The sequence below is a fragment of the Pedobacter terrae genome (assembly GCF_900100705.1).
GTDB classification, from domain to species: domain Bacteria; phylum Bacteroidota; class Bacteroidia; order Sphingobacteriales; family Sphingobacteriaceae; genus Pedobacter; species Pedobacter terrae.
In genome coordinates, this window is the sequence record NZ_FNCH01000001.1 from 57,672 (window position 1) to 115,342 (window position 57,671).

Annotated in this window: 49 protein-coding genes (2 of these 49 cut by a window edge); 28 read left to right on the forward strand and 21 right to left on the reverse strand. The window is 39.2% G+C overall.

Translation table 11 applies throughout. From position 1 onward, the window contains the following. Positions 1-846: the 5' end (the start) of a DUF3857 domain-containing protein gene (locus tag BLR60_RS00285; RefSeq protein ID WP_090496072.1), read on the reverse strand. 1,161 nt of this gene lie to the left of the window's left edge; 846 of the gene's 2,007 nt are visible here — the first part of the coding sequence; it begins with the start codon at positions 844-846; its stop codon lies beyond the left edge, outside the window. A gap of 226 nt (positions 847-1,072) precedes the next feature. On the opposite strand from BLR60_RS00285, the gene guaB reads away from it, so the two are divergent. From guaB to BLR60_RS00340, 11 genes are all read left to right on the forward strand, one after another. Beyond that, on the forward strand, positions 1,073-2,542 hold the full coding sequence (gene guaB / locus BLR60_RS00290) for an IMP dehydrogenase (RefSeq protein ID WP_090496073.1): 1,470 nt from the start codon (positions 1,073-1,075) through the stop codon (positions 2,540-2,542). A 369-nt stretch (positions 2,543-2,911) separates the two neighbouring features. Further along, complete coding sequence (locus BLR60_RS00295; RefSeq protein WP_090496074.1) at positions 2,912-5,491, forward strand: TonB-dependent receptor; 2,580 nt, start codon at positions 2,912-2,914, stop codon at positions 5,489-5,491. 331 nt (positions 5,492-5,822) lie between these two features. Continuing rightward, positions 5,823-6,416 (forward strand): LOG family protein, encoded by a 594-nt coding sequence (locus BLR60_RS00300; RefSeq protein WP_090496075.1) that lies wholly within the window; start codon positions 5,823-5,825, stop codon positions 6,414-6,416. 88 nt (positions 6,417-6,504) lie between these two features. Beyond that, positions 6,505-6,966: a MaoC family dehydratase gene (locus BLR60_RS00305; RefSeq protein WP_090496076.1), complete on the forward strand. Its 462-nt coding sequence runs from the start codon at positions 6,505-6,507 to the stop codon at positions 6,964-6,966. A 58-nt stretch (positions 6,967-7,024) separates the two neighbouring features. Then, entirely contained in the window at positions 7,025-7,468 is a 444-nt protein-coding gene (locus tag BLR60_RS00310; protein ID WP_090496077.1) for a hypothetical protein, read from the forward strand. A gap of 358 nt (positions 7,469-7,826) precedes the next feature. Continuing rightward, positions 7,827-9,455, forward strand: coding sequence for an acyl-CoA carboxylase subunit beta (locus tag BLR60_RS00315; RefSeq protein ID WP_090496078.1), 1,629 nt, complete (start codon positions 7,827-7,829; stop codon positions 9,453-9,455). 96 nt (positions 9,456-9,551) lie between these two features. Then, on the forward strand, positions 9,552-10,196 hold the full coding sequence (locus BLR60_RS00320) for a putative polyvalent protein kinase domain-containing protein (protein WP_208600540.1): 645 nt from the start codon (positions 9,552-9,554) through the stop codon (positions 10,194-10,196). Positions 10,197-10,429: 233 nt separating this feature from the next. Continuing rightward, positions 10,430-11,386 (forward strand): thioredoxin-disulfide reductase, encoded by a 957-nt coding sequence (gene trxB, locus BLR60_RS00325; RefSeq protein WP_090496079.1) that lies wholly within the window; start codon positions 10,430-10,432, stop codon positions 11,384-11,386. Between the two features lie 828 nt (positions 11,387-12,214). Next, positions 12,215-14,125 carry a beta-N-acetylhexosaminidase gene (locus BLR60_RS00330; RefSeq protein ID WP_090496080.1) on the forward strand — a complete coding sequence of 637 codons (1,911 nt, stop codon included), beginning with the start codon at positions 12,215-12,217 and terminating at the stop codon, positions 14,123-14,125. A gap of 59 nt (positions 14,126-14,184) precedes the next feature. Next, positions 14,185-14,781: a hypothetical protein gene (locus tag BLR60_RS00335; RefSeq protein ID WP_090496081.1), complete on the forward strand. Its 597-nt coding sequence runs from the start codon at positions 14,185-14,187 to the stop codon at positions 14,779-14,781. A gap of 141 nt (positions 14,782-14,922) precedes the next feature. Beyond that, on the forward strand, positions 14,923-15,294 hold the full coding sequence (locus BLR60_RS00340; protein WP_090496082.1) for a diacylglycerol kinase family protein: 372 nt from the start codon (positions 14,923-14,925) through the stop codon (positions 15,292-15,294). Here the strand turns inward: BLR60_RS00340 and BLR60_RS00345 are convergent. From BLR60_RS00345 to BLR60_RS00355, 3 genes are all read right to left on the reverse strand, one after another. Beyond that, positions 15,283-15,849: a DUF922 domain-containing protein gene (locus BLR60_RS00345; RefSeq protein WP_090496083.1), complete on the reverse strand. Its 567-nt coding sequence runs from the start codon at positions 15,847-15,849 to the stop codon at positions 15,283-15,285. The genes BLR60_RS00340 and BLR60_RS00345 overlap by 12 nt on opposite strands. Before the next feature lie 103 nt (positions 15,850-15,952). Continuing rightward, the gene (locus BLR60_RS00350) at positions 15,953-16,552 is read right to left on the reverse strand and encodes a hypothetical protein (protein WP_090496084.1); all 600 of its coding nucleotides are present in this window, start codon (positions 16,550-16,552) and stop codon (positions 15,953-15,955) included. After that, complete coding sequence (locus BLR60_RS00355) at positions 16,539-17,036, reverse strand: RNA polymerase sigma factor (protein ID WP_090496085.1); 498 nt, start codon at positions 17,034-17,036, stop codon at positions 16,539-16,541. Before BLR60_RS00355 ends, BLR60_RS00350 begins: the two co-directional genes overlap by 14 nt. Before the next feature lie 159 nt (positions 17,037-17,195). Between BLR60_RS00355 and BLR60_RS00360 the strand changes: the two genes are divergently transcribed. The 4 genes from BLR60_RS00360 to BLR60_RS00375 all read left to right on the forward strand — a co-directional run bounded on the left by BLR60_RS00360 (position 17,196) and on the right by BLR60_RS00375 (position 21,147). Further along, positions 17,196-18,578 (forward strand): dicarboxylate/amino acid:cation symporter, encoded by a 1,383-nt coding sequence (locus BLR60_RS00360; protein ID WP_090496086.1) that lies wholly within the window; start codon positions 17,196-17,198, stop codon positions 18,576-18,578. A 68-nt stretch (positions 18,579-18,646) separates the two neighbouring features. Continuing rightward, positions 18,647-19,147: a hypothetical protein gene (locus BLR60_RS00365; RefSeq protein ID WP_090496087.1), complete on the forward strand. Its 501-nt coding sequence runs from the start codon at positions 18,647-18,649 to the stop codon at positions 19,145-19,147. A gap of 141 nt (positions 19,148-19,288) precedes the next feature. After that, a complete protein-coding gene (locus BLR60_RS00370) occupies positions 19,289-19,651 on the forward strand; it encodes a BlaI/MecI/CopY family transcriptional regulator (protein WP_090496088.1) in 363 nt (120 codons plus the stop codon). A gap of 5 nt (positions 19,652-19,656) precedes the next feature. Further along, complete coding sequence (locus BLR60_RS00375) at positions 19,657-21,147, forward strand: M56 family metallopeptidase (RefSeq protein WP_090496089.1); 1,491 nt, start codon at positions 19,657-19,659, stop codon at positions 21,145-21,147. A gap of 57 nt (positions 21,148-21,204) precedes the next feature. On the opposite strand, the gene BLR60_RS00380 is transcribed toward BLR60_RS00375, so the two are convergent. Beyond that, positions 21,205-23,865: a carboxypeptidase regulatory-like domain-containing protein gene (locus tag BLR60_RS00380; protein WP_090496090.1), complete on the reverse strand. Its 2,661-nt coding sequence runs from the start codon at positions 23,863-23,865 to the stop codon at positions 21,205-21,207. Next, on the reverse strand, positions 23,862-24,818 hold the full coding sequence (locus BLR60_RS00385; RefSeq protein ID WP_090496091.1) for a GLPGLI family protein: 957 nt from the start codon (positions 24,816-24,818) through the stop codon (positions 23,862-23,864). Before BLR60_RS00385 ends, BLR60_RS00380 begins: the two co-directional genes overlap by 4 nt. A 918-nt stretch (positions 24,819-25,736) precedes the next feature. On the opposite strand from BLR60_RS00385, the gene rplU reads away from it, so the two are divergent. The 3 genes from rplU (at position 25,737) to BLR60_RS24615 (ending at position 28,055) form a co-directional block, all read left to right on the forward strand. Beyond that, positions 25,737-26,048 carry a 50S ribosomal protein L21 gene (gene rplU, locus BLR60_RS00390; protein ID WP_039476071.1) on the forward strand — a complete coding sequence of 104 codons (312 nt, stop codon included), beginning with the start codon at positions 25,737-25,739 and terminating at the stop codon, positions 26,046-26,048. Positions 26,049-26,099: 51 nt separating this feature from the next. After that, positions 26,100-26,504, forward strand: a complete 405-nt coding sequence (rpmA, locus tag BLR60_RS00395) for a 50S ribosomal protein L27 (protein ID WP_090496092.1) — start codon at positions 26,100-26,102, stop codon at positions 26,502-26,504. A 723-nt stretch (positions 26,505-27,227) separates the two neighbouring features. Further along, positions 27,228-28,055 carry a hypothetical protein gene (locus BLR60_RS24615; RefSeq protein WP_143008999.1) on the forward strand — a complete coding sequence of 276 codons (828 nt, stop codon included), beginning with the start codon at positions 27,228-27,230 and terminating at the stop codon, positions 28,053-28,055. A gap of 109 nt (positions 28,056-28,164) precedes the next feature. On the opposite strand, the gene BLR60_RS00400 is transcribed toward BLR60_RS24615, so the two are convergent. The 11 genes from BLR60_RS00400 to BLR60_RS00450 all read right to left on the reverse strand — a co-directional run bounded on the left by BLR60_RS00400 (position 28,165) and on the right by BLR60_RS00450 (position 42,996). After that, positions 28,165-29,139 (reverse strand): polyprenyl synthetase family protein, encoded by a 975-nt coding sequence (locus tag BLR60_RS00400; RefSeq protein ID WP_167354648.1) that lies wholly within the window; start codon positions 29,137-29,139, stop codon positions 28,165-28,167. Positions 29,140-29,182: 43 nt separating this feature from the next. Continuing rightward, complete coding sequence (gene rnr, locus BLR60_RS00405) at positions 29,183-31,315, reverse strand: ribonuclease R (protein ID WP_090496094.1); 2,133 nt, start codon at positions 31,313-31,315, stop codon at positions 29,183-29,185. A gap of 324 nt (positions 31,316-31,639) precedes the next feature. Next, positions 31,640-32,677 carry a sialidase family protein gene (locus BLR60_RS00410; protein WP_090496095.1) on the reverse strand — a complete coding sequence of 346 codons (1,038 nt, stop codon included), beginning with the start codon at positions 32,675-32,677 and terminating at the stop codon, positions 31,640-31,642. Between the two features lie 3 nt (positions 32,678-32,680). Then, positions 32,681-34,387, reverse strand: coding sequence for an ABC transporter ATP-binding protein (locus tag BLR60_RS00415; RefSeq protein WP_090496096.1), 1,707 nt, complete (start codon positions 34,385-34,387; stop codon positions 32,681-32,683). After that, positions 34,387-35,100, reverse strand: a complete 714-nt coding sequence (locus BLR60_RS00420) for a 3'-5' exonuclease (RefSeq protein WP_090496097.1) — start codon at positions 35,098-35,100, stop codon at positions 34,387-34,389. The genes BLR60_RS00415 and BLR60_RS00420 overlap by 1 nt, the downstream gene beginning before the upstream one ends. Positions 35,101-35,345: 245 nt before the next feature. Next, on the reverse strand, positions 35,346-36,251 hold the full coding sequence (locus tag BLR60_RS00425; protein WP_090496098.1) for a DUF72 domain-containing protein: 906 nt from the start codon (positions 36,249-36,251) through the stop codon (positions 35,346-35,348). A 178-nt stretch (positions 36,252-36,429) separates the two neighbouring features. Continuing rightward, entirely contained in the window at positions 36,430-37,818 is a 1,389-nt protein-coding gene (locus BLR60_RS00430; RefSeq protein ID WP_090496099.1) for an arginine decarboxylase, read from the reverse strand. Positions 37,819-38,663: 845 nt separating this feature from the next. Further along, entirely contained in the window at positions 38,664-38,978 is a 315-nt protein-coding gene (locus BLR60_RS00435) for a hypothetical protein (RefSeq protein WP_143009000.1), read from the reverse strand. Between the two features lie 84 nt (positions 38,979-39,062). Further along, positions 39,063-39,641 carry a PhnA domain-containing protein gene (locus BLR60_RS00440; RefSeq protein ID WP_090496101.1) on the reverse strand — a complete coding sequence of 193 codons (579 nt, stop codon included), beginning with the start codon at positions 39,639-39,641 and terminating at the stop codon, positions 39,063-39,065. Positions 39,642-40,553: 912 nt separating this feature from the next. Continuing rightward, on the reverse strand, positions 40,554-41,468 hold the full coding sequence (gene ctlX / locus BLR60_RS00445; RefSeq protein ID WP_090496102.1) for a citrulline utilization hydrolase CtlX: 915 nt from the start codon (positions 41,466-41,468) through the stop codon (positions 40,554-40,556). An 82-nt stretch (positions 41,469-41,550) separates the two neighbouring features. Next, positions 41,551-42,996 (reverse strand): arginine deiminase family protein, encoded by a 1,446-nt coding sequence (locus BLR60_RS00450; protein WP_090496103.1) that lies wholly within the window; start codon positions 42,994-42,996, stop codon positions 41,551-41,553. Between the two features lie 396 nt (positions 42,997-43,392). Here BLR60_RS00450 and argS point away from each other — a divergent pair, with 396 nt between their 5' ends. The 4 genes from argS to BLR60_RS00470 all read left to right on the forward strand — a co-directional run bounded on the left by argS (position 43,393) and on the right by BLR60_RS00470 (position 47,718). Next, on the forward strand, positions 43,393-45,165 hold the full coding sequence (gene argS / locus BLR60_RS00455) for an arginine--tRNA ligase (RefSeq protein WP_090496104.1): 1,773 nt from the start codon (positions 43,393-43,395) through the stop codon (positions 45,163-45,165). 73 nt (positions 45,166-45,238) lie between these two features. Next, entirely contained in the window at positions 45,239-45,949 is a 711-nt protein-coding gene (locus tag BLR60_RS00460; RefSeq protein WP_208600541.1) for a sulfite exporter TauE/SafE family protein, read from the forward strand. A 225-nt stretch (positions 45,950-46,174) separates the two neighbouring features. After that, entirely contained in the window at positions 46,175-46,726 is a 552-nt protein-coding gene (locus tag BLR60_RS00465; protein ID WP_090496105.1) for a hypothetical protein, read from the forward strand. A 266-nt stretch (positions 46,727-46,992) separates the two neighbouring features. After that, a complete protein-coding gene (locus BLR60_RS00470; RefSeq protein ID WP_143009001.1) occupies positions 46,993-47,718 on the forward strand; it encodes an XAC2610-related protein in 726 nt (241 codons plus the stop codon). Positions 47,719-47,949: 231 nt separating this feature from the next. On the opposite strand, the gene BLR60_RS00475 is transcribed toward BLR60_RS00470, so the two are convergent. Together BLR60_RS00475 and BLR60_RS00480 are read right to left on the reverse strand one after the other, a co-directional pair. Then, positions 47,950-49,257, reverse strand: a complete 1,308-nt coding sequence (locus BLR60_RS00475) for a DUF2268 domain-containing putative Zn-dependent protease (RefSeq protein ID WP_090496107.1) — start codon at positions 49,255-49,257, stop codon at positions 47,950-47,952. A 106-nt stretch (positions 49,258-49,363) separates the two neighbouring features. Continuing rightward, on the reverse strand, positions 49,364-50,776 hold the full coding sequence (locus tag BLR60_RS00480) for a serine hydrolase domain-containing protein (protein ID WP_090496108.1): 1,413 nt from the start codon (positions 50,774-50,776) through the stop codon (positions 49,364-49,366). A gap of 239 nt (positions 50,777-51,015) precedes the next feature. On the opposite strand from BLR60_RS00480, the gene BLR60_RS00485 reads away from it, so the two are divergent. From BLR60_RS00485 to BLR60_RS00505, 6 genes are all read left to right on the forward strand, one after another. Then, positions 51,016-51,789 (forward strand): SDR family NAD(P)-dependent oxidoreductase, encoded by a 774-nt coding sequence (locus tag BLR60_RS00485; protein ID WP_208600542.1) that lies wholly within the window; start codon positions 51,016-51,018, stop codon positions 51,787-51,789. 56 nt (positions 51,790-51,845) lie between these two features. After that, entirely contained in the window at positions 51,846-52,766 is a 921-nt protein-coding gene (locus BLR60_RS00490; RefSeq protein WP_090496109.1) for a helix-turn-helix domain-containing protein, read from the forward strand. 135 nt (positions 52,767-52,901) lie between these two features. Further along, the gene (locus tag BLR60_RS00495; RefSeq protein WP_090496110.1) at positions 52,902-53,489 is read left to right on the forward strand and encodes a Crp/Fnr family transcriptional regulator; all 588 of its coding nucleotides are present in this window, start codon (positions 52,902-52,904) and stop codon (positions 53,487-53,489) included. Between the two features lie 65 nt (positions 53,490-53,554). Next, positions 53,555-54,208, forward strand: a complete 654-nt coding sequence (locus BLR60_RS00500) for a hypothetical protein (RefSeq protein WP_090496111.1) — start codon at positions 53,555-53,557, stop codon at positions 54,206-54,208. 350 nt (positions 54,209-54,558) lie between these two features. After that, positions 54,559-54,702 carry a hypothetical protein gene (locus BLR60_RS24745; protein WP_167354649.1) on the forward strand — a complete coding sequence of 48 codons (144 nt, stop codon included), beginning with the start codon at positions 54,559-54,561 and terminating at the stop codon, positions 54,700-54,702. Positions 54,703-54,708: 6 nt separating this feature from the next. Next, positions 54,709-55,425: a type 1 glutamine amidotransferase domain-containing protein gene (locus BLR60_RS00505; protein WP_208600543.1), complete on the forward strand. Its 717-nt coding sequence runs from the start codon at positions 54,709-54,711 to the stop codon at positions 55,423-55,425. 199 nt (positions 55,426-55,624) lie between these two features. Here the strand turns inward: BLR60_RS00505 and BLR60_RS00510 are convergent, their stop codons facing one another. Further along, positions 55,625-56,815, reverse strand: a complete 1,191-nt coding sequence (locus BLR60_RS00510; RefSeq protein WP_090496112.1) for an FAD-dependent oxidoreductase — start codon at positions 56,813-56,815, stop codon at positions 55,625-55,627. A 72-nt stretch (positions 56,816-56,887) separates the two neighbouring features. After that, positions 56,888-57,671 carry the 3' portion of a helix-turn-helix domain-containing protein gene (locus tag BLR60_RS00515; RefSeq protein WP_090496113.1) on the reverse strand. It continues 74 nt past the right edge of the window, so only the last 784 of its 858 coding nucleotides appear in the window; the start codon falls outside the window, past its right edge; its stop codon occupies positions 56,888-56,890.

Consider the following 57,671-nt stretch of genomic DNA (forward strand, 5'->3'; position numbering starts at 1 on the left):
TGAGCCATTATAATCATGGTAAACATCACCAGGGAAATTGGTTGCCCTTAACTCAAATTCAATTTTTGGATTGTAGTCATCCATGGTGGTTACATAAGGCTCTTCTTTCAAAGCAGGAACATTAGCCGCACAATATTTATCGTACACTGCATTTGAATTGACTCCTGTTACATAAGATGCATTTACATTTTCATGAAGTGGATGATCAACCTGATAATAGCCACTCATATTGGTTTTATAAGTAAGGTATTCTGGTATTTTCACATTATATTCCGACCAAAGTGTTGGAACACTGGATTGAAACCTCCAGCCGCGTAACGTAAAAATAAAATCTGATTTGATCTTGTATTTAAACTCGATGATTGAACCTTCTTTTACATTAGGAAGCGCAAATTTTTTGATTATATAGTTTTTGTTAAACTCTTCCGTGAATTTGGCATCCTTGTTAAGTTTGCTGGTCACCATTTTACCATCAACCATATTGTAGGTTGCAGCATCTAAATAATTAAGGTCTTCTTTTGCAGAATTACCACTTTTATAAAGTTCTACTTTAAAATTGGCCAGATCATAACCATTTTTGTTTAAGATCTTGTAACGGATATGTCTTTCGAAAACATAAATAAAGCCGCCTGAGGTAGGGCCTATTTCAAAATAGCAATCGCCAACATCAAAAAGTTTTATAGCTGAAGCTGAAGAGTCCTGCCCGGAGGCTTTTATTTCGAATTCTGTAGGGGCAATTTTACCAAATTTGAATTCTCTTTTTACGGGTTTGGATGTTTGGGCATAAAGGCTGCTAATTCCAATGCATAGCATTAGAATCAGAAATCGGAGAGCATTTTTCTGCATGTGTAAAATTAGTTTTTTGGTTATTGCAAGTATAAAAACATTCCCTGAATTATTTTAAAATAATTTTTTGTGCTTTCAGCAGGCAAGTGGAGGGTAGCATAAAATCAATCTACTTAACCTAATTGTCAGACAAGCTCAATATTTAAGCATTTTTAAATTTATACTTTTATTTTCACTCGATTTTCGTATCTTTGCCTGGCAAATAATAAATCCTAATTTATTTGCTATGCAACTCGATTCCACAAAGTTTATTGCCACAGGTTTAACGTATGATGATGTACTATTGGTACCCGCATATTCTGAAATTCTGCCGCGTGAGGTAAATACAATCACTTTTTTAACCAAAAAAATTAAGCTCAATGTTCCATTGATTTCTGCCGCAATGGATACCGTAACCGAAGCCGAACTGGCCATTGCCATCGCGCAAAATGGCGGCATTGGTATGTTACATAAAAACATGACGATAGACAGACAGGCTGCAGAAGTTCGTAAGGTTAAGCGTTCAGAAAGTGGTATGATTAAGGATCCGGTAACCTTGTTGGAAACAGCCGTAGTTGCTGATGCTTTCAAGATTATGAAAGAGCATAAAATTGGGGGGATTCCGGTGGTAAGCAGTGATAATAAATTGGTTGGTATTATTACAAACAGGGATTTACGTTTCCAAAAGGATATGAAGAGACCGATTTCCGAAGTAATGACTAAAGATAATTTAATCATTGCACCAGAAGGAACTACTTTAGTTCAGGCAGAAGAGATTCTTCAGAACCATAAAATAGAGAAACTTCCTGTTGTGAGCAAAGATGGTTACTTAAGTGGCTTAATCACCTTTAAAGATATTTCGAAAGTTAAAAATTATCCTTTAGCCTGTAAAGATGAACATGGCCGTTTAAGGGTAGGTGCTGCGGTAGGGGTAACTGCTGATACTTTACAACGCGTTGATGCTTTAGTAAATGCTGGTGTTGATGTAATTACCATTGATACCGCACATGGCCATACTAAAGGTGTAGTAGATAAATTAAAAGAAGTTAAAGCAAAATATCCTGATTTACAGGTTATTGTTGGTAATATTGCTACGGGTGCAGCTGCGAAATTTTTAGCAGATGCTGGTGCTGATGCTGTTAAAGTAGGTATTGGTCCGGGTTCTATTTGTACCACCAGAATTATTGCTGGCGTTGGTGTTCCTCAGTTGTATGCAGTTTATGAATGCGCTAAAGCCCTAAAAGGTACAGGCGTGCCTGTTATTGCTGATGGTGGAATTAAACACACAGGTGACATTGCCAAAGCAATTGCCTCGGGAGCTAGCACCGTAATGGCAGGATCTTTATTTGCAGGAGTGGAAGAATCGCCCGGTGAAACCATTATTTACGAAGGACGTAAATTTAAATCTTACCGTGGAATGGGTTCGATCGAAGCAATGGAACAAGGTTCTAAAGACCGTTATTTCCAGGATGTGGAAGATGATATTAAAAAACTGGTTCCGGAAGGTATTGTTGGTCGCGTACCATTTAAAGGTACCTTGGCAGAGGTGATGTATCAATATATTGGCGGTTTACGTGCGAGTATGGGCTATTGTGGAGCAGCCAATATTGAAGCATTACAGGAAGCGCAATTTGTACAGATCACAGCTGCAGGTATGCGGGAAAGTCATCCACACGATATTACGATAACTAAAGAAGCACCTAACTACACTAGATAAGTTTTAGGGTATGGGGCTTAGGGTATAAGGTAAATAATACTCAAATATTTTAAGAATAAAATGACGGGGCATCGGTTTACGATAGCCCCTTTTTTTGCGCTAATCGTCATCCTGATCCGATAGCCATCGGATTTATTTCAGGATCTTTCATGAGCCTACAGGTCTATTTTATAAAAATCGCAAAATAAAATTTGGCAGCTAATATTTTTTAATATATTTGTCTACTAAATCTATAGGGATTATATAATAATTATAATGATGAAGCAAAAACTCCTTTCATATGACTGTTTTAACCATTCTAAAAAGGTAATCACGGTCTCTCGAGCGAGTCATTAATTAACAGCATTTAAATAAACCATCAATATAACCATGAACAAAACTTTACTTTTTCTCTTTTCATTATTATTTTCGGCAGGATTTAGCTTTGCCCAAAGTCCGGTAACCGGAGTTATTAAAACAACCAACGGCACAACCATCCCTAATGCAACCATAAAGGTAAGAGGAACCAATCAGGCCGTAGTGGCCGATGAAAATGGCGCGTTTAGCATTAATGTTAACCAGGAAACGCCTTTTTATCTTCAGGTAAGCTCTGTAGGCTATAAACCACAGGATTTTCAGATACTAAAACTTCAGGATACGCCAATAGAATTGGTTTTGGTAGAAAATGCCTTGCTTGATGAAATTGTAGTAACTTCCAGAAGGCGTTCGGAAGTTTTACAGGATGTACCGATTCCAATTACAGTTATTGGTGGCCGTTCAGCAGAAAATGCAGGTGCTTTTAATGTTAACCGCTTAAAAGAATTAGTGCCTTCAGTACAGTTATATGCTTCTAATGCCAGAAATACCACGTTAAATATCAGAGGATTGGGGTCTACTTTTGGTTTAACCAATGACGGTATTGATCCGGGGGTGGGTTTTTATGTCGATGGCGTTTATCATGCCCGTCCGGCGGCCACCTCCACCGATTTTCTGGATATCGATCAGATCGAAATTTTGCGCGGCCCCCAAGGCACCTTATTTGGTAAAAATACTACCGCAGGTGCCTTTAACATCACGACGAGCAAACCAACTTTAACGCCTAGTGCAAAAATAGAACTGAGCGCAGGGAATTATAATTTTATTCAGGCCAAAACATCAGTTTCCGGAGCACTAGCAAAAGACCTTGCTGCAAAAATTTCCATTTCAGGTACGCAACGCGATGGTACCATCTGGAATACCAGAGAAGAGCGCAAGTATAGCGGACAAAACAACCTGGGCTTTAAAAGTCAGTTATATTACACCCCTTCGGAAAAATTACAGGTATTGTTAAGCGGTGATGTCAGCATTCAGCATCCGGCAGGTTATCCATTGGTAATTGCCGGTGTTACCACAACCGAAAGAAGTGCATACCGCCAATACGCTAAAATTGTTTCTGATTTAGGTTATCAGCAACCCAAAATTGATCCTTTTTCAAGAGAAATCAATACCAATACCCCTTGGAGACATAACCAATCAATAGGTGGAATCTCTCTAAATGTAGATTATAAAATCGGTAACGGAACACTTACATCAACTACGGCCTGGAGATTCTGGAACTGGGATCCGACAAATGACCGTGATTTCTCAGAACTGGCGGCGCTAACCAAATCGCAGGGTACTTCCCGTCATGATCAATACTCGCAGGAAGTTCGGTATGCAGGGAATATTACTGAAAAATTAAGTGGGGTAGTGGGCGTTTATTTCCTTGGTCAGAATTTAAAAGGTTTAGCACAAACCGAAGAAGTAGGTAAAGATCAATGGCGTTTTGTGCAGACCAGCAATACGGGCAACCAAGCCTTATATGCTACCCCAGGTTTATTGGATGGTTTCGGCATTAAAACCAACTCTACCATTAAATCGTTAAGTGCAGCTGTTTTTGCTCAGGTTGATTGGGAAGTGTTGAAAAACCTGCATGTATTACCGGGTTTAAGGTATACTTATGATAAAAAAGATGTAGATTATGATCGGGTAACCTATGGCGGTTTGCAAACTACTGATGCGGCGTTATTAGCACTTAAAGCAGCTGTATATGCCAATCAGCAGTTCACCACAAAGGTAGATAACAACAATTTATCGGGTAACTTTACCGTTTCTTATCGTCCAAGCCATAATTTAAATGTTTACGGAACCTTTTCTACCGCTTACAAACCGGTGGGTGTTAATGTAGGTGGTTTGCCAACTACCTCGACGGGAGCAGCCGATTTATCGGTAGCTGTTGTTAAACCTGAATATGTTCAGCATTATGAGTTGGGTGCTAAAACAAAGCCGGTGAAAGGGGCCATTGTAAATATCAGTTTGTTTAATACAGATATTAAAGATTACCAGACCAATGTGCAATCGCCACAACTGGGCGTAAACAGAGGTTATTTGGCCAATGCTGAAAAAGTAAGGGTAAAAGGATTGGAAATAGACGGTACTTATCAGTTGGAGCGGTTTTTAACTTTAAATGCAGCTTTGGCCTATCTTGACGGTAAGTATGTGAAATTTACTAACGCGCCTCTTCCTTTAGAGGAAACCGGACATACCGAATTGATCAATGGCGTGGCTACGCAGGTGGCATTTAAAGATGCATCGGGAGGCAGGTTACCCGGTATTTCCAAATGGAATATTTCGGGTGGTTCAGAGCTGAGTACTCCCGGAAATCTGGCAACAAGGGAGGGACGCTATTTTATCGCAGGCGACGCCAGTTACCGTTCAGAATATTCTTCAAATCCCACACCCTCAAGCGTATTGATTGTTAAAGGTTATGCTTTATTTAACGCCAGGTTAGGATTCAAATCAGATAAGTTCTCTTTATTTGTTTGGAGCAGAAATATAACAAACAAAAATTACTATGAGCAATTACAGGCAGCAGCAGGAAATTCTGGTTTATACGCTGGCGTATTGGGCGATCCAAGAACTTACGGTGCAACCATCCGTTATGCATTCTAGTTATCTAATTTAATTTTTCTTTTTTATATTTGGTTAAAGGAGTGGTGTAATGCCGCTCCTTTTTTATTGGAACAAACAAATGCTTACCTTTAAGTGGTCAATATGGTTTTGAGAAGCAATGACAGTATTCCATGTTAACGTCAGCCCCGCTTTCCGTTTCAAGTCCTCGCTGCGTGGGCTTTCTCTCCAATCAGGTTTATGTTGCAAAACCGCTAGTCCTTAGGCAAAAAAATAAGACAACAACTTGTACGTAAGGTACTGCCAAAAGTTTGTGCAGAATAAAAATTTATAGAAAGCCTATAAAATCTTAACTTCGAAAAATTTTAATTCAATGAATAAGCTAAATTCCGTTTGTGTATACTGCGGCTCAAACTTTAATGGCGATGCAACGCTACGTAATGCAATAAAGCAATTGGCAGAAACACTTGTAGAACAACAGATCAGATTGGTTTATGGAGGCGGAAGTGTTGGTGTGATGGGTTTGCTCGCTAACGATGTGCTGGAGTTGGGTGGTCTGGTTACCGGTGTAATTCCTCAGTTTTTAATGGATAAAGAAGTTGGCCACCAGGGTTTAACGGAAATGCTGGTTACCGAAAATATGCACCAGCGAAAACAAAAAATGGCCGATCTGAGCGATGGTTTTGTGATCCTACCTGGTGGCTTTGGTACATTAGAGGAGTTTTTCGAAGTATTAACCTGGCTGCAGCTCGGGTTGCACAATAAGCCGATCGGTGTATTAAATGTTGGTGGTTTTTACGATCCTTTATTCGCCCAAATGGATATGATGGTGCAAAGTAAATTTTTGAAACCGGCCAATCGCGATTTAGTATTCAATGAAGCAGATGCTGAAACTTTAATTAATAAAATGGATGATTTTTCGGCTATTCCAGACGAGGTTTGGTTCAGAGAAGGAAATTTGACTTAGGAGAAGTATCAACTAGAAAGTATCAAGTAAGACTAAGAAATTATCAACCCGCCATACGCAAAACGCCTGGCGCCAAAAATATACACCAATGCAAATTATTACCTCGCACGCAGAATTTGAACAATACCTGGGCAAAGAATTAGGTGTTTCTTCGTGGCATACCATTACACAAGAACAGATTAACAAATTTGCTGATGCCACATTAGATCATCAATGGATCCATGTTGATGAAGAAAGAGCCCAAAATGAAGGCCCTTTTAAGGCAACTATAGCGCACGGTTATTTAACGCTTTCTTTAATCCCGTATCTTTGGAAAGAAATTGTTGATATTCAAAACCTGAAAATGGAGATCAACTACGGGATAGAAAGTTTAAGATTTGCACAAGCCGTAACGGTAAACAGTAAGGTGAGGTTAAAAGCAAAGCTGGCTTCTATTATTAATCTCCGTGGCGTAACTAAAGTTAATATGGCTATCGAAATGGAAATTGAAGATCAGAAAAAACCTGCATTTAGCGGAGAAGTGGTTTTCTTATATCATTTTGTAAACTAATTACTTACAATGTAGCGTATTGTTTATATTTAAGTTTAAATATAAAATAGATTCGCTCATGATCAAAAATAATAGCTTCTTAAGTTTTATTTTAGTTAGCCTGTTTATCCTTTCTTGCCAAACCAGGAAAGATCAGCATTTGGCAGCTGATTCATTTTTACCGATGCAGATTGGTAATTTATGGTATATGAATGCGCAGTCCTATACCGAAATTCAGGACACAGTTCGAATTAATAATAAGCTTTTTTACACGTTTTATTCTTTGGTAGGTGGCGATGCGACAAGCACATTTTATTTAAGGATAGACGAAAATAATAAATTGATTGAGGGCTATCCCGATAGTCCTTTAGAAACATATACCAGAGCTGATTTTTCTGCAAAGCAGGGCGATAAGTTTTTCACCACGGGCAAAAAAGATGAAAATGATAACGAAGTGACTTGGTTCAAAAATCAGATGATGAAATCACTTTTTCGTTTGATCCTGTTTATCATCCAAATTTAAAAGGCCATCCCACTCTGGTCAAATATATAAGAGGTAAAGGCTGGGCAGAGAAATATCAAAAGATAAAGATTGATGGAGTGATTTATTAATTAAATGATTGACCACAGAGATCACGTAGTTTTACATAGAGTGGTGCCGGGTCATAATAGTTTTTTTCATGCTTAGTGTCTTTTTCTATCAAGCTCTGTGGTTAAAACTTAGCGTTTAAATTGAAGCATATACCGCTCTTTGCGCTCTGTGCTTTTTCTTTGTGATCTCTGTGTTTAAAAATCTAGCGCACTTGCGGTTAAACCAGTTGGTAGACCAGAAACCATTTTGGTCAATACTGTTTTTCTAAAATTAAATTTAAATTGCCTCCATGAATATCGAATTCAATAAAAACGAGGATGTAAACAAGCAGTTGGTTTACGAACTGAAAACCAGACTCAAAAAAATATACCTGGGTGGTGGCGAAAAAAATGCGGCAAAACAAAAGGAAAAAGGTAAGCTGCTGGCCCGTGAGCGGATTGAATATTTAATTGATAAAGATTCTGATTTTTTAGAGGTTGGCGCCTTTACCGCCGATGGCATGTACGCTGAGCAAGGCGGATGTCCTTCGGCCGGGGTGGTTTGTGGTATTGGTTATGTGAGCGGCCGGCAATGTATGATTGTGGCTAACGATGCAACCGTAAAAGCAGGCGCCTGGTTCCCTATGACAGCCAAAAAGAATCTTCGTGCGCAAGAAATTGCCATGGAAAACCGTCTGCCGGTAATTTACCTGGTTGATAGTGCTGGTGTTTATCTGCCCATGCAAGACGAAATTTTTCCGGATAAAGAACATTTTGGTAGAATGTTCCGAAATAATGCCATTATGTCGTCAGAAGGAATTGTACAAATTTCGGCTATTATGGGTGCTTGTGTTGCAGGCGGTGCCTATTTACCCATTATGAGCGATGAAGCTATGATTGTGGATAAAACCGGTTCTGTGTTTTTAGCAGGGTCTTATCTGGTTAAATCGGCGATAGGAGAGGAAATAGATAATGAAACCTTAGGTGGAGCAACTACGCATTGCGAAATTTCGGGTGTTACCGATTATAAACATCCTAACGATCAGGCCTGTTTAGATAGCATCAAAAATATTATGAGTATGCTGGGCGCTCCTCAAAATGCAGGTTTCGATCGGATTAAGCCTGTTAAACCAAAAGAAAAAGAAGAGGAACTGTACGGCATTTTTCCTGAAAGCAGGGATAAACCTTATGAAATGATGGATATTATTAACCGTTTGGTTGATGGATCCGAATTTGAAGAATATAAAAAAGGCTATGGGCAAAGTATTGTTTGTGGTTTAGGCCGTATTGATGGTTGGGCCGTAGGTATTGTGGCCAATCAACGTAAAGTGGTGAAATCGAAAAAAGGGGAAATGCAGTTTGGCGGGGTAATTTATTCGGATAGTGCCGATAAGGCAAGCCGTTTTATCATGAATTGCAATCAGAAAAAAATTCCATTGGTTTTTCTACAGGATGTGACCGGTTTTATGGTCGGCAGCCGATCCGAACATGGTGGTATCATTAAAGACGGGGCCAAAATGGTTAACGCCGTTGCCAATTCTGTAGTGCCTAAATTTACAATCGTGTTAGGTAATTCTTATGGTGCCGGTAATTACGCCATGTGCGGTAAGGCCTACGATCCGCGTTTAATTTACGCCTGGCCTACAGCAAAAATCGCGGTTATGGGTGGCTCACAGGCAGCTAAAACGCTGTTGCAAATCCAGGAAGCATCTTTAAAAGCTAAAGGCGAAGTAATTACCCCTGAAAAACAGGCTGAACTATTGAAAGAAATTACCGATAAATACGATAGCCAAACCACCCCATATTATGCTGCTTCACGACTTTGGGTCGATGGTATTATCGATCCACTCGAAACCAGAAAGGTAATTTCAATGGGAATTGAGGCAGCCAATCAATCGCCGATTACGAAAAAGTTTAGTGTTGGGGTAATACAGACTTAAAATCTGATAAACTTCTTTGAAGATGATATCATTAAGGTGAATCAATGCTAAATGTAGGATAAGAATATTATTAGTATCTTTGTACACACCATTTTAATGAAGAATATTAAAAATGAATTACAGAATATCATTATTGGAGATGGATCAATTGGCTCAACAAGCCAACTCAAAAAAGTGCAAAATTTCCTTAGAAGAAATGAGAAAACAAGCCTCAGATCTAAAGAACAAAAGCATTTCAAAAGTGAAGAAAAAGTCAATCTGATTAACTTCGCACTAACAGAGGATTTATTTTATTCGGCCGAAATTTCTGAAGATAAATTTATTAGTGCCGGAGCAGAGCAACGAGTTTATTATTATGATGATTTTCATGTAATTAAAATTAACGATTCAATATTTTATGAATCTTGGTTTGATTACTTTAATAGTTTGCTTATTCATAATTATTTTTTTAAATCTTCAGCTTACGAATTATTAGGCTTTAAAGTTATTAACGAAATACTCTATGCCGTAATTAAGCAAGAATTTATTAAATCAACAGAAATTACTGATTTGACTGTTGTTAAACAGTTTTTATCTTACAATTTATTCGAGAATAACAGAAATCATGACTATGTAAACCGCGATTTGGGTATTCTTTTAGAAGATTTACATGATGAAAACGTATTGTCAAAAGATGGAATTTTATATTTTATTGATACTATATTTTATTTAACTCCCGAATTTTTTTCAGAAAACTATTAGTTTAAAAACAGCGGTAATATTAGAAACATTAATTGTTTCTTAAATTAAAATAGATGAAACATTAAGTCAGTAATAACTGACCACAGTATTTATACTATTTGAGCGCTTTTCGCCAAATGCGAAGCGCTTTGCGCTTGTTAATAAGTAAACTATGTTGACAAAGTGCGCTTGTTAACAATTATTTAAAGCATTAAATTTGCGCTACGATTAATGAATTTCAAACTTATTATATAATGTCACAAGAAAACGAACACGTTCAGTGTTTAATTATAGGTTCAGGTCCTGCAGGTTATACTGCTGCAATTTATGCTGCCAGAGCTGATCTAAAACCAATCATGTATACCGGTATGCAAGCTGGCGGACAGCTTACGCAAACTACAGATGTAGAAAATTTCCCTGGCTACCCGCAAGGAATTATGGGACCGGAAATGATGGAAGATTTCCGTAAGCAAGCCGAACGTTTTGGCACCGATATCCGTTTTGGTTATGTAAGTTCTGTAGATTTCTCTTCAACACCACACAAAGTAGTGGTTGATGAAATTAAAACCATTACTGCTGATACTGTAATTATTGCAACTGGTGCCACTGCTAAATGGTTAGGTTTGCCAAGTGAGCAACAATACAATGGTTTTGGTGTTTCTGCCTGTGCCGTTTGCGATGGTTTCTTTTTCAAAGGTCAGGATGTGGCGATTGTAGGGGCCGGCGATACCGCTGCCGAAGAAGCAACTTACTTAGCCAAACTTTGTAAAACCGTGCATTTATTGGTTCGCCGTGATGAATTTAGAGCCTCTAAAGCGATGGTGAGCCGGGTATTGGCGACACCAAATATTATAGTTCATTACAATACCGAAACGCAGGAAATTTTAGGTAACGGTAAAAACGTAACTGCTGTTAAAGTTTTAAATAACAAAACAGGTGTAGAATCTGATATCGCCGTTGAAGGCTTCTTTGTAGCTATTGGTCATAAACCGAATACTGATATTTTTAAAGGACAGTTGGATATGGATGAAACCGGTTATTTAACTACCAAACCAGGTTCTACCTTGACCAATATTGAAGGTGTTTTTGCCTGTGGCGATGTGCAGGATATGTACTACAGACAGGCAGTAACTGCTGCGGGTTCTGGTTGTATGGCTGCGCTTGATGCCGAAAGGTATTTGGCCGCTAAAGAGCATCCTGTAGAAGCGTAAAAATAATTTTAACATATTTTAAAAGAGAGAAATCAGCAATGGTTTCTCTTTTTTTGTATATGGATGTCATCCCGATCACGCCGATCGTCATCTCAAGCGAAGTGCAACGTAGTCGAGAGATCTTTTAAAGTAAATCTTATTTTATAATAACCTCCATTTTTTGTGGAAAGCAATTGCAGGAGTGCTTTTTAAAGTTGGTCTTGCTTTACATTTAGTCAACAGGCTTTGCAATCTAAACCTAAAATAAAATCGTCATATCGAGCGAAGGGCAACGTAGTCGAGAGATCTATCAAAGTAAATCTTATTTTATAAATCCTCCGTTTTTTGGAAAGCAATTTCAGTAGTGCTTTTTAAAGTTCGTCCTGCTTTTCATTACAAGTCCGCATTCGTACCTCGCTTGCGTGCTTTCCATTGCAATCAGGTTTAAAAACACAGTTTTTTTCTGCTGCTATTAGCGGTTTAATAGCATAGTGCTCATGGTTTCTTCTACACATTGCAACCCCAAATAGTTTAACCAACCTCGCCACCTAAACCCGATCGGAGCGGGATGCCAATTTCCTTCAAATTGGCAGAAGCGGGAGCGGGACTATCTTAACCCAAATGCTGCTGTACCTGATTTTCAAAAAAAATATCTGTGTTCATCTTTTTATCTGTGGTTAAAACAACCATAAAAAGTTGATATAAAAAAAAAATCTGCATATTTATCTGCGTTGCGTTCCCCAATCAAACGGTTGATCTGGATTGTAACAAGAATGTGGGATTCGTAATTTATCCATAATCTCTATCTTGGTTTAAATAATTAGTTTAAGCTATAAAATCAACACAAAAATGAACAAAGCATTATCGATTTTTATTGGAGTATTAATCAGTTCGAGTGTATTTGCGCAGCGCGACCCCAACCTGGGGATTATACCTGCTCCGGTATCCATTACCAGGGCAAGCGGAAATTTCGAATTAGATAAAACCACAATTTTAGTCAATCAAAGCATTGATGGTGCGAAGATGACTGATTTATTAAATGCTTTTATGGTAACCAAGGCCGGGTTTGCTTTACGGGAAACTAAAATTACCCAACCCAACCAAAAGGCTATTATTTTAACATCTGTGGGTGCAGATCAATTACCTGCAGAGGGTTACACCATTAAAGTTACACCAAAACAGATCGTTTTAACAGGAAAAGGCGCAGGGCTGTTTTATGCCGTTCAATCGGCTATGCAAATGATGCCTGATAAAGTGGCTGATAAAATAACTATCCCAGCTGTTAATATTAATGACTATCCACGTTTTGCTTATCGTGGAACAATGCTTGACGTAAGCCGTCATTTCTTTCCGATTTCTTTTATCAAAAAATACATCGATCAGTTGGCTTATTATAAAATTAATACTTTTCACTGGCACTTAACTGATGATCAGGGCTGGAGATTAGAAATAAAAAAATACCCTAAACTAACCGAAATCGGTTCATCGCGCAATGGTACTATTATTGGTCATTACCCGGGTAATGGAAATTACCTTACACCGGTAAAAGGTTTTTACACGCAGGAAGAAGCTAAAGATATTGTTAAATATGCCGCTGCTAAGTACATTACGGTAATCCCGGAAATTGAATTACCTGGTCATGCTTCTGCTGCAATTGCTTCCTACCCGGAATTAAGCTGTTTTCCTGATCGTGATACTTTTATCAGCGATAAAACCCCCTGGGCCGGTAGCCGAAAAGGCAAACAGGTACAACAAACCTGGGGAGTTTTTGATGATATTTTCGTGCCATCAACCAATACTTTTACCATGTTGAATAATATTCTGGACGAGGTGATTGCCGTTTTTCCTTCAAAATATATCCATATCGGTGGCGATGAAGCGCCTAAAACCTATTGGAAAGAATCGCCATTTTGCCAGGCGCTAATGAAAGAAAAAGGGCTGAAAGATGAGCACGAGCTTCAAAGTTATTTTATCCAGACGATAGAAAAACATGTAAATGCTAAAGGCCGGTCTATTATTGGATGGGACGAGATTTTAGAAGGCGGTTTAGCTCCCAATGCTACAGTAATGAGCTGGAGAGGTGAAGATGGCGGTATTGCTGCAGCACAGCAAAATCATGATGTAATTATGACGCCTGGTTCGATGGGGTTGTATATCGATCACAAACAATCTAATTCTCCTGACGAGCCAGTTACTATAGGCGGTTTTGCACCATATCAGAAAATATACGCTTACGATCCGATTCCGAAAGTATTAACTGCCGATCAGCGTAAATATATCAAGGGTGTACAAGCCAATATGTGGACTGAGTACATTAAAACATCTGAAAAAGCCGAAAATCATGCCTATCCGCGTATCCTGGCTCTGGCAGAAATTGCATGGTCGCCGGTTGAACGGAAAGATTTAAAGAACTTTAGCGAAGAACGTTTGCCTGTACATTTAGCCCGTTTAGATAAAATGAATGTGAATTATTGGGTACCGACTCCAATTGGTCTGAGCGACAAAAATTTAACTGGTGGTGAGTTTACAATCGATTTAAAGGTGCCGGTAAGGGGTGGTAAAATCTATTATTCAATTGATTTATCACGCCCTTCAGAAAATGCTTTTTTATACACTGGTCCGGTAAAAATCACTGTTCCGAAAGGGGAGAAGCGGGTTTTAAAGACTATCGTTATTGCCCCAAGCGGTAGAAGGAGTGTAACTACAGAAACGGTTTTAAATAACGGAGCTCCTGATGTTACTGTAGACACTAAAAAATAAATAATTGCTTTGATAGGCTAAAATCCTTAATTTGGGACAACCAAACTTCCCTTATTAAAATGAAACTACAGAAATATACATTACAGCATCTCCTGTGCATTGCAGGGATGCTGTTTTGTTTGGCATGTACTGAAGATAAACCCAAAACTGTTGTTACAGCCCCGGTTGAAGGAATAAAAAATCCTTTCCCTTTTTATAAAGATATTGAGGTTAAACCTGGATTAAACTTCGAAATTGTGAGCTGGGGAAAAGGGGTAGATTCGATAGGTGGATACCAGATTTTAATGTCTGATTCGATTCGCAATCATTACCGTTCAGCAGCTATTGATCGTAAAGGTATCATCACCGATGCCTGGAATATGGATTTGGATAACGACGGAAATCCGGAATTATACATTCAATTGTTAAGCAAAAAAAATGTTTCCGATCTCAACGTTTTTGAATACGCTGGTGGCGATTTCAATAAAATTAGTTTTCCCTCTTTAAGTGCAAGTCAAAAGAAAGGCTATGTTGGTGACGATAAGTTTTTTATTAAAAATGGCGATCTTTTTCGTTCGTTTCCTGTAAAGGATAGTTCAGATGGTACTAAAGCGGTGACCAAAACTTTGCAATACAAGTTAAGTGGGAATACTTTTTCGACTAGCGAAGTAAACTAAACTTAAGGTAGAAGAGGAAGGGTGTGAAGTATAGACTTGGGGCTACGGTTTTTTGACTAATCGTCATGCTGAACTTGTTTCAGCATCTATTTATATAAAGGGATCCTGAAATGAATTCAGGATGACGAGTTTTAATAAAAAATGAACAACGAAAAATTTTCCATTATCAATCGAATCAAAAGTTTTAAATATGCTTTTAATGGCTTAAAACTGTTCTTTGTACTCGATCATAACGGGAGGGTTCATCTTTTTGCGGCAATTGTCGCTATTGGTCTTTCTTTCTACCTCAAACTTTCTGCCTTAGAGTGGATTGCCATTTTAGGTGTTATCTCAGCCGTTATCGTAGCCGAAATTTTAAATTCGGCCATCGAGAAACTGGCTGATGTGGTTTCACCAGATTTTCATCCTAAAATTAAAGTAGTAAAAGATCTGGCTGCTGCTGCGGTTTTGGTTACTGCGTTTTTAGCTTTAGCCGTTGGGGCCATTATATTTATCCCAAAATTATTGCTGTAGAGCCAGTGTGGCTGTTCTAGATTCCTGCATTTTATCTTCGATAATCTGGTCCCAGCGGGCCTGCATTTTATGGTTGCTGCCATGTTCGGTTTCATCGTCGTAATTACGTTGCATGGTATCGAAATATGTACTGATCTGGTTGGCCAGTTCAGCTATCTGTGCTTTATAGTTGCTAACAGAATAATTACGGTTTTTTAACACCCTTTCGGCTTCAGAAAGCAAAATATACTGAATGTTTACATGGCCCTGTTCATGGTGCAGTAAACTCGCTCTGACATCGGGATTTTTAATTTTATCCCACTTTACCCAGGAGCGGTTTTTGTCAATACGAACTTCGTTTTTAAGATCAATGACAACTCGGTTTCGATAAACGGTACTGTTATAACTGTACTCCCAGGTCATTGCCGTTAATGCAATAAATGGCGAACGGTCATCGGCTTTGCCTTTAAAATAAGTTTCCCAGTTGAGTTGTACTGGCTGGGTAAAATCCTGTTTAAAACCAAAAGAAAAAGGCAGCAGCAATAATATCGGTATGATCAGTTTTTTCAATAGCATAATTTTTCAACGGTAGCTGATCCTGGTTTTTTATTGCCTTTCAGCAGTCAAATCATCAGGATTTTGTGTGTTGAATTTTACAACGAAAAAACCGTGCCTAAAATTATTCCGGTGTCGAAATCTGTCCGCTAATGCGCTCAAATTTTTCAATCAGCAAGGCAATCCGCTCCTTTTCTCTCTTAATTACCGCTTTGCGTAAAATGGTGGAGCAGAAAATAATCCAAAGTGCTGTTAAACCTACGGCAATTACTTTCTGTATAGCGTTAAAGTAGGCTAGTATTTCTACAAAATAAAATATTATCCCCAAAGAAAGGGCAATAGCGTAAAACCAATAAAGTGTGTTGTATAATTTGTAACGGTTTAACTGATAAGTTTTTAAGTTGTTTAAAAACTCATTAGGATGAGCGGTGAAATCATTTTTTGAAATTAAACGGTAATCGCGGTAAAGAATTAAAGTATAAACGCCAATGGCGATAACGGTAATGCTAATGCCTACGTGTGTAGTCCACGATTCGAAGTGAAAAAATATCCATAATGCGGCAATGGCTATGAAAGACAGCAGCATACCTCCAATGTTTAAGGCCGATTTCAGCTTTAATCCATTTACTTCTTTCTTCGCTTGTTGCAACATCTCATCAGCAGAAACCTTAACTTCTACCTCGTGTTTTTGCCACAACTCCTGTATTTGATCAAACGCTTGCATACTGGCTATATAATTCTGTTAATTTTTGTTTAATACGATGAATTTTTACCCTTAAATTGCCTTCGCTGATTCCTGAAATATCAGCAATTTCGTGGTATGGAAGCTCATCAAGTACCATGGTAATAAGTAAACGGTCATTCTCTTCCAGTTTAGAAATACATTTATAAAGCAGGGCTACCTGTTCGTTTTTCTCTGAAAATTCTTCTACTTTATTTTCAATTATGTTATCCGTTAATTCGTCCTTAGCCTGTCTTTTTTCCGACCGCAGGTAGGTTAAACAGGTATTTACAGCAATGCGATAAATCCACGTTGAAATCAAAGATTTGTTGCGGAACTTATCCAGATTTTGCCAGACCTTTAAAAAAGTTTCCTGTAAAAGATCATTTGCAGCGTCGGTATCGCCGGTATAACCATAACATAAATGGAATATTTTTTTGGAATTCGAATCGAAGATCTGCTTAAATAACTTGTCTTTTTGTTCCATTTAGGAGTTTGTCGTTGCGTTTTAGATGTTGATACACAATTTTTGTTACATGAGGATTTCAAAATAATATATTTTTGACGCCTCCTGAACTCAAAATTTGTTACAAGCCGTAAATATCGTAGTTTTACCGAATTAAGTTGCCACAAACTTTTTTTATTCATGAAGAAAAACAAACTCACGCTTTTTATTTTTATCGCGCTGATTGCAGGGATTGCATTGGGCTATATTTTGAACGTAAATTCTATCAATGTTTACAATCAAAATATCCTGAATGCGGATGCAAAAGTTAAAAGTATAGAAGTAAGCATTGCGAAAGCGACTGATACCACAAGCGCGGTTTATAGCCGGCTTAAAGTAGATAAAAAAGCTGCCGCTAAAATCAAAAAAGAAAATGAGACCATAAGGGAGAAAAAACTAGAGTTTTTTACCCTGTTGAGCGATATTTTTCTACGTCTGATCAAAATGATTGTTGCCCCACTGGTATTTACCACGCTGGTTGTAGGTGTTGCGAAAGTAGGCGATATCAAAGCGGTTGGCCGTATTGGTGGCAAAACGTTGGGTTGGTTTTTAACCATGTCGTTAATGTCGCTGGTGTTAGGAATGATTCTGGTGAATTTGTTCGAGCCTGGCAAGCACATGAAATTATCACTGCCCGATCATCTGGTTGATACCGGGATTCAGAAAGCAGCCATGAGCGTTAAAGATTTTATCGCACACGTATTTCCAAAAAGTATCGCCGAATCGATGGCTAACAATGAAATCCTGCAAATTGTAGTTTTCTCCTTATTCTTTGGGGTGGCAACGGCGGCAATTGGCCCTGCAGGAGCTATTGTAATTAAGGCTTTTGATGCTATCGCACATGTGATTTTAAAGATGACGGGTTATGTAATGAACTTTGCCCCACTCGCTGTGTTTGGTGCCATGACGGCGATTATTGCCAAGCAGGGTTTAAGTGTACTGAATACCTATGCCATTTTTATTAGTGAATTCTACTTTGGTTTAATCATTTTGTGGGCATTATTGATCTTCATAGGCTTTCTGATACTTAAAAAACGTATTTTCCGCTTGGTAAATGATATGAAGGAGCCTGCAATTTTGGCCTTTAGTACAGCCAGTAGTGAAGCAGCCTATCCGAAAACAATGATGCTGTTAGAACGTTTCGGCTGTAAAGATAAAATTGTAAGTTTTGTGCTGCCATTGGGTTATTCGTTCAATTTAGATGGATCGATGATGTATATGACCTTTGCCTCGCTTTTTATAGCACAGGCTTATGGCATTCATTTAAGTTTCGAGCAGCAAATTTCAATGCTGTTAATCCTGATGTTAACCAGTAAGGGTATTGCGGGAGTGCCAAGAGCATCTTTAGTGGTTATTGCGGGTACTATTGCCAGTTTTAATATTCCTGAAGCGGGTTTGGCGCTGTTAATCGGTATCGATCCGTTACTCGATATGGGCCGTTCAGCAACTAATGTGGTGGGGAACAGTATTGCCACTGCTGTGGTCAGCAAGTGGGAAGGGGAGTTGAAGGAGTCCGAAGTGTAGCCCTAAATCCTGAGTCTGTTTTAATATTCAATCATTCAAAATTCATTCATTCAATAATTAAATACAAAGTGTCAAGTAGAGGAAAAAAAATATTCTTAGCCATTACGATTATCGTGCCGATGATCATTTATTGTTACATCTATTATAAGCCTATTATCCAGAATGCACCATTCCGGAAAAAAGATTTTGTATCGATGGAGTACAAATGGGGCATTAAAGATACCCTGGAAAACCACTACAACTCGGCCACTGGCGAATATCAGTATGTAAACGGGGCCGATTCGGTAATTAAGAAAAAAATCTTTTTAAAAAACGACGATATTCTTTACATGCACGGCAAAGCCAATGAAATCGGACTTTGGAATTTTCCGGATACCATAGGTAAGAAAAGTGTAAAATCAATGGCGGTGCCACGTTATGATATTTTGTTCAAATACAAGGAAAAAACAAAACATGTGGTGATTTACGGCGATTTTGATGGTAATCCCAAACTATTGGATGCTGCCGTACAAATGCGTAAAGTTATAGATCAAACGCTTTTACAGGCCGAAAAAAGAAGCGGGAAATAGTCTGGAGTCAGAAGTCCTGAGTCTAAAGGCGAAGAGGGAAAATAAAATTAATTTATTGTCATAATTAAAGACCTTAATCTATTTAGATTAAGGTCTTTAATATTTAGGATGTTTTCGTATATTTACGATATATTCGTAAATATGGAAAAATTAACATTGCAGGAAGAAGAAGCGATGCTGGCTGTTTGGCAGGTTGGAAAAGGCTTTATCAAAGATTTTATGGATGTATTACCCGAGCCTAAACCGCCATATACCACTTTGGCATCGACTATTAAAAACCTGGAACGTAAAGGATACCTGGTCAGTGAGCGTTTTGCCAATGCCAACCGCTATAGTGCAAAGGTTAAAGAGATAGAGTATAAAAAGCGTTTTATGAACGGTTTTGTCAATAATTATTTTCAAAGTTCGTATAAAGAGCTTGTTGCTTTTTTTGCGAAGGATAAAAAGATCAGTGCCGAAGAACTTAAAGAGATTATAAATTTAATAGAGCACCCTGAAAAGTAAAGGCTATGCCACATTTCTTTCTCCTTTTATTGAAAATTAACCTGGTGCTGATTTTGTTTTCGGCTACCTACTACCTGGTGTTACGGCGGTTAACTTTCTATTCCATTAACAGAATGTTTCTCTTATTTGGAATTATTTTTTCTTCCGCTTATCCTTTTATTAACCTGACCGATTTTCTGGCCAGCCATAAATCTGTACCGGCATTTGTTCCCGGCTTAAACCAACAGGTAAGTCAGTTGATAAAACAAGATGCGGTTCCGTTATTGTGGCAAATACTTTACCTATTCTTTTATGTTGGCGTGGTATTAATGGCATTGCGGTTAATGGTGCAGTTTATTTCTTTGTACCGCATGCATCGAAATTCTTCGCCTGATCAGCTAAATCAGTATCCGGTAAGAATTTTAGCAGATAAAGTAAGCCCTTTCAGTTTCTGGCAAACCATTTATATTAATCCAGGCCTGCATAAGCAGGAAGATTTGTCCAATATATTGGCACACGAGCAGGTACATGTAGAGCAGTGGCATACGCTAGATATTATTCTGGCCGAAATTTGTGTGGTTTTTTACTGGTTTAATCCTGGTGTTTGGCTGATGAAAAAGGCCGTTCGCGAAAACATTGAGTTTATTACCGACGCCCGCATTCTTAAGAAAGGAATAGATAAAAAAGCTTATCAGTATAGTTTACTGGATGTTGGTAGTTTACAGGCTTCGGTTGCCATTGTGAATAATTTCAACCTGTCTGATCTTAAGAAAAGGATCATGATGATGAATGCCAAACGCTCATCGAAAGTTAATTTAACACGTTATATACTTGTTCTACCGGTTTTGTTGTGCATTACGCTTGCTTTTACCATTGATAAAAAGACTATACAGCAAAGTTTATCCCCTTTAGCAAAAATGGCGGTTAATGTGATGCCGCATCAGCAGGCTGAAACTGTCGTGGAAGCCAAAATAAAATCAAAAATTAACAAAAAGACAAAGATTGCAGCACCAATGGTGCATAAAACAGATACAGCTACCAAATTTACCTTTGTTTTTAAACAGAACAGTAATAGTGGAGATTCGGCACAGCATGATGTAGTGACTGCAATTCAAAAAAAGGTTGATCAATTTAAGTTTCATTTTAAAGCTGATGGCAGTTCAAACAAACGGGTTTTTGTTAAACAATTCAACTTTACAGATTCAGTTCCACCTAGTGAGCGGATTGAGGAGATTATGCTTGCTGAACAAGCAAATGGGAGCTTTGGAAACATAGCTGCTGCCAATGGAAAAAAAGTTACTGCTGTTTTCGTGATGAAATCTACTGTCAACACGAAGGAAAACAGCGATGAACCAGCAGCAAAAGAATCGTCGGTTACCAGTATGAGTTATTACCTAAATGGAAATAAGGTGAGTAAAGCAGCGATTGATCAATTGAATCCCAATATGATTATGGAGTTGAAAATGGATCAAAAAGGGCAATTTATCCAGATTAATACCAAGCCTTCGGCAAATTAAATTTGTCAACTTTATTAGCAAGGGAGCCAAAAAGTTGACAAATTTGCAGTGGATTTATTAAAAATTAAACGTTGCTTTGAGCATGGCCACCCGTCCGGGGATATCATAAGTTCCGGTAGTTAGGGAGTTGGCTGAAAGGTAAATGGCATCAAATCTTTTAATATTGGTGAGGTTGGTGATTCCAAATTCAATATCAGTCTTTTTCTTTAACCATTTGTAGCGCATGTTGGCATCCGCAAAAAGATACTTCAGATCAGGCTGTGATGATTGCCGGGTTAAGAGATGCTCTGCAGATAAATTCAAATACAGGTTTTTAAATGTGGTGATGGCCAAAGCAGATTGTTGTCTCAATTGTTTAAAGTTCGTTTTTATCCCACCAGCTACCATGGCTTTATTGTTAGTTATGGCATAATTAGCAGCGTACGACCAGTTAATGAAGTTGGCCAGCTTAGCTTCAATACCAACTTTATAAGCCATGGTTTGTGTGTTAAAAGGTAAAAGTTCATTGTTCTGCAGCTGACTGTATTTGCTTTGTGCAAAACTTAGACCGGCATTTACCGTACTTTTTAAGGTAAACAGGTATTTGCTTGCGTTTGCTGCCAAAGAAAGGTTACGGATATGGTTATTAAGCGGCAAAACAATTTTCTGCTGAATGTTGCTGTTGAGGTTATAGGCCGCAATAGTATTCAACTCTGTATCGCTGTAATTTGCCGTTAAATTGGCAAATAACATTTGCATGGCTTTTCTAAAATTAAAACCGGCCCCCACGTTATGCGTTTTGGATTCAGCAATTGGTGCATCGTTCGAAAACAGTGAGCGGTAATTTTTTAAAATGGTACCCCGGTAAATATCATTAATACCGCCCAGATCATTTCTGAAGCTATAATTTGCCGTTACATAATTTTCGGTACTGGTTTGGTATTTCAAATTAAATGAAGGATTTATGAATAGTTTATTCAGGCTGTTATCCAACTGGTTAAGTACATCGTTATAGTTGATGTGGTTGTAGCTTAACGGCAAGCTCAAACTAGCCTTTAACTTCTCGTTGTTATACTCGTAAATAGCTTCAGAATAAATTTTGGTCTTAAGCCAATCAAGGTTATTCACTGTATTACCGGTAACAGGCTCTGTTTGCTGGTTGTTTTGTGTGCGGAAAAGTTCCGAATTAAGCTGCTGCTGTTGTACATTGAAACCTGCTTTGTAGGTTTGTACAAAATTATTTTTTACAAAAGCAAACGATACATAATTGTTAGTGAACCAGGTTGGTAATTTAATAAATTGTATTAATCCCAGATAGCTATTCCCGTTATTTAAAACATCGGCATTTAGGCCGGGCATAATATTCAGGGTTTCGGGTTGTGTGGTGTGATTTAAGTAGGAGTAGAGGTTAATTACATCCTCCGATTTTAGCTTTTTCCGGTAATTAAATTCGTTCGACAGGTCGAAGGTTTCCTGTTTAAGTATTTGGTTGGCCGCTATATTGTTAATTACAAAATCCGATGTGGTTTTAAACGGTGTATATTCCAATACCAGGTTATTGTTCAAATAATATTGCTCCGCATTGCCGTTTAAATTAAATTGCGCCCTTAATTTTTGTGGATTAATGGCATTGCGCTGTGTTTCAGCATAGCGTATGGTTTGTCCGGGAAGATAAGTCTCCGAGAATTTATTGTATTCCTGACGTCGCTGATCATATAAATAGGAGATATTTGCCCTCAACTGAAGGTCAGGATTGAATTTGTATAAATTGTTCAGGTTAATTAAGCCAGCTTTATTAAATAGATATCTGCTTTGTGGTAAGGAAGGCACTCCGGCAGCACCAGTAGAGAGCAGTGCGTTGGGTTTGTCGTTATCCAGTTTTTTTGCATAATCAGAAAAATTGTGTGCAATAAGGTCTCCACCAGGGTCAATGCCAATATTGTTTCCTTTTATGTTGTTAATAAACTTTAGCTTTTTATTAAACAGCATGGCGGTTAGGTTTTCGTCAAATCGATTAGGTGCGCCGGCGCCAACAGTGGCATCGCCCATAACTTTAAGCTTAGCCTCATCTTTAATCACCAGGTTTAGGGCAACATCATCGCTCATATTATTTTTGCGCATCATTTTAATAGGTTGATCGTTTTGAATTACCTGTACCTTATCAACTGCTCCATGGGGGATACTTTTAGTGCCTATATTGTATTTATCGTCCAGTAAATTATCGCCATCCACATACAGGTTGGATATCGATTTTCCATTGTAACTGATCTTGCCATCTTCAGCCACTTCAACACCAGGCATTTTTTTTAATACATCACCAATACTTCTGTCTTGCTGATCAGCAAAATCAGCAGTACGGTAATTTAAAGTATCGCCCCTGGCGTTTAATGAAGGCCTGTTTTTAACGGTTACCGTTTCCAGCATGGTTTCGCTGGGTTGTAAAATCAGATCGTAACTTTTAGCGGCATCGGTTACTGTGGTAACCAGCTTTTTAAAACCAATGCTCGAAGCTTCAATTTTGTAACCTGAAATCTGATCGTTTTTGAGTTCGATGGTAAACGCACCACTTTTATTGGTCCGGGCAAAATTGATGATGTTGCCTTCGGCATCTTTTAGCGTTACGTTAACTGATTCAATACCCTTGCCATTGGCATCTTTTACCGAGCCTTTAAGGGGCTTTTGTGCAAAAACGGAAAGCACTGCCAGCGAGAGCCAGCAGCTTAAAATGAACTTTCTCATTTTTTATCTTCAATTTCTATTGGGTTGTTAATTTCAGCTTTATTTGCAGTTGTGCCTGTAGGCCTGGGTGCCTGGTTGGTTTTGAACGAGCCTTGCATGCCGTTTGCAGCCATTTGTGCCTGCATAAAGCCTTGCGGGTCTTTATCACGGGCCGCTTTCAGTTTATCAAGTTCTTTGCGGGTGGTTTTTATCGCGTTGGCAGGTAGTTTGATTTCAGGCCCAAGGTAGGTTGTGCTGATATCCATACCCATAATTTTTACCGAACTCACTCCGCCACTTGGGGCTGCCATTTTAACCTCTCCATCCGCATTGTCTGTAGCATTTGCTTCCTTTACATTTTCAATTCCGGCAAATTCATATTTTACTTCCTTTTTATCGTCGTAAGCTTCTATAATTAAGCCGGGTAGGCCATTTAATTTCCATGGACCGCTTTGAAATGGAATCTCAGGAGCAAACCAGGCTATCCAGTTACGGCCTTTAAAATGTGCAGTTGCTTTTCGGCAGGCAACCCCGGAGAAACTCATCGTATCTTTTAATATCTTCCAGTCAATCGCTGCAGCAGGTTCTTCAACCAGGTAATTGTTAAACACCCGCTCTTTCGTAATCATTTTATGCTCATTCGCAAAAAAGAAATAGTCTTCCTGGGTAAGGGGCACTTTCGTCTCGCTTTTTACTTCAATTTTCATGTTGCCGTTGCCTATCTGGTTCTTCATTTGCTCCTGTATCTGCTTTTGCATGTTCTGCGCCTGGTTTAGTCTATCATAACTGGTAAATACCGACGCGTTTTTACCGGTTACCAAAAGCAGATTTTCCACTTTAGGTTTATCTCTCTGCGTAGTATCGGTTACGTGCGTTAAAGTATAGCGTACCCTGGCCAATGCTTTATCTGGTTCCTGGGCCTTTGCAGAAAATAAAATGGCCGTAGCCAAACAGGTAGTTAAAATTCTTTTCATGATTTTGATATTATTTTCTATTTAATTTTCGTAAATCTACGAAATATTCGTAATTAAAAAATATTTTAACATTTTTTAGTGGAGAGAAGATGGAAGATGTAAAATTGGATGATGTAATAGCTGATTGAAGATGAACAATGGAAGGGTAATATTTTACCGGTAAGATATGTAGGCACATAATTTGTTTCGATTGCTCTTTTGAGTGGAGTCGGGGGGGCGCCATGAAGGTTGATCGTACAGGGTAAATACTTTTTACGACTTGGAAATGAGCATGCAATGGTTCTTGGTGGTATATAGTCCTGTTTTCGCTTATAGTCCCCGCTGCGCTCCGGGCTATTCCGCTCATCCGATAGGCTATCGGATCAGGTTTAGGTACCAGGGTTTCTGCACCTGGCAACCCTCAAAATGAAATACAGGTGCAGCCACCTAGCCCCGGTTGGAGCGATACCCTGCAGCAACGAGGTACGAGGCAGCGAAGCGTATAAGCGGAAAACGGGAGCGGAACGTAATGCTTTGTGCAGGCACTGTGCTCCAAATTTTATTATGTTTTCTGTTGTTTCTTAATGAGCAAAAGTTAGGAAATGAGCATGTGGTGGTTCTTGGCGGTATATAGTCCTGCTTTCGCTTATAGTCCTCGCTGCGCTCCGGGCTATTCCGCTCAATCAGGTTTAGAAACATAGGTTTCTGCACTTACAAACCATAAAAAAAAAGCTGTTTTATATTTAGCTCAAATTAATTTTAGGGCCATGATTTTCGAAAAATATAATATAAAATCGATCTTGAAACCCTGAAATCCTACGAATCCCGATTTTGCATGATTTTAGTGAAAAATATTTTTGATATGTGTTTGTGTGTTAATTGAATTTGTTCTATATTTGCACCTCGTTAAATAAAAATTAAAAAACTAATATTTAAACAATGTACGCAATAGTAAATATAGCAGGGCAGCAATTTAAAGTTGCTAAAGACCAGCACCTTTTTGTACACAGATTACAAGGAGATGAAGGCGCTAGTATTGAATTTGATAATGTATTGTTGGTTGATAACGGTGGTGCAATTACTGTAGGTGCTCCTGCAGTTAAAGGTGCTAAAGTTTCAGCTAAGATCGTATCTCATTTAAAAGGTGATAAAGTAATCGTTTTCCACAAAAAACGTAGAAAAGGTTACAAAAAGAAAAACGGTCACCGCCAGTTTTTCACTAAGATTCAGATCTCTGACATCACGTTATAATTAATTGTTAACCCAATAATCCGCTTTTAGCGGGTTACAAAATATAAAATCATGGCACACAAAAAAGGAGCCGGTAGTTCGAAAAACGGACGTGAATCGCATAGTAAGCGTTTAGGTATTAAAGTTTTCGGTGGTCAGTTAGCTATCGCAGGAAACATTTTAGTACGTCAACGTGGTACAAAACACCATCCTGATAAAGGCGTGGGTATTGGTAAAGACCATACTTTATTCGCTTTAGTTGATGGTACTGTTGTTTTCAAAAAGAAACAAGATAACAAATCATATGTTTCTATTCTTCCTATCACTGATGCGGAGATCGAAGCAGCAATTGCTAAAAAAGCACCTGCTAAAAAAGAAGTTGTAGCTGAAGTTGAAGCTGCACCTGCTAAAAAAGCACCTGCAAAAAAAGCAGCTAAAAAAGACGAAGCTACTGAAGAAGCTGCAGCTGCAGAATAATTAGTACGAAATAAAATATAAAAAAGGTTCTGATGCAAATCAGGACCTTTTTTGTTAATGAACTATTTGTGAACTGATTAATTTGTAGGATCAGCCAATTATCTGTCAGCCAGACTTTCTACTCCGATACTATTGACGGATATCAATGGCGTGGTATCATTCCCGTGCAGTAGAGAATCTTAAAGGACTCGCATTAAAATTATTCATCAGTTTTGCTCTTTCAAAGTCATTTATGAATATTTCGTGATTGCTATTCGTAGCTATCAGATCAATTTTTGGGATGACCATCACAAATAAATCTCTCTATGGCCTTTGCGCCTTCCACTCTTTCTTCTTTGTGGTTAAATTTTTAATATTGTATTTTGCCACGCAGGAACTGAAATACATAAATATTATCGATAAGTTTTTAAAGGAGGAAACGGGAGATTAATTTAAATAGTAAAGTCGTCATTTCCTCGAAAGATTCCCAATCGAGTTGGGAATGACGATATCACGAAGCCTGGCATTTTGATAGGACTCAGTTGAACGACCAAAAAGCCCTAATTCCAAACTATTCAACCGCCCTCTTCCCTTTAACTCAAATCGCATATATCTTGGGGAATCGGTTAATCGGCTTCAGACTGCAGACTGCCGACTCCGAACTAGTATGTTAAACGCTGTTAAATAACATAAATTAACATTTCGGTGCATTAAATTTGGGCATTGATTTAAAAATGAATACAAATGAATCTGAAGAAAATATCCTTGCTAATTTTATCACTTATTTCTGGCGGGCTCTTGTATGCGCAGGAGGTAGAAGAAAACATTCGCATGGTAAAACCGTTTAAGGCCGATGGTATTTCGAACGAATGGAATGAACCACTCAACCAATATAATGATGCTACCAAGCTGGCTTTTGCCTTAGCTAACGATGATAAAAACCTCTATATCATCATAGAATCATTAGACCCACAAACTACTTTTAGTGTGCTAAGAGGAGGGATCACCTTAAATATTAATACTGCAGGTAAAAAGAAGGATGGCGCGAAGTTAACTTTTCCACTCATGGAAAGGCCACCCATGGCAAAAGATGGGGAAGTACATCATACTTTATCCTCTGATCAAGAAATGCATGATTTGTCTACTACGAATAAAAGCATTAGGGTTTCGGGTTTTAAAAATATTGCTGATGGCGAATTGCCAGCGATTAATCAGGACGGTATTGAAACAGGCATGAGCATTCATCCCAACAGGGATCTGATTTATGAATTAAGCATTCCATTGGCACAGTTACAGGTAGGCTTGGATCTTAAAAAACCTATTGTTTATCATATCAAAATTAACGAATCAGGTAAATCTGGTTTTAAAAGAGAAGGTGCTCCTGAAGGCGGAAACAGAAGTGGCGGAAGATCAGGCGGCCGAGGTGGGATGGGAGCTGGAGGCATGGGCGGAGGTGGCCGCGGCGGTATGGGAGGAAGAATGGGTGGTGGCAGTCAAAGACCAATGTCTGGGGCTGAATCTTCTGCTAAATCAGCTGATTTTTGGATTAAATATAAGTTGGCAAAGGCTTAGGAAATATATGAAATACGTCACCGACTGAAACGCAGTCCCACACGTTCGGGAGAGCGCTTTAGATCTGGATTCCTCGGCTTCGTTGTTCTTCGCTCGAAAGACTAATACCTTAATATTCCCTGTCCATCAGCTGGTTGGTCAATGTTAACAGGTCGGCTTTTCTTTCATCACTCACATTTATCTGCGCAAATAAGGCCAAAGCTTTATCGCGGTAATGGTTCATGTGTTCTTTCGCAATCTGCTGTATATTCAGCGTATCGTAAACTGCCCTAACGCCTTTTACTTTATCCTGTGCATTAAACGCTTTAGCGGAAATCCAGGTTTTTAAAGCAGTTTCGGCATCGCCTTCGGCAAGTTCAAGCGCTTTTAGCAGTAAGAAAGTCTTTTTATTGGCGATAATATCGCCGCCAACCTGTTTACCAAACTTTTCGGGATCGGCATATACATCTAAAATATCATCATGTAATTGAAAGGCGATGCCAATGTTTTCTCCAAATTGTTCAATCAAATCTGCATCTCTTGCAGATGCACCGGCAATAATAGCGCCCAATTTCAGTGCACCGCCCAATAATACTGCCGTTTTAAGTCTGATCATGTTGATGTACTCTTCAATACTTACATCATCACGGCTTTCAAATTCCATATCCAACTGTTGCCCCTCGCAAACTCCCTGAGCGGTAGCATTAAAAGTATCCAGTGTATCTTTAAGGAAAACAGGATTTACCTTTGCCAGGTTTTTATTGGCTTCTACCATCATCACATCACCGCTTAAAATAGCCACGTTGGTGCTCCACTTTTCGTGTACCGTTGCCTGGCCTCTGCGCAATGGTGCATTATCCATAATATCATCGTGTACCAAAGTGAAATTATGGAAAATTTCAATGGCCATGGCAGCATGAACAGATTCGTTGGCATCAGTACCAAATAACTCGGTAGCCATTAGTACCAATAGAGGCCTTACACGTTTGCCGCCAAGGTTAATGATATAGCTGATTGGATCGTAAAGTTGCTTAGGGTAACCTGGTAAATTTAAATTTTGTATTGCGTTATTTAAAATCTGCTGTAATTGTTCTGTAGTCTGCATGTTTTGTTTAAACATTGTGTTTCGGGCACAAATGTCTTAATTTTTAATCAGGAATTAGGGTAAAATCGATCTGGCGTTTAGAAAGGTCAACTTTTTTTACCCGGATCATTACTTCATCTCCCAGTTGGTATTTTTTCTTCTTTCTTTGGCCAACAATACAGTAATTTTTCTCATCAAGTACATAAAAATCGTCAGATATATCGCGTAAACGGATCATACCTTCGCATTTATTCTCTTCAATTTCTACATACATGCCCCATTCGGTTACCCCTGAAATAACACCTTTGTATTCGGTACCGATATTATTTTCTAAATATTCTGCCTGTTTGTACTTAATCGAGGCTCTCTCGGCATCTGCAGCCCGTTTTTCCATCGCCGAAGAATGTACTGAAGCAACTTCATAAAACTCCATATCGGCCGATTTGCCGCCATCTAAATAGGTTTGGAGTAAACGGTGCACCATCACATCGGGGTAACGACGGATAGGCGAAGTAAAGTGGGTATAATATTCGAAAGCCAGACCATAATGACTGGTTTTTTTAGTGGTATAGATGGCTTTAGCCATAGACCGGATGGCTAGCGAGGTTAAAATATTCTGCTCTTTTTTGCCTTCCACATCGGCCATTAAATGGTTAAGTGATTTTGCAATTTCCTTATCAGATTTAGTATTGATTTTATAACCAAAACGCGAAGCAAAGTTGGCAAAGGTATTCAGGGTTTCCATGTTTGGTGAATCGTGCACACGGTACACAAATGTCAATTTGTTTTTGCCCTTCACTTTTTTAGCTATAAATTCAGCTACTTTGCGGTTGGCTAAAAGCATGTAATCCTCAATCAGTTTGTGGGCATCTTTACGTTCTTTAACGTAAACACCTATTGGTTTACCCGCTTCATCGAGTTTAAATTTAACTTCTGTACTTTCGAAACTGATAGCACCGTTTTTAAATTTACGGTCGCGCAGAATATAGGCCAGCTCATTCAGTTTTTGCATTTCGGGTGCATGATCACCTGTCTTATTTTCAATCACTTCCTGGGCTTCTTCGTAGGTGAATCTGCGGTTGGAGTGGATTACTGTACGGCCGTACCATTCGTTTTGAATGTTCGCTTGCTCATCAAGTTCAAAAACAGCAGCAAAGCACAATTTATCTTCGTGCGGACGTAGCGAACATACGCCGTTACTTAAACGCTCGGGTAGCATTGGGATTACGCGATCAACCAGGTAAACCGAAGTAGCACGGCTGTAAGCCTCTTTATCGAGTTCACTTCCCTGAATCACGTAGTGTGAAACATCGGCAATGTGAATACCAATTTCATAGTTTCCGTTAGGTAGTTTCTGGTAAGAGATGGCATCATCAAAATCTTTGGCATCTGCCGGATCGATGGTAAAGGTTAATACCTGTCTAAAATCTTTGCGTTTCGCAATTTCAGCAGCAGGAATTTCTTCCGGAATCGCATTGGCTTCTCTTTCTACCTGTGGGGGGAACTCAAGTGGAAAACCATATTGGGCCAATATGGCATTCATTTCGGTATTGTTTTCGCCCTGGTTGCCCAGCACGTGTTTTACAATACCAATTGGGTTTTTAGCACTTTCAGGCCAATCGGATAATGTTACCAAAACCCTTTGACCACTTTTTGCACCATGCGTATCAGCCAATGGCACAAAAATATCATGCATCATTTTTTTATCGTCGGCAATTACAAAGGCAAAACGGTCTGAAATTTTAATCACACCTGTAAAGTCTGATTTTGCTCTTTTAATGATTTCAATTACCTCGCCATCATTTTTACGACCGCTCTTTTTGGCAAATACATAAGCTTTTACGGTATCGCCGTGCAACGCATTTTTAAGCTTACGGGGTGCAACAAAAATATCTTTTTCAAACTCATCTTCGGGTACGATATAAGCCGAACCATCGGCAGTCATATCTACAGTACCAATAATGAAATTCTGCAGTTCTTTAAGTTTAAATTTTCCTTTCTCGGGTTCTAAGAAAATTCCGTTGTTTTTTCCTTCTTTTAATATCTCTAAAATCGTTTCTCTTGATTCCTGATCGTTTAGGTTTAATTTTGACGAAACCTGTTTGTAATTGAGGAGTTGATTATTGTTTTTTTCAAAAATATCACTAACCAATTGATTCAGAACCAATTTAATATTTGCCGATTTTTTCTTTGCCATATGCTAAACTGAATTTATCGAAGATACAGAAAATATGTAAGATGGATGATGGAAAATGGATAACGAAAGGGTTAGGTGGTTAATTTGTCATTGGCGGGGGCACAGTGTTTATGGCTGATGGTTTATAGTTGATGGCCAATAGGTTCATCCGCTATTTGTTCATTGATGGCTTTGTGGTTAACAGTTAAATATAAAACAGATTATTTAATTGTCAGATCGCTGGATTGCTGGTTGTAAACTGTTACCGAAAACTGTCAACTGAAAATTGATTAAATATTATTTGCCATATAAACCCTTATTCAGGATGTTTTTCCATTCTATGGACTACGGACTACGGACTAACCTGATCTCCATGTAAGTAATTTTCTTCCGCTCTGCGGTATAACTGATATGGATATTTCCATTTTGATCCTGGATAATGGCCGGATAGCTGTATTCCCCCTGCAAATGGTTTTCGAGGGTGTAAATATCTTTCCAGTTTTCGCCATCGGTTGATATGGCCAGCTTTAATACCGAGCGGCCTTCCCACCAATTTTTGCCTGCGGTTAATGGGTTGTAGACCAGCAGTTGCCGGCCATCTTTTAGGCTTACCGCATCACTGCCAGAGTTGGGGTTAGGCAATTTGGTGGGCTTAAGCTTTGACCATGTTTCGCCATGATCTACAGACCAGCTTTCTACAATTACATTTTGGCGGCTTCTGCAGAGTAGTTGCAATTTTCCTTTAGGATGAATGAGGATGGATGGCTGGATAACACCAAAGGTATCACAGTTGATTTTAATTTTTCTCCAGTTTTTACCATTTGCGTCCGATTTTTCGATGTGGATATTCCACGTTTTTTCATCCTTGCTTTCGGTACTAGAAGGGTAAAGGATGGTTCCGTCTGCCAATTGAATCGGTTTGTTTTTAATAGGGCCTAAAAAACCATCAGGTAGTTTTTTAGCTTTATACCAACTTTTACCACTGTTAACAGATGTTTTATATTCGGCCCACCATTCACGGGGATTTAGTCCTACTTTGTAATGTAAAAATAAGATGTCGTTTTTTGCTTTAAAAAGTACCGGATTCCAGCAGGCTAAACGGCTGGTGTCGTTTTGTATACCGTTGGCAATTTCGAGAGGCTGGCTCCAGTTTGTTCCGTTTTTAATTGCCGACCAGATGACTACATCTTTGCTCCCTTCATACTTGCCGCCAAACCAGGTTGCCATAATTTTTCCGTTTCCAAGATCAACCAGTGTTGAAGCGTGACATGCTTCGAAAGGTACTTGTTTAAAAATGGGGGTAGATTGTAAAATTTCTACTTTTTGCCCATAAGTGTTTGAGCAAAAAAATAGTATGATAACAATGGGAAGGAAAATTCGCATAATTTATTGATGACCGGGAATGGCGGCGATCAGTTTTTGGGTGTATTCAGCCTTCGGGGCATTAAACAATTCTTCCGGAAAACCTTCTTCTTCAATTTTGCCTTTATTCATCACTAAAATACGGTCGGAAATATGTTTTATTACCGCCAGATCATGTGAAATGAAAATGTAGGTGAGGCCAAACTCTTCCTGTAAAGACCTGATGAGGTTAAGCACCTGCGCCTGTACAGATACGTCGAGTGCTGATACAGATTCATCACAAATGATAAATTTAGGCTGCAATGCCAAAGCCCTGGCAATAACCACGCGCTGCCGCTGGCCACCACTAAACTCGTGTGGATAGCGGTTAAAATGCTCAGCCTTTAAACCAACTTTATCTAGAAGTTCTAATACTTTTTGTTTGCGCCCGGCATCATTTTGATAAAGTCCATGCACCTGTAAGGGCTCTAGTATAGATTGACCAATGCTTAGTTTTGGGTTTAGCGAAGCATAAGGGTCCTGAAAAATGATCTGGATATCTTTTCTAAGCTTTCTTAACTCACTTTTACTCAGATGTGTAATGTCTTGTCCATTAAATCTAATGGAACCCGAAGTTGGCTGGATTAACCTGAGAATGGTACGGCCCAAGGTTGTTTTTCCACAACCAGATTCCCCAACAAGGCCGAGTGTTTCACCTGGAAAAACCTCAAAACTAATTCCGTCTACCGCTTTAACATAATCGGTAGTCTTACCGAATAATCCATTATGGATGGGGTACCAGGTGCAGAGATCTTTAATTTGCAGCAATGGTTTTTGTTGATACAAAGTCTGTCTTCTTTGGGCGATCTCAGTTGCTGTTAACTGATTTGCTGCCAGTAAATAGGGTGGTATATCTGTAGTTTCGTTATTTAAAAAATCGGCTACTACCGGTAATTTTTTTAATTGTAAGGAGGGTGAGGGTCTGCAGGCCAGTAAACCTTTGGTATAAGGATGTTGTGGGTTTTCAAATACCGATTTTGCCAGGCCTTGTTCTACAATTTCGCCCTTATACATCACCGCAACTTCGTCGGCAATTTCGTTTACCACACCTAAATCGTGCGAAATGAAAATCATGGCCATGTTGCGCTCTGTTTTGAGCTTAAGCAGCAATTGTAGGATGGTTTTCTGAACGGTTACATCCAATGCTGTTGTAGGCTCGTCGGCAATGAGGAGTTTCGGGTTGCAACTCAAAGCCATGGCAATCATCACCCGCTGCTTTTGTCCGCCTGAAATCTGATGCGGATAGCTGTCAAATATTTTTTCGGGCCGCGGAAGCTGAACTTCGTTAAATAAGGCAATGGTTTGCTTTTTTGCTTCAGCTTTATCTACACTCTGGTGGAGAATAATCGCTTCAGCCACCTGATCTCCGCAGGTAAAAACAGGGTTTAGGGAGGTCATGGGTTCTTGAAAAATCATCGAAATCTGGTTCCCTCTGATCTGTCTAATTTCGTTGGCATTTAAATGAAGCAGGCTAATGTCTTCAAAATCTATATCACCGGTAATTTTGGCGAGGCCTTCATCATGTAAACGCATAATTGAAAATGAAGTAACCGATTTGCCAGAGCCCGATTCGCCTACTATGCCCAAAATAGTGCCTATCTTTACATTAAAGCTGATTTTTTTAACTGCATTGAACCAGCTTTTATCTTCCCGGTTGTAGAAATCGATATTTAAATTTTCAACGTTTAGCATCAGGTTACAATGGTAATATTTTCTTCTGGAATAATATCCATGCCTTTGAATTTTAATAGTACTTGCGCCGTAGTAATTACATCTTTCTGGCAGTAGGTTACAATGCGGGGCAGGTTTTTTTCTTCATAATATACCTGTTTCACCTGACTGCCGTTAATGTCATCTTTCGGCGTAGGAATATCCAGAATGGCAGCAAGAAGGTTAAGCGAGGTAAAGTGTTTATAGTCGCCAAATTTCCAAAGTTCCATCGTATCGATATGATTAACTTCCCATGGTTTTTTGCCCGATAATTCCAATTGTGATGGAATTTCTATACGATTGATCAAAAGCCTCCGACACAGGTATGGAAAATCAAATTCTTTTCCATTGTGGGCGCAGAACATCAAGTTAGGCGTTTGTTTATTCAGCAATACTGAGAATTGAGAAAGTATTTCATACTCATCATGACCCGCAAAGGATTTGATGCGCAATTTGTTTGTTTTTTCTTCCGTGTAGAAAATGCCGAGGCTGATGCAGATAATCTTACCAAATTCGGCCATTATACCTGCACGATCGTAAAAGTCTTCAGCATTTTGATCGCCATTACGTTGGTAATGCGTTTTTTGCTCCCAAAGCTCCTGAAAATGAGGTGGTACATCCTGAAAGGAAGCATATTGTGGAACGGTTTCAATATCGAGGACCATTACCTGGCTTAGATCTAGCGTTTTTAACATATAAACGGTTTTCAGTTAACAATTTATAGTTTCAATTTACAATATTCTATGTAAAACCTTCAATAATATCGCTATATCTTTAAAATTTGGATATGGATAACGGTAAATTCCAAGAATCTTTAACAAATAGGGCCCATCAAAAATTACAAACGCCGACTTATGATATAGCCTCGGGCTTAATACTTAGCGTGGATTAAAATCCAAAACTCATTCAGCCGGAATTACAAATCTCGACTCAATATAAGCTAAAACAAGCTGGGCGAACTAGGAGCAGCCTGGTTGGCCATTACCGGAATCTTTAAATCGGTTCCTATCGCTTTGTTTAGTTTCTCTGTAAAATAAGCTGAAAATAGCGGAGAAGAGAGTTCGACATTCTGGTGTACGAAAAAATATAAGTTCTCTAAACCTTGTGTTTTCCAGTCTACAATTCTTTCAATCCAGTCATCTAAACGTTTTTTATCGATTTTATCATCATTGGCACCTACAAAACGTATAAATGCTGTTGGCGTAGTTAACCGCATGTGCAGCATATCTCTTCGTCCAGATGTATCGACAATGATGTTGGTTATCCCGTTATCTTCAAAAAGTTTGGCAAATTCATTTGCGATGGCGGGGTTGATAAACCATTCTGTATTTCTCACTTCAACGCCCAGCGGAATCACCTTTGGGAATTCATTGATTACAATTTTTAATCTTTCGAAATCCTTCGGCTTGAAGTTATCGTGTAATTGGAGAAAAGCCATACCCAGTTTATCTTCGAAATTACTAATGGCATCGCAATATTGCGCTACAGGCTCTTTGACATTAATTAATCTTTTAAAGTGACTGATGGTATTGGTCAGTTTTGGAAAAAACTTAAAATCAGCGGGTGTTTTTTTTGTCCATGTAATCACCTGCTCGCTGGTCGGCATACCATAAAAGGTGGCATTAAGTTCTATTGAATTAAATTGAGTAGCATAATAGGTAAGCTCGTCTTTTGTTCCCTTTGGGTAAAAGCCCTTTAAATCTGCTTTGTTCCATTTTGCACAGCCTACATAAGCCTTAAAAGATTGTTTGGGTTTATTTGTAGCTAAAACTGCTTTAGTTTCCGGAGCGTCAGCAGGAAGGGTATAATCTATTATGGATGGATCTTCTACTTTACCAAATTGCATATTTAAAGTTTTAGGTGTAGGTTAAAGGTTTAGGGCAAAAAAATACCTTAGCTTATTCAACTAAGGTATTTATATATTGTAAAAATAAGAAACTTGTGCTTTGCTTTAGCCTATTGTGGAAAGTTTATAATTTACATATCTCCAACTGAGAACTGAAAATTGCCAGTTGAAAACTGAATTAGTACCCCAAAATCTTCAATACCTGCTTGCTGTTCTGTTCTTCGCCAAAAACCTCAAAATTGAAACTTTCGTCTCGGTTTCTACGGATCAACACGTGTTTCGGACTTGGCAACAGGCAGTGGTGTATACCGCCATATCCGCTCAATACCTCCTGGTATGCGCCGGTATGGAAGAATCCCAAATACTGCACTTTACGCGTTTTAGGCATAAACACACTGTTCATGTGTGCTTCCTGGTTGTAGTAATCCTGTCCATCGCAGGTAATACCACCTAAGTTAACGCGTTCGTATTCGGCATCCCAATTATTTATTGGGAGAAGGATATATTTTTGGTTTAAAGCCCAAACATCAGGTAAGTTGGTAATGAAAGAACCATCCAACATTAACCATCGCTCACGGTCGTTTTGCTGTTTACGGCCTAGAACCTTGTATAAAATGCCCGAAGCCTCGGCAACGGTGTATTTACCAAATTCGGTAATAATATCTGGTTCCATTACTTCGTGGATGGCGCAGATTTCTTTAATCCTTTTTACAATTTCATTTACCATATACTCGTAATCGAAATCAAAAACCAACGAATCTTTAAAGGGCATACCGCCACCAATATCAAGCGTATCTAAATCAGGGTTGATTTTTTTAAATTTGCAGTAAAGGGTTACGTATTTTTCCAATTCGTTCCAGTAATAAGGCGAATCGGTAATACCTGAATTAATAAAGAAATGCAATAATTTAACCCTGAAATTAGGATTGTGTACAATTTTATTATTGTAAAAATCAATTACATCTTCCATACGCACACCTAAGCGCGAAGTATAAAACTGCGAATCTGGTTGCTCTTCAGCAGCAATACGGATACCCAGATTACAAGGAGTGTCGATATCGACCTCATCATCAAAAAGGTTAAATTCTTCCTTGTTATCTAAAACCGGAATAATATTCGTGTACCCATCATGCAGCATATCAATGATATACTGTTTGTATTGGTAAGTTTTAAATCCGTTGCAGATAATGGTGGTATCTTTAGTTAATGCACCTTTTTTCTCCAGTGCATCAACCATAGGCATATCAAAAGCAGAAGAAGTTTCGAGGTGGATATTGTTTTTTAAAGCTTCTTCAACAATGTGTCTGAAATGTGAGCTTTTTGTACAATAACAATATTTGTAATCGCCGCGATAGTTGTTCTTTAAAATGGCAGTCTGGAAAAGAATCTTCGCCTGCTGAATTTTCTTACTCACCATGGGTAAGTATGTGAAACGTAGGGGAGTACCGTAAGTTTCAATCATTTCCATCAGGTTTAAATCCTGAAAATATAATTCATCATCTATCACATCAAAGCCTTCTTGTGGAAAGCCAACGCTTAGATCGAGAAATTCTGAGTAACTCTGCATTTACTTGTAAATAATTTTTGCAAAAATGTAATTTTAAATCGAGAATTAAACGGTATTAAAATTATTTTTACTGTAGAGAAACGCTTAGCGTCATCACAAAATTTGAATATAAAGTAGTTTGGAAAAAAAATAGGGTAGTTTTTTTGTTTATCTGACTGTAATTCAATAATATATTTAGTTTGTTTTTGCCTGATGTTTAGGAAAGCAGGTTCCTGTCTTTTATAGGTTTGGGTTGGCCCTGCGCTCCACTTTACTCGTTGCACTCGTGCCCGTTCCGATCAGGTTTATGGATTTAGTTTGGTGCTGCTATTTGCAATTAATAGAGAGCAAATATTAGTTAGGTTATCCGTGTGTTCTGAGCTTCCGTGTCAAAAAAAAATGGTTCGTGCAGACACTAACCATGGCAGAGAAAGTGGTTTGAACGATACAATCGTTAAGCTATTCGGGCACGCGTTTTGAAACGCGCGCCAGCTTAGAGACTATCTAGTCTTAGCGTCCCGCTAAGACCTTTTATAAATTGTTTAAAAGATTAAATTAGATTAATATTCAAACAATAATTAGGAAAGCAGGTTCCTGTTTTTTATAGGTTTGGGTTAGCCCTGCTCTGCACTTTACTCGTTGCACTCGTGTCCGTTACGATCAGGTTTATTGATTTAGGTTGGTGCTGCTATTTGTAATTAAAAGAGAGCAAATATTAGTTAGGTTATCCGTGTGTTCTGAGCTTCCGTGGCAAAAAAAGTGGTTTGTGCAGACACGAACCATGGCAGAGAAGGTGGTTTGAACGATACAATCGTTAAGCTATTCGGGAACGCGTTTTGAAACGCGCGCCAGCGCTTGCAAGAAAGTTAGTCGCTAATAAGCCTTTTGTTGTTCGTGATTGCTATCTGAAACTGTTTTTTCCATTGCTCTAATTCTATAGCGGTCTCGCCAGTTTCATTATCGAAAACAATCCAAGCATTTGCAAGTATGGATAACTTGTTTAATTGGGTAATGTCACTTTCATTAATAATATCATGCCCATATTTTTGTGGGCCACTTAAAATGCAGTTCCATAATACATATTCAAGATTCAGCATCCATCCTGCGTTATAACACCGCTCCGAAAGGTCACCAATAAAGATCGCCAGTTGCAATTCGCATTCAGTTAAATCTTTTTGCATTAATGAAGTAGCTTGTTTTTTTAAGAATTTCCCGTTGATAATGTGGACCGCGCGCTGTAACACATGCCTGTATTAGGTAGTAAATTATCCCTTTCTTAAATATTTGGTTAAAATCACAATGGTCTGACCTTCTACTTTACCTTCAATCTGTTCGGTATTATCGTGTACCAGGCGGATGTTTTTGACTACAGTACCCAATTTAGCACTCAGTGTTGAGCCTTTAACATCGAGCGTTTTAACCAAAACCACGGTATCGCCTTCAAATAAACGGGTTCCATTGCTGTCCTGATGAAATTCAACTGTGCCTTCTTGCTCATGGTCGCCGGTTTTTTTAGCCCATTCCAGGGTTTCATCATCCAGGTACAAAATGTCCAGACTGTCTGCCGCCCAACCTTCATTTCTCAGTCGGCTTAACATGCGCCAGGCCACTACCTGAACAGGTGCAAATTCTGACCACATGGTTTCTGTTAAAATTTTCCAGTGACTGGCATCAAGCTGTTCATTTTTTTCAATCTGATCTAAACAGTTTTTACAAACTAAAATGCTATTATCGCTATTGGCATTGCTGGTTGGGGGTACTTCGTAAATTGATAAATTGTTTTCAGCAGTGCACAATTCGCATTTATTGCCCGAACGGGTTTGTAATTCTTGTATTAAAGACATATGATACTGGATTTTTCGCGAAAGTAATAAAACTAATTGGAATAAATGGATAGCAAGAGCATTCTCTTCTATAGGCTTTCCATGTGTTCAGAGTTTCCGTGGCCGAAAATAAATAGTTCGTGCAGACATAAACCATGGCGGAAAAGGTTTGTTAGGGAAAAAAATGATACTTGCTGATCATGTGGAAAGCAGGTTCCTGTTTTTATAGGTTGGTTTAGCCCTGCTCTCCACTTTACTCGTTGCACTCGTGTTCGTTCCGATCAGGTTTATTGACACTTGGTGGTGCTACTATTTACGGTTAAACAGCGGGGTGCCTTCTATTTGGTAGGTTTTCCGTGTGTTCAGAGTTTCTGTGGCCGAAAATAAATGGTTCGAGCAGACACGGACCGTAGCGGAAAAGGTTTGTTAGGGAAAAAATGATATTTGCTGATCATGTGGAAAACAGGTTCCTGTTTTTATAGGTTGGTTTAGCCCTTCGCTCCAATTTACTCGTTGCACTCGTGTTCGTTCCTATCATGTTTATTGATACTTTGCTGGTGCTACTATTTGCGGTTAAATAGCAGGGTGCTTTCCATTTGGTGTGTTTTCGGTGTGTTATGAGTTTCCGTGGCAAAAAAAATAAATAGTTCGTGCAGACACGAACCATGGCGGAAAAGTTTTGTTAGGGAAAAAATGATACTTGCTGATCATGTAGAAAGCAGATTCCTTTTTTTTATAGATTTGGGTTAGCCCTGCGCTCCACTTTACCCGTTGCACCCGCGTTCGTCCGATCAGGTTTATTGATTTAGGCTGGTGCTACTATTTGCGGTTAAATAGCGGGGAGCCTTCTATTCGGTGGGTTTTCCATGTGTTCAGAGTTTCCGTGGCAAAAATAAATGGTTCGTGCGGACACGGACCATGGCGATTGGAATATTAAGATTTACTCGGCAAATGTATTTCTGCCAGCATACACCTTGCGCTACCACCACCATTTTTTTCGATGGTGTAAAGTGGTGCGTAAATGATGCGACTGTACTGCTCCAATGCTTCAACCTGTTCAGAGTTTAACGATAAATAACCCTGCTCTGACATTACCAGCAAACTTTCACCGGCCGTATTGGAAACCTGTAGCATATTTCCGGCAAATTTATTCATCTGTTCCAGACTGATTTCGATAATTTCTTTACCGCTACCTTTTAAACTGATATTCACTTGCAGACGTTCTTCGGCATCGCTGATCGAATCGAGACAAACTACCGCAAAACGATCGCCAATACACATCATCACATTGGTGTGGTAAATCGGGAAGTTATCACTGTCTACGGCCTGAAAGACAACAGGCTTGTATCCGCTAAGCATGCAAAAGTTATTTAAAACTTCTTCATCTGTGCGTACACTTAAACAGGCGTAGGCAATTTTATTGGTACGATCTAACACCATACTGCCAGTGCCTTCTAAAAAGGCATATTGCATTTCATAAAAGCTGAGGTCGCTTATATGGCTCAGTTCAAACCGGGTTTTCAGGCCTTCCAGTATTTCTTTCCTACGCTCTAAGCGGCGGTTCTCAGAAAACATGGGGTAGAGGTAAACCGAACCATCATCGTGAAAAGAGACCCAATTATTCGGGAAAATGGAATCGGGCGTTTCTGGTTGCAGGGTATCATCAACTACAGTAACATCAACATCATTTTGCCTTAACAGATCAACAAAACCATCAAACTCTTTTAAGGCCTGCGCTTGTACATCCTGCGTTTCGGATGCTACCTGAAATTTATTGTTCGCCGCAGTTTGCTCATTGAATTTAAAATCAATAGGGCGGATCATGAGGATATGGTTGGTTGTTTGCATTTTCTTTTTCTATTCGTCATCCTGAATTCATTTCAGGATCTTTCTGATTAGATGCTGAAATAAATTCAGCATGACGTTATATTTATAAATTGTCTCTTAAAATGGGTAAACTCATACAATGGAAACCCCCACGGGCACGCGAAAGTTCTGCTGATGGCATTAAAATCAACGTATCGGTTATGGTTTCGGCATTTACCTTGCCACATTCCAGATCCTGGATTAAGTCTTTTACATCAACTACATCAAAACCTGCCGCTTTAAAGGCTTCAACAGTTTTATCGTTCCTGTCGTAACCTAAAACCACACCTTCTTTAATGGCCAGCAAGTTGCAGGAATCGGTCCATTGTTCTCTTGAATCATAAGGGAACGTATTGTTTCCGCTATAAATAATCTTTGTCGGTTCGGTACTCTTCAAATCATTCTGACTGATGTCGTTCAGCAAAGCTTCTACATGTTCAAAATGTTTTGGTTCTTGCGGGTTGGCTTTTGTAAACTGAATGGCGGTAGTGGCTTCGAGTTTTTCGGGTTCTTTTAAAAAGTTGATCGGCTCGTAAGGATTGTATTTCGGTGAATGTGCAATCGAGTTTAAAATTACCCAGGTGTTGCGTTTCACTTGTGTGAAAACAGTATCCAGGTGCATATAATCCCGCTTGCTCGGTATTTTTACCACTGTAACTTTTTCTACCACATTCTGCTCGAACAAGAGTTTAATGGCTTCGTTGGCGCCATGTTCTGATGTCCGTTCGCTACACCCGATTAATACATGGTTGGGGCTTACCATCATCACGTCGCCACCTTCAAGTGTGGTGCTGAAAGCGGGTTCATCGCCAGGGCGTAAAAAGTGCATGGTAACATCCGGAATTTCGAGAATGTTATTGCGGTAACTTTCAAATAATGGATGGTTAAAGAAAATATAGCGCATCAAAAGCGTTTCGCGTACGCGTGCTTTTTTTGCTGGTTTATTTAACAGGATGTGGTCATTGATGGTGATACCCACATCGCGGGTAAAAATAAGGTTTGGAATTGGGGCAAAAATCATCGTATCGTTGGCCAGGGTGCCCGATATAAAGATCTCTGCAAGTTCTTTAGCCGGCGTATTGGTCAGTGCGATTTGCACTTTATAGGTACAGCCTTCAATGGCGCAAACAGCAGATACCAGTTTCTTCCGGATGGATTCATCCTCCAGCATTTCGCTCAATAAATTCTGTATCTCGATTACTGCTGTTGAGTTGTGAAACTCAGGATGGTTAGGCTTATAGAAATTTCGGTTGGCAGCGTCTGAATCAATTTCAGCCAGTTTGCCTTTTATCTTATCCGGATCTAAAAAATACATCAACAATTTGATGTAATAATCGTATTCACCCTTACGGATGGTATCTAAATGCACAATATCTTCGAAAAGCCAGTCTTGTGCTTTTGAAGGTACCACCTTGCCCAAACCACTATCAGGACTATGAATTAACAATTTACGCAACCTGCCTATTTCGGTGTTTACGTTCACTTTAAAGTTTAGACTCTGCTCGCTCATAAATAAATTAGTTGTTACAAATCTATTAGAAAAATTCAGATATGAGAATTGGGATGAAAGATTTGGGCTAGTATGACATTTTTTATGATTGGAAGTCAGGTGTCGGAGGTCCGAAGTTCAAAGTTTTGGTTACCATCAACAAAACCGTCCAGAACGGTTAAGCCGGAAAAATAATATGACACCGGACTTCTAAAATCTTAATTCCGGCTTTTGCAAAGAACGATAACCGTAAACCTTATTGTAGCGGCAGCTCCCGATTTCTTCAATCGGCACTATAGGGAAAAGAAGGACTATCGGCACCGATAAGCACTACAGCACCTTTCCAACCTTTCAGAAGCTCAAAAACCTTCCATCTTAAACCTTTTACCTTCCACCTTTTTTACATATTTTTGGCCTATGAATTTTATTATTACCGAGACGCGGAAAGCCATTTTGGAGCTTTACAAAGAAGAAATAGCTGAAAGTGTAATCAATATACAGGAAACACGTAAAGAATTTGAAGGCCAGGCTACTATTGTGGTTTTTCCGATTACGAAAATCTCTAAAAAATCACCCGAGCAAACAGCTACCGAAATAGGCGAATATTTAGTGTCCCATGTAGATGATATTACCAAATTTAATGTTGTTAAAGGTTTTTTGAACCTCAGCATTGCGGAAAGTTATTTCTTAAAGCAGTTTAACGAAGAGATTTTATCAGCTGATTTTGGTAGATACCCGTCAAACGGGAAAAAGGTAATGGTAGAATATTCATCGCCAAATACCAACAAACCGCTTCACTTGGGGCATGTACGCAATAACTTATTGGGTTATTCGGTTTCCGAATTGCTTAAAGCTTATGGCTATGATGTGGTAAAAGTAAACCTGGTTAACGATCGTGGTATTCACATCTGCAAATCGATGCTGGCCTGGCAAAAATGGGGTAATGGCGAAACCCCGGAAAGTATGGGCGAAAAGGGCGACCATTTAGTTGGCCGATACTACGTTATATTTGATAAAGAATATAAAAAAGAGATTGATGCCTTAAAAGCAGCAGGACAAAACGAAGATGAAGCCAAGAAAAATGCACCATTAATTAAGGAAGCACAACAAATGCTTTTGAAATGGGAGCAGGGTGATGAGGAAGTGGTTTCGCTTTGGAAAACAATGAACGAATGGGTATACGCAGGCTTTAATATTACCTATAAAAACCTGGGTGTAGATTTTGATAAGTTTTACTACGAGAGCAATACCTATCTTTTAGGAAAAGGCACGGTTGATGAAGGTTTGGCCAAAGGTGTTTTCTTTAAAAAAGAAGATGGTTCGGTATGGATTGATTTAACTGAAGATGGTTTAGACCAGAAACTGGTATTACGTGCTGATGGCACTTCGGTTTACATTACACAGGATTTGGGTACTGCCGAAATGAAACACGACGATTTCGATATGGATGAGTCGATTTACGTAGTGGGTAACGAACAGGATTACCATTTTAAGGTTTTGTTCCTCATTTTAGAGAAACTGGGTAAAAGCTGGGCGAAAGGTTTATATCACCTATCGTACGGGATGGTAGATTTACCTAACGGAAAGATGAAAAGCCGTGAGGGAACCGTGGTAGATGCCGATGAACTGATTGAAAGCATGGTTACCACCGCACGCGAAAAAACGGAAGAATTAGGTAAAACCAACGATTTTCCTCAGGAAGATAAAGAAGAACTTTACAAAAACATTGGTTTGGGGGCTTTAAAATATTTCTTATTAAAGGTAGAACCTAAAAAACGTTTATTGTTCAATCCGGCAGAGAGTATCGATTTTCAAGGTAACACTGGCCCATTTATTCAGTACACCCATGCCAGGATAAAATCGTTGTTAAGTAAATCGAACTATCAGTTTGCAGTTGCCGGTGAACAGTTTTCAGGGATATCGGCTGTAGAGCTGGAAATGATCCTGCAATTGGCCAAATACCCTACAGAAATAGAAATTGCGGCCAAGGCTTTTAGTCCGGCGAGTTTAGCCAACTATTTATATGAACTGGCCAAGCTGTTTAATAAGTTTTACCATGAGGTACCTCCAATTGTGAAAACAGAAGATGGTGACTTAAAACAATTCCGCTTAAACCTTTGTAAAAAAACTGCTGATATTATTCATACAGGAATGTTGATTTTGGGGATCACTTCTCCGGAAAGAATGTAAGGTAGTGGATGGAAGAGGTGTAATGAATTATGAACGAGACATGTAAGATGAATGATGTGTTCACACGCACAGGATGGCAACTGAACTGATTTTACTTTGTTTGGTTGCTTTTGCAGCCGGCTTTATAGATGCTATTGTAGGTGGCGGAGGTTTATTGCAAACCCCTGCCATTTTGCTTATCCTGCCTCACTATCCGGTTGCTACGCTTTTAGGTACAACCAAAATTCCATCAATTGCAGGCACAACACTTGCTGCCTTTAAATACGCTAAACAAGTTAAGTTTAATTATCAGGTGCTTATTACCTGTGCCAGTACCGCATTTATTTCTGCTTTTTTGGGCGCTTTTCTGGTGAGCAGGATTGATAATTCAGTAATCAAGCCGATTATTCTGGTGGTATTGATTTTAGTAGCTGCTTACACTTATTTTAATAAACAATTTGGGATTCATCAGGAAAAGAATCACGCTGTTAAAAAACAGGTTTTAATGTCGGCTGTTTTTGGCCTGGTTATCGGCTTCTATGATGGATTGATTGGTCCAGGCACAGGTGCTTTTCTGATATTGATTTTCATCGCAGTGCTCGGCTTCGATTTTATTGGCGCCAGCGCCCATGCTAAAATCGTAAATATGGCCACCAATCTGGCCGCGATTCTGTACTTTAGTTCAACCGGCCATATCTTATTTCAATATGCCATACCCATGGCTGTTTTTAACCTCTTTGGAGCTTTTTTTGGTACGAAGCTGGCTTTGCTTAAGGCAATAAATTTGTACGCATCTTTTTTCTGATTGTTATTTTTGGAACAATCCTACGTTTTGCTTTTGATATTTTAAAATAAAGCAAAAGAAATCAACTACATCACACTATTTGTTTTTGGAACATAAATTATCTTCGGGGTAACACTCTTATTAAAATACCGTATTGGCCTGATGCCCGATTTGATTTAACTAAAAATCGGCTCAATCTTTGCTGCTTGTCAAACTTAAATTTTTACTAGCAATCCCATTTAGATTATGAACAAATTACAAGCACTATCCTTAAAACCATTAATCGCTATTTTAGTTCTCATTACACTTTTTTTCTCGGCATGCTCTGAAACACCTGAACGTTTTTTCGACATTGCGATCTTAAACACCAATATGATCAACGATTTTGCCAGCGCCGATCTGGCCAGACACATCAACGATGAAACCAAAGAATATCCTGATATTCCATCCAGTAAAAAGAAAGGCAATGAGGCCGCCATCAGCCTAAATAACAAGATATTATACCTGGAGCAATCGCTGGATAAAGTAAAAAAACTTTCGCCTTCTGGTGATGAGGAAAAGGAAATAAAAAACCTTTCGCAACAATTGTACGAGATGGTAATTCCTGTTTACAAAAACGAATACCTTGCTTATGCTAAACTCTGCGACAGTAAAGGCAGCCAAAGTGCCAAAGATGAAATCATCAACAGTATTGACCAGAAATATGGTGCGCGCTTTGAACAAAACTTTAATTCTTTGATGGAAAAAGGTAAGGTCTATGCTCAAAAGCACAATATCCAGGTAAATTGGGGTAATTAAATAAATATGCTTTTATTCAAGTTTGACACGTTCGACTGAAAGTGCTTATAACAGCCAAACATTCTCTCAACGGGAGTGATTGGCTGTTATCATGTTTCGATCGGGAAAAGTTTTAGCTGATCATTAATCATCAATAACAGAAAATTTTGTCCATTCCTAAAATGATAAGAAATTTAAAATTAATAATGATTTTGGCTATGATAAGTTGTGTTGTTCAGGCACAGCCTTTTTTCCTTAAATCAACGTCAGGCGGCAAACCCTTCCTCATGAATATCTATTACGGCACTGACGGAAAGGGTGCATATGTGAAATACCGGGGCCAGCAGGGAGTTATTCCACTCAAGCTAAAAAGCCAGACCGTGCAGGATAAAACTTCGAAACTAAAGGTTACCTACGTTTGGGATGAAGTAATTGAAGGAAAAGTGACCGGAACTTATAAACTAAGTCAGCAAGCCAATCAAATATCAGCAGCATCGTACTGGAGAAATAAAGATGGTAAGCTATTTAAACTGGAGCAGGTGAAAAATCAGGATGATTATGCTGGAAAGGTAAGTTATCTGCTGCATGGGGTACTTCTGTCTTTTTCGCAAGGAATGGATGAACAGCTTACCTTCGACTATCCGGATCAGATTACAAAAAAAGCTCATTTACCTGGTTTTGATAGCCCAGACCCTCAACGTAAAGGTTCTATAGATGACTATAATTTTGATGGATATGATGATGTGGCATTTTCCATTCCAGATGCCGGGATGGGCGTTTACCGAACCTTTACCATTTATCTGTACAATCCCATGTCAAAGCGGTTCGAATTGCTCGCGGAACCAAATGATGATAGAGCCAAATGTTCTGGATTTTGTGATGTAACATTAGATCAGAAGAATAAATTGCTTCTTACCTCCTGTAGAGGGGGTGCAAACTGGTGGAATAATGTATATAAATATACGGCCAGTAATCACTTAACCTGGATAAGTTCCAAAAAAGCAGAAAATTAGGAGCTATATTCTGTTATTAAAATTGTTATCGTGAGATTCCTGAAGTTTACCATTTAGCTATCTATAGTGATCCTCTTTTTGCAGGAACCGGCTGAAATAAATTACTTTCATTGAGCTCACTTAAGGCGCTGTTTCTTAGTTTTCTGCTGCGCTATAGGTGACAAATGCTTTACATCCAAAGCTATTTTGGAATGCATCAAGCCGGGCATAATATAAAAAAGTAGTTTTATACTATTCTGCAGTGGTAAAGTCAATCAGATAAGGTTTAAGCGGTATTCCATTTTCATTGCGGAACCCGCTTCCTATCAACAGCTGATATTGATTATTGGGTTTCAGCGCTACATCAAATGATGCAGAATATCCGTCATCCGAAAAGCCTTTAAATTCTTTTATCCTCAATAAATGTGTTTCTCCCAATGGTCCAAGCTCAAAATTCCGATACCTTTTATCCATTTTAGCAGAAAAATTAATTGTGATCCTCGATAATTTAGGGTCAGCCTTTTTGGTTCCGTTTTTAAATTCTTTAATCCCCACAACCATTGGCCTATCTTTTTCGTACGCCCGGTTTAATTTTGATACGGGTTTTTCAAAATAACCAGAGCGATCAATAAATTGAGATAAAGCTGATAGGTTATTATAGTCTAGCGTAATCATTTCGCTGATAGCCAAATTTTTATCTTTGGCATTTTGATAATATTTTCTACAAATTTCATACCCTACATAATAACCCAGATCGCGCATCTTAAATTCATTATCGGCATTACTGTACAACCAGAATCCACTATCTTCCAGAAACATTTGTCTGGCAAATACGCTTCTTATCTTTTCAAAATGCTTTGTTCCAAACTCAATAGCTGGTGTGGGCGATGGTTTCCCTGTAACCGTAACTGCTACAAATTCAGCTGCGCCTTCAATAACGCATTGCGAGAGGAGGTTATAGCCAATACTGCTTTTCTGCTGGGTATGCACATATTCGTGCACATTTAAGAATACGGTACCGCTGATCGGGTTGCTGCTAAAAAATGTTTTCAGATGCGATAGTGCATTCGGAAATTCAGAAGAAACAGTATGTGCATCAGCCAGCGCAAGTTCACTGCCTATCAGCACGTTTCCATCCAATGTGGTTCCATTGGTACGTAAGGCGCCAACGGTAAAATAAATATGAGCAGGTTTAAGCTTGTTGTAAATCTTTGCTAATTTACCTACTTCTATCTCAATGCTATCTGCAAACTCGTCAGCTCGCAGGGTATTGGCCCTTATTGAACCCCAAAAAAGTGGATAATGATGGATTGCATCCAGATATGATTTGGGGGTGTATCCTCTTGCTTTCATGATCGACTTTAGGCCATCCGTACCACGTTTAATAAACAGATCGTTAATGTAGCCTAGCTGTAAAGTGCTATCGTTGGTCTCTTTAATTTTATCGTAAGCTGTCCAAAAGTTTTTAATATCCGACGTGATGATATGCTGATTCGTATTTTGAGCATTTGCTTTTAATAAAAATAGGAACAGAAGGATTAGTATGGCAGAAGGTTTCAAGCTAGCTGTTTTAAAATGTGTAAATTGGGAATAATATAAGAAATTATAAACAGGTTTATATTGTTTTACCGAAATAGTAGATATACGGTAGAATTAACTGCGTGTTTTAATTTTTCTTTTTCCTGAAAGCGGTTCCTATCACTTTTCCATACTCCAGCATTTCTAGTTTTACCTCTTGATTAGGCAATTGGATAAATCTAATTACCCCATCTGCGCCACCTTGCCTGATGCCCCGAAATTCGTTTTCAGCGATGGGGAAAAAACGCAAGTCCCATTTAATCCTGTTGGTGTTATGAACCAGGTGGCCATCGAGGTAGGTAATCAGCTGTTCTTCTCCATCATCTTTGCTTATATAAGTACCTGCGTACTGTGCAATCTGATCATCAGGCAAAGTGATTTTTTTAGGGTATTCGATCTCAATTTTACGATTGTCTAGAATCTGGTTAATCGTCTTGAAAGGATAAGCACCCATTTTAAAATTCTGGAGCGTAATGATAGTTCGGTCTTTATTTACGGTATGGTAAATAAAAGAAGCGTAACCATCCCAGCTGCCTGTATGGCCGTAAGAAAGGTTGTTTTTTCCTCCGGAAAGTTCAAGCCCGAAACCGTAAGGGATGTTTTTTCCTTTTGAAGTTTTGGTCACCTCCGTCATCATTTCAAATTCACTGGGAGTGAAAAATGTATTTGCTTTTAATGCATTATCCCATTTATACAGATCGACGACGGTCGAGTTTACCTTTGCATTTCCTACAATGCCATCCAGATAATACACAATACTGTCTCCGTAATTTGGATTTTCGGATGTTATTTTATCAAACGATTGGCGCTTCCAAACATAACCGGTGGCATAATTCTTTATCCTTTTAGGATTTAGTCTTCTATTGTAAACAAAGGTAGATTTCATTTTTAACGGGATAAAAATGTTATCCCTTAAATAATCTGCATAAGTTTTACCAGAAATGCGTTCGATTATACTGGCCAGAAGTGCATAATTGGTATTATTATAACGGTGTACGCTGCCAGGGTGAAAACTTAAGGTATCTTTGCGACCTGCATAAAATGCGATCAGATCTTGATTGGTGGCAATTTTCTGATGATCCCAACTTTTGGCCATATCTCCTATATATTCAGGAAGGCCGCTTGTATGCCTAAGCAGATCAAATATTTTAACATGGTGCCATCGCTGCAGTTCAGGGATGTATTTATCGATCGCATCATCATATTGCAGCAAGCCCTGCCGTTGTAGCAGCACAATAGCCGCGGCTGTAAATTGCTTTGAACACGAACCCATCTCGTAGATGGTGTTCTTATTCGTTTTGTGCCTGGATAAAGTATCACGGAAACCATAACCTTTTGCCAGCAATACTTTGCCTTTTTCAGCCACCAGTACAGATCCGTTAAACTGTTTTTGATTGTACATCACAGTAAACACGCTATCTAGCTTGGCACGGAAGGCCTTTTGTGCAAAAATGTTGGTGTAGGTAAGCAATAGCAGAGCGATAATTCCAGTTTTTTTCATAAATATTAAGATATTTAAGAATTAGACACCAAATTGATAAGCGCGTTGCATATCACCGGCAATTTTTATTGTAGTATTATTAATTATTTCAATCGAATATCATCATAGGCTTTAACTTATGGCTATATAAAATCTAAAATTTATATGATCTTCGATTCGGCTTCAAATAGCCTTGATTGAGTTACATTGATGGTTAATCTGATCTTCATCTTTGTTGTATCAAACTTAAATTAAAGATTATGCAGATCAATGAAAATAAAGTTGCACTGGTATCGGGTGCCAATACTGGTGTGGGCTTTCAGATTGCCAAAGCCCTCGTAGCGAATGGATATACCGTATATGCCGGTTCCCGCGACCTACAAAAAGGAAAAGCGGCAGTTGAACAATTGGGTGAATCGGCCATCGCGATCCAACTGGATATTACTAACAACGAATCAATCAGAACAGCGGTTAAAACTATTGAAGATGAAACTGGATACATGACCCTTTTGGTCAATAATGCAGCGGTTTCTCATGCCGGTAAGCCAGGCCGCACCATGGAGGATGTGTTGGGTTCCCAGCGTGCCAGCATTGTACCGATTGAGGAGCTGAAGACAGTTTGGGAAACGAATGTTTTTGGAACACTGGCATTAACACAGGCTTGTTTGCCCTTATTGCAAAGAGCCTCAAGTGCTAGAATTGTAACCGTTTCCAGTGCGCTGGGGTCGCTCTCGATCAACGCCAATCCGGAAAACCAGTACCGTTTAAATTTCGACGCCGTGTACGGTGCTTCAAAAACAGCGCTTAACGGAATCTTCCTGTCACTCGCGATCGATCTGGAGCATACCAATATCAAGGTTCACTTGGTAAGTCCGGGCTTTACCGCTACAGCACTTAATAATTTTCAGGGAACAGACACTGTGGAAGAGGGTTCTAAGGAGCCCATTCGGGTGGCCCTGACCGAAAATCTTCCGAATGGAAGTTTTACTGGTCCAGCCGATTTCAGTGGCGAAAACAACATTATCCCCTGGTAATTTTTAACATTTAAAACCTATGATTACCAATCATAGGTTTTTTATACATTTATAACATGAAAGGCAAGGAAGATAAGTTGATCCGTTTTATATCGATATCGGAAAGTCATCAGGCCTTCGGGTTGCCTGCGCCGCAGCATCCGCTGATCAGTCTTGTCCATTTCAACCAGAACAATCCGTTCAATACGGCGATGGCGCCAATCTATGACGTGTTAAGCTTTTATAAGATTACTTTCATTACCAGGAATAGGGGTAGATTAAAATATGGCCGGAATTATTACGACTTTGATGAAGGTAGCATGCTGTTTATGGCTCCTAACCAGTTGATCGGAAGCACTGATTATAACAGCGAAACCTATTGTTACATTTTGCTCATCCATCCTGATTTCCTGCTCGGGCATCCCATCGCCCGGAAAATAAAACAGTACAGCTATTTTTCTTATGCATCTAATGAAGCACTGCATCTGTCAGTTGCTGAAAGAGAGATTATTCTATCGGTTTATCAAATCATGGAGCAGGAACTCAATAGCCGAGTAGATGAGTTCAGCCAGGAGGTCGTAATTGCCCAACTCGAGCTGTTGCTGAGCTATGTCAATAGATTTTACAAACGGCAGTTTATTACCAGGAAAACCGCCAATAATGATATTCTTCAAAGAACCGAAAGCATTCTTGATAACTATCTCAACAATCAGGAAGCACTGCGTCAGGGCCTTCCAACAGTACATTACCTCTCTGAGCAGCTTAATATCTCTTCTGGTTATTTAAGTGATATGTTACGCACTTTGATCGGCCAGAACGCCCAGCAATATATCCGCAGCAAACTTATCGAAAAAGCAAAGGAAAGACTAACCGGCACTGACCTGACGGTGGCAGAGATCGCTTATGAATTGGGGTTCGAACATCCGCAGTCTTTCAGCAAGATGTTCAGGGTTCGGACGGGTCTTTCGCCTATGGAATTTCGGATTGCTTATGATTGATAATGCGCTTAATAGAAAGCTATAGTTCACTGGCGATCAGATCACGTCAAAGCTATCGTTAAAGGCCGTGCACAGCGTAAACTTATTCATAAAAAAGAGGGCTGTATTAAGGCTGTCCTTTTGTAACTTGCTGTCATGATTAGCAATCAATTTTCAAATGCAACTGACTTTTTAAGTTTTGTTTCTTCTCTTTCACCTTTTGAAAACGAAGTAAACGTTATTTTGCGATCCAAACTTTATCAAAAAAGATATCGTAAAGGAGAACTGATCCTGGAAAGTGGAACGGTATGTAAACGGCTCTATTTTGTAGATAGTGGTCTGGTTAAAACTTTCTTTTATACCGATACACGGGAATTCATTATGCGTTTTTTTGCTGAAGGTAACATGTTTACTGTTCTCGACAGTTTTGTGCTTCAACAGCCATCTACATACGCTGTTCTGGCGCTTGAAGATACCACAATCACCTGTCTCCATTATGATGATCTAAACATGCTTTGCCAGCGGTATCACGCTATGGAAACCTTTTACCGGAAACTGCTTTCGTTAGCCGCAGTAAATATGATGGACAGGATTGGCAGCAACCTGGAAGAAAAAGCCCAGATTGCCTACCATAAATTCTTAAGAGATTTTGGGCCGCTTATGCAACGCATCAGTCTGGCAGATTTGGCTTCCTATCTTGGTATTACACAGGTATCTTTAAGTAGGATTAGGGCCATGAAGTAGTTTTTATCATTTGATAAATGTCGGGTTATGCAGGGTTTGTACTTTCGGGTTAAAATAAATCTGTTATGAAAAACCCATTATCATCATCCCAAAAAGTAAGCTTGGTAGCGGCCTGTACTTTTACAGTTGTAGCACCCATTATGGGATACCTTTCTATTGGGCTTCCGCCTGTTATTATAGTAGGTGGCTCTGCATTGGTTGGTTTGTTCTGCTGGTATTTTACCTATTTAAAAAAGCCTGTAGAACCTCATATTATCCTTCCGCTTTTTATCCTTACCGTTGCTGGTCTGCAGATTCATATCGTTGAAGAATACCTGATGGGTTTTGCACCGGCAATGAGCAGGCTGTTTGGTATTCCATGGAGTGAAAAAAATTTTTTGATGGTGTTTGCCCTGATCGGTCCGGTTATTTATACCCTTACTTCGCTTGGGTTGTATTATAAAGTGCCGATAGCTGGATTTGTGGCCTGGTTTATCTTTATTGGCCCGGGTGTGGCAGAGTTTACCCATTTTATTTTTCCGTTAATCGCTCCCGAGCTACTTCCGCATGATCCACATTCGCTAACAGCCTCAATTAAAGGGACCAGAATACCACAGATGCCCAATTTTTATGTTAAAACCACTGGGCAATATTATTTTCCGGGCATGTGGACTGCGGTTCTTCCCATGATTCCGGGATGCCTGGCTATTTATCGTTTACTAATCAGGAGAAGCAAATGAGTTCAAATCAGCAGATTAATTAGATTAACTTTAGAAGTAGGTGGAACTGGTTAGGGTAATTAGCCATATTTACGGCTTCTTTTCAAATTTAACCTTCATCTTCCCAGATAACATGAGCAATTTTCCATCATCTTTCATAAAATGAAAAAACTTAGGTCCGCGGCCTTCAGAGTAAACATCGTTTAGCATTCCTTGTTTACGGTACTTTGAATAACGCTGTGCAATATTTCCGATAATCCCGGTTTCTTCAACAAGCAGTAGTTAGACAATCGAAAATTTAAGCATATTATTCAACTTTACTGAACTATTTTACGCCAGGCCGTGTTATTATTTAAACTAAAATCATTGTTATGATAGACCCAAAAGAAAAGGAAGCGGAATCGCAAAGCGAAAATGTGGAGCAGCAGGATAATACCGACCAGGATTCAAACTGGAATGAACACCAACGCATAGATGAGGAAGGGAATGAACTAGAACCTGATGATATTAAATAAGGCCTTATGAAAAAAATATTAATGGTATTAACATCTCATAGCGCGATGGACAATACCGATGGAAAAACAGGTGTTTGGTTAGGTGAATTTACAGATCCATACTATGAATTTATAGATGCAGGTTATCAGATAACTTTAGCCAGCCCGAAAGGGGGGAGGCCACCTGTTGATCCTATGAGTGAATTAACAGAACATGTAACTGGATCTAACCGTAAGTATAATGATGATGAGGTGGCAAAAACGGCTTTTTCACAAACCCAGGTTTTAAATCAGATCAGGTCTGATGACTACGATGCGGTGTTTTATCCCGGGGGACATGGTCCAATTTGGGATCTTGCCCAAGACAATAACAGTGGGATCTTGATCTTAGATTTTCTGGATGCCGGAAAACCGGTTGCTGCGGTATGTCACGGACCAGCCGCATTAATTAGTGCGGAAAGGCAACGCCCGGGGTTTTTAAACGGGAAAATCATCTCCGCTTTCAGCAATACTGAAGAGACTTTGGTGGGGCGGAGTGGTAACGTACCCTATCTGCTTCAAACCAAACTGGAAGAATTTGGCGCTGATGTAAAAACGGCACTTGTACCATTTTTATCGCACGTTGAAAAGGATGGCTTGCTCATTACCGGTCAAAATCCACTATCGGCTGGCCCGACGGCAAAGGCGCTTATCAATTTTTTAGATGAGACAGCAGAGGCCAGACGATCACCTGAAATAGCCTAAAATTAAGTTTTGCATCAAAATGTGGCCCTATCCGTTAATAAGGATGGGGCCATATTTTAATGATTTTGCTTAAGTTACTTACACCGCGATCTTGTAATGGTGGTGTGACAATCCTAATTTTAAAAGGAATAAAAAGAAAGCATTAATTCCTCAGTAATGGCGTCAACAGCATCCTTTTGGGATTTTTCTATCTATCGTTTTAAATCTTTTCATCACCTCCGAAAAGCTGTATTAACTTTTGGATCGACTCATTGTTCGGTGAAGCAAAATCCTTAATCCCCTCTACGGTTTCTTCGCTGATAGGGTAAGTTCTTGCAAACATCATCTCTTCATAAGCGGCTAGCGCAGCCTCGATATTTTGATAAGCCCCACTGGTCAGGCAGTTGCTTAGGTCAAGCGCATCCATCATGGCCAGGTTTACTCCTTCGCCATTTGGCGGCATCAGATGAGCAGCATCGCCTAAAATGATGATGTTGGATCTGGTTTGCCAGCGTAGTTTTAACGGATGGTAGTTAAGCGGCCGGTAGGTAAAATGTGAACAGGCTTTAAAAAGTTTGTGAAATGCGGGGTGCCAGCCATTATAGAAGTGAATAAGATATGCATACACCTCCTCGGGATTATTGAAATTTATACCGCTGGTCTTTTCCCAATTTTCAGGATACATAGAGGCTGCATAAAAGGTTAGGCCACCGTCACCCCGGGGCTGTACAGTAAGCATTTTTTCCTGTCCCATTGCCATAAGGCTTCCACCGTTAAATATTTCGTATATCTCCGGGCAAGCTGTTTTGGGATCATCGATCTCTCCCTGAATGATGGCTGCACCAGTGTAAACTGACTTGATATCTGTTAAGTATTCCCGGATGCGGGAGCGATAGCCTTCGCAGCCAATAACCAGATCTGAGCTGGCAGAAGTGCCATTTTTAAATTGCATTTCCCATTGGCCATTACTGAAAGTCAGGTTAATGAGCTGACTATCCCAGACTACCGTACCTGGCAGTAACGAATCAATCAGGATATCCCTGAGCGCACCCCGGTCGATTTCGGGACGGAAATGCTCGTCGCCGAAGGTATATCTGCCACTTGGAATAAAATCATCCAATAAGATATTTGCACGCTCATCTACTACCCTAAAGCTATCTGCCCCCTGCATATACCTGATCTTAAAAGCATCCATTAGTCCCGCTGCTTCAAGTACTTTCAGTCCCGAATGGTAATGCAGATCCACAATAGCGCCTTGTACACGTGCTTTTTGATTGATATCCCTTTCGTATACTTTTACATCTGCACCTCCGAGCTGTAATAACCGCGCCAGGGCAAGTCCTCCGGGGCCGCCTCCAACAATTGCGATTTGGCGTCCATATATTAAATTTATCTTTTTAGAAGTTTCCATATGCTATTTTATTTGCACAAAGGAACGGCATCTAATGTTTAAAAAGAATGTCTATACCGTGTAAGTATAGGATTATTCGCGGTTTTTACGTCTAAAGTGCAAGGGTTTTGATCCGGTGACTTTTACAAACAGCCGTATGAAATAAGAATAATCATCATAACCGAGTTCATTTGCAATTTCCTTTACAGATTTGTCTGAATGGTAAAGAAGCCTTTTGGCTTCTAAAATAATACGTTGGTGTATATTGTTGGAAATTGATTGCCCGGTAGCAATCTTTACACATTCGTTAAGATAAGAAACCGACAGGTTCAGGAAATCTGCATATAATGCCGGACGCTTCACGGTTTTGTACCTAAGCTCCAGTTCCTTTCCGAATGCTCTGGCTACAATATTAAACCTATTGTGATTTTCAGGGAGATGAGATTGGGCCTGATAAAGTGAGGTGATGAATGCTGCTAAAGTATTAATGCTCTCTTTTAATGTGTTGTGATATAAGTTAGCTTCCAATTCTGTGAGAAGGGTATAAGATACAGCAACCATCTGTGATAAAATGGAGAGGGTTTCATTGCTCAGTACCAGAGCGCTTACCGGAACAAGGTTGTTCAGCATTTTTAAGTACTCTGGATGAAGGTGTTCCTCCTCAATAATCCAGGTACTGAGTTCGGCTTTTTCAAATGCGATAATCCGGTGAACCTGGTTTGGATGAAGGTATATGATTGCAGGTGCCTGAATACTATAGGTTTGAAAGTCTATCTCAATATGTGTAATTCCTGTTTCCTGTAAAATGAAAGTATAACCATGATCACGATGTGACCGCCGGACCTGTTCATTATCAGGGTATCCGTCAAAGTACTTT

Excerpts from the sequence above, each read along its gene's own strand:
- guaB (WP_090496073.1), top strand. The coding sequence starts at position 1,073 with ATGCAACTCGATTCCACAAAGTTTATTGCCACAGGTTTAACGTATGAT.
- BLR60_RS00295 (WP_090496074.1), top strand. The coding sequence starts at position 2,912 with ATGAACAAAACTTTACTTTTTCTCTTTTCATTATTATTTTCGGCAGGA.
- BLR60_RS00300 (WP_090496075.1), top strand. The coding sequence starts at position 5,823 with ATGAATAAGCTAAATTCCGTTTGTGTATACTGCGGCTCAAACTTTAAT.
- BLR60_RS00305 (WP_090496076.1), top strand. The coding sequence starts at position 6,505 with ATGCAAATTATTACCTCGCACGCAGAATTTGAACAATACCTGGGCAAA.
- BLR60_RS00310 (WP_090496077.1), top strand. The coding sequence starts at position 7,025 with ATGATCAAAAATAATAGCTTCTTAAGTTTTATTTTAGTTAGCCTGTTT.
- BLR60_RS00315 (WP_090496078.1), top strand. The coding sequence starts at position 7,827 with ATGAATATCGAATTCAATAAAAACGAGGATGTAAACAAGCAGTTGGTT.
- BLR60_RS00320 (WP_208600540.1), top strand. The coding sequence starts at position 9,552 with ATGAAGAATATTAAAAATGAATTACAGAATATCATTATTGGAGATGGA.
- trxB (WP_090496079.1), top strand. The coding sequence starts at position 10,430 with ATGTCACAAGAAAACGAACACGTTCAGTGTTTAATTATAGGTTCAGGT.
- BLR60_RS00330 (WP_090496080.1), top strand. The coding sequence starts at position 12,215 with ATGAACAAAGCATTATCGATTTTTATTGGAGTATTAATCAGTTCGAGT.
- BLR60_RS00335 (WP_090496081.1), top strand. The coding sequence starts at position 14,185 with ATGAAACTACAGAAATATACATTACAGCATCTCCTGTGCATTGCAGGG.
- BLR60_RS00340 (WP_090496082.1), top strand. The coding sequence starts at position 14,923 with ATGAACAACGAAAAATTTTCCATTATCAATCGAATCAAAAGTTTTAAA.
- BLR60_RS00345 (WP_090496083.1), bottom strand. The coding sequence starts at position 15,849 with ATGCTATTGAAAAAACTGATCATACCGATATTATTGCTGCTGCCTTTT.
- BLR60_RS00350 (WP_090496084.1), bottom strand. The coding sequence starts at position 16,552 with ATGCAAGCGTTTGATCAAATACAGGAGTTGTGGCAAAAACACGAGGTA.
- BLR60_RS00355 (WP_090496085.1), bottom strand. The coding sequence starts at position 17,036 with ATGGAACAAAAAGACAAGTTATTTAAGCAGATCTTCGATTCGAATTCC.
- BLR60_RS00360 (WP_090496086.1), top strand. The coding sequence starts at position 17,196 with ATGAAGAAAAACAAACTCACGCTTTTTATTTTTATCGCGCTGATTGCA.
- BLR60_RS00370 (WP_090496088.1), top strand. The coding sequence starts at position 19,289 with ATGGAAAAATTAACATTGCAGGAAGAAGAAGCGATGCTGGCTGTTTGG.
- BLR60_RS00375 (WP_090496089.1), top strand. The coding sequence starts at position 19,657 with ATGCCACATTTCTTTCTCCTTTTATTGAAAATTAACCTGGTGCTGATT.
- BLR60_RS00380 (WP_090496090.1), bottom strand. The coding sequence starts at position 23,865 with ATGAGAAAGTTCATTTTAAGCTGCTGGCTCTCGCTGGCAGTGCTTTCC.
- BLR60_RS00385 (WP_090496091.1), bottom strand. The coding sequence starts at position 24,818 with ATGAAAAGAATTTTAACTACCTGTTTGGCTACGGCCATTTTATTTTCT.
- rplU (WP_039476071.1), top strand. The coding sequence starts at position 25,737 with ATGTACGCAATAGTAAATATAGCAGGGCAGCAATTTAAAGTTGCTAAA.
- rpmA (WP_090496092.1), top strand. The coding sequence starts at position 26,100 with ATGGCACACAAAAAAGGAGCCGGTAGTTCGAAAAACGGACGTGAATCG.
- BLR60_RS24615 (WP_143008999.1), top strand. The coding sequence starts at position 27,228 with ATGAATCTGAAGAAAATATCCTTGCTAATTTTATCACTTATTTCTGGC.
- BLR60_RS00400 (WP_167354648.1), bottom strand. The coding sequence starts at position 29,139 with ATGCAGACTACAGAACAATTACAGCAGATTTTAAATAACGCAATACAA.
- rnr (WP_090496094.1), bottom strand. The coding sequence starts at position 31,315 with ATGGCAAAGAAAAAATCGGCAAATATTAAATTGGTTCTGAATCAATTG.
- BLR60_RS00410 (WP_090496095.1), bottom strand. The coding sequence starts at position 32,677 with ATGCGAATTTTCCTTCCCATTGTTATCATACTATTTTTTTGCTCAAAC.
- BLR60_RS00415 (WP_090496096.1), bottom strand. The coding sequence starts at position 34,387 with ATGCTAAACGTTGAAAATTTAAATATCGATTTCTACAACCGGGAAGAT.
- BLR60_RS00420 (WP_090496097.1), bottom strand. The coding sequence starts at position 35,100 with ATGTTAAAAACGCTAGATCTAAGCCAGGTAATGGTCCTCGATATTGAA.
- BLR60_RS00425 (WP_090496098.1), bottom strand. The coding sequence starts at position 36,251 with ATGCAATTTGGTAAAGTAGAAGATCCATCCATAATAGATTATACCCTT.
- BLR60_RS00430 (WP_090496099.1), bottom strand. The coding sequence starts at position 37,818 with ATGCAGAGTTACTCAGAATTTCTCGATCTAAGCGTTGGCTTTCCACAA.
- BLR60_RS00435 (WP_143009000.1), bottom strand. The coding sequence starts at position 38,978 with ATGCAAAAAGATTTAACTGAATGCGAATTGCAACTGGCGATCTTTATT.
- BLR60_RS00440 (WP_090496101.1), bottom strand. The coding sequence starts at position 39,641 with ATGTCTTTAATACAAGAATTACAAACCCGTTCGGGCAATAAATGCGAA.
- ctlX (WP_090496102.1), bottom strand. The coding sequence starts at position 41,468 with ATGCAAACAACCAACCATATCCTCATGATCCGCCCTATTGATTTTAAA.
- BLR60_RS00450 (WP_090496103.1), bottom strand. The coding sequence starts at position 42,996 with ATGAGCGAGCAGAGTCTAAACTTTAAAGTGAACGTAAACACCGAAATA.
- argS (WP_090496104.1), top strand. The coding sequence starts at position 43,393 with ATGAATTTTATTATTACCGAGACGCGGAAAGCCATTTTGGAGCTTTAC.
- BLR60_RS00460 (WP_208600541.1), top strand. The coding sequence starts at position 45,239 with ATGGCAACTGAACTGATTTTACTTTGTTTGGTTGCTTTTGCAGCCGGC.
- BLR60_RS00465 (WP_090496105.1), top strand. The coding sequence starts at position 46,175 with ATGAACAAATTACAAGCACTATCCTTAAAACCATTAATCGCTATTTTA.
- BLR60_RS00470 (WP_143009001.1), top strand. The coding sequence starts at position 46,993 with ATGAATATCTATTACGGCACTGACGGAAAGGGTGCATATGTGAAATAC.
- BLR60_RS00480 (WP_090496108.1), bottom strand. The coding sequence starts at position 50,776 with ATGAAAAAAACTGGAATTATCGCTCTGCTATTGCTTACCTACACCAAC.
- BLR60_RS00485 (WP_208600542.1), top strand. The coding sequence starts at position 51,016 with ATGCAGATCAATGAAAATAAAGTTGCACTGGTATCGGGTGCCAATACT.
- BLR60_RS00490 (WP_090496109.1), top strand. The coding sequence starts at position 51,846 with ATGAAAGGCAAGGAAGATAAGTTGATCCGTTTTATATCGATATCGGAA.
- BLR60_RS00495 (WP_090496110.1), top strand. The coding sequence starts at position 52,902 with ATGATTAGCAATCAATTTTCAAATGCAACTGACTTTTTAAGTTTTGTT.
- BLR60_RS00500 (WP_090496111.1), top strand. The coding sequence starts at position 53,555 with ATGAAAAACCCATTATCATCATCCCAAAAAGTAAGCTTGGTAGCGGCC.
- BLR60_RS24745 (WP_167354649.1), top strand. The coding sequence starts at position 54,559 with ATGATAGACCCAAAAGAAAAGGAAGCGGAATCGCAAAGCGAAAATGTG.
- BLR60_RS00505 (WP_208600543.1), top strand. The coding sequence starts at position 54,709 with ATGAAAAAAATATTAATGGTATTAACATCTCATAGCGCGATGGACAAT.
- BLR60_RS00510 (WP_090496112.1), bottom strand. The coding sequence starts at position 56,815 with ATGGAAACTTCTAAAAAGATAAATTTAATATATGGACGCCAAATCGCA.